The organism is Spirosoma pulveris (genome assembly GCF_054781875.1).
The window spans coordinates 1-57,671 of the sequence record NZ_BAAGTO010000006.1; the positions used below are offsets into that span (position 1 = coordinate 1).

Here is a 57,671-nt window from a genome sequence, read left to right on the forward strand (position 1 = left end):
CCAGTTTGTAGTTGCCGAAGATGAGGGTAAACTCGCCCTGACCCAGAAACTGCTTATTCTGCCAGCCCGTCACGTCGTTGTAGGCGCAGAGCCGGGGAAACCACTGGGCGATCTCGTAGATGTAGTTACCGTCTTTCGGAAAGTACTCGTAACCCGACCGGGCGTGCGTGGCTTTGGCATCAACGATATTGAAGTTCCAGTCGATGGAGAAGGTGACCGACTTGCCGGGGCCGACGGGCTGGGGCAGGTCGATGCGCATCATGGTCTGGTTGATGGTATGCTTGAGGGCTTTGCCGGCCTGGTCACGAACCGCCGTGATCTTGTGCCCGTAATCTTTACCTGTCAATGCCGAAGCCGGGTCGAGTTGGGCCGCCGTCATACCCCGCTGGGCGTTTATACTGTTGGTTTCGGTTGTGTTACCATCGGCATTGGGGCGAAATAAGTTCTGGTCCAGTTGAAGCCAGAGATACGGAAGGGCATCAGCCGAGTTATTGTGGTAGGTGATGGTTTCGGAGCCCGTTATTTTCTGTTTGGTATCGTCGAGGGTGGCTTTGATGTCGTAATCGGCGCGGTTCTGGAAATAGTCCTTACCGGGGGCGCCGGAAGCCGTACGGAAGGTGTTGGGCGTAGGCAGCTTGGGGCCTAACTGTTCAAAGCGCGTGTTAGCATGCTGTGTTGGTACCTGTGCTTGTGCCAACCCGAAGGGGATGGCCAAACCAGCCAACAGCAAAACTATCTTTTGCATAAGGAAGATTCTAGTTGTTGATAAGAGGGGTAAAAGTACGAAAAAAAGAGGTTATGCGCCGGGCATAATGATGAGCGGAGGGGCTCTGAATGCAAAATTTACCAGCGCAGTCGGATGATGAGCGATTAGTCCAGTAATTCCTTCAGGTACGCGTTGTTGAAGATCAGCGACAGTGCCATTCCCGCTACTATTCCGGATACGACGAGCGTCCAGCGCAGACGGCTGGTTTTGCCAAACTCAATACTAACAAAGGCAACACCCAACACAAGGGCAACAATGAACAACTGACCGATCTCCAGCCCAATATTGAAGGCGAGTAATGGTTTTATTATATCTGCCTCACGACCGAGCAGGCTGCGTAGGTAATTGGAGAACCCCATGCCATGAATAAGGCCAAATAGAAGGGCCAGTAAGTAGCGCCACGAGCGTTTCTGTGGTTTATCGTACGTCAGCCACGATTTAGGTTCCTGAAAAAAGAAGTTGGTAATGGCGGTAATGAGAATGGTGATCGGAATGAGCAGTTCGATCAACGCCGTTTTATAATGGATAATCTGCAGCGTTGCCAGCGCCAGCGTAATAGAGTGCCCAATGGTGAAGGCCGTCACCAGAATAAGCACCTGCCGCCATTGCTGAAGGGTATATACCGCACAAAGGGCAACAACGAACAAAATATGGTCGTACCCGCGCGGGTCTGTGATGTGCTCGAAGCCCAGGCCAAGATAAATTAGAAAGTCATCCATGCTTATTCTTTGAACCAGTCTGCATACATGACATAATTATTTGCCGTACGGCTGAACACGTCTGCCTGTTCGGGCGAAACGGCTTTCAGGAAACGGGCTGGGTTGCCCGCATAAATTGAACCGGGCGGTACCTGAGTATGCTGGGTAACAATGGCACCGGCCGCAATAATACTGCCTTTACCTACCAAGGCCCCATCCATAACGATGGCCCCCATACCAACGAGTACGTCGTCTTCGAGGGTACAGCCATGAACAATGGCATTATGCGCAATCGACACACGACTGCCAATGGTTGTCTTGAATTTCTGGTAAGTGCAGTGAATGACCGCGCCGTCCTGAATGTTGGTTCGGTCGCCAATGACGATGGAGTTGACGTCGCCCCGCACAACCGCGTTGAACCAAACTGTACAATCCTGCCCCATAACTACGTCCCCAACGATTGTTGCATTGTCAGCAAACCAGCAGTTGTCGCCAAAAGTGGGGTGATTACCCCGAACAGCTTTTATTAGTGCCATGTTACAAATATAATCCGAGTGGGATGGTTTGTATTTTTTTCTGCCATTTACGTACAAAAAAAGGGCTGATTCGTCGAATCAGCCCCCATGTAGTAACAACCGGGACGGTCGATACTACAGCGTTATTTCTTCTCCAGTTTATCGGCTGCTTTGTCCAGTGCGCTGCCAATATCATCGACAACCTTACCCGCTTCTTTCTTCACCTTATCAAAGTCGTCCGCGCTGGACCGTTGTACTTTGTAAAATGAATCGGAAAGCTGACGACGTTTATCTTCCAGATCTTTAACCCGATCTTCCCGTTTCCGGCGATCCCGCTTACTTTCGTTCTTCACTTCGGCTTTGGCTTCGTCGAGCTGTTTGTCGACTTTGTCCATCTGCTCCGAAATACGGTCACTCAGTTCGCGTTTGTCACGGTCACTCGATTGATCATTATTGTTGCTGTTTCGGTTGTTATCGCGGTCGTTGTTGCGGCTGTCGCTATTGTTGCTCATCGAGCGGTTGTCGCGGCTGTCGTCGTTCCGGCGATTATCCCGATCGTTATATGAACTGTTGTTGTTCGAACGGTCATCGGAACGGCTGTCCCGGTCGCGGTCATTCGAACGGTCATCGTTGTTGCGGTCACGATTGTCGTACCGCCGATCGTCGTTCATGTTCCGGTTATCCCGATCCCGGTCGTTGTCCCGATTGTCGCGGTCGTTATAGGAATTCCGGTTGTTATTATTATTGCGGTCATCGTTTCGGTCGCGACTATCCCGGTCGTTGTACGAATTCCGGTCATCATAACGGCGGTTGTCCCGATCCCGATCGTTGTAAGCGTCGCGGGAATCCCTGGAATTCCGGTCATCGTAACGATCGTTGTAGGAATTACGATTGCTGTCGTAGCGGTCGTCGTATCGGTCGTTGTAGGAATTGCGATTGCTGCCGTAGCGGTCGTTGTAGGAGTTCCGGTCGCTGCGGTCGCGATCGTCATTGCGGTCGTTGTATGAATCCCGGCGATCGGATGAACGGTCATCGTATGAATTCCGGTCGTTGTTTGACCGATCGTTGTACGAATCGCGTCGGCTATACGAACGATCGTTGTCGTCGCGGTCGTTGTAGGAATCCTGACGGTCGTACGAACGGCTGTTGTACCGGTTGTTGTAGGTATCTCCACCCGACATCCGGCCTGAGCGATTCGAGTCATCGCTACGGTAGCTCATCCGGTCGTTCGACGACTGATAAGGGTTGCGGTACGAACTATTATCGCGTGAGTTATCCCGGCTCATCCGGTCATCATCCCGATCTTTGTCTTTGTTCCGGCGGCTAAAAATACCCCCTTCATCATCGCTATAGGTCCGGTTGCGGGCGTCCCGGCTGTTCTGCGAACTGCTGCGGTCGCCCCGCACGATGTCTTCCCGGCTATTGTCTGAGTTTCCGTAAATCAGGCGTTCTGTCGATGCGCAGGATGATAGCCCAGCCATAGCTATCAGCAACGCACCCACTACCCATGTTTTCCTTTTCATAACGTTGTATCTTTTATTGATATACTAAATCAGCTTGTGTTGAGTATCTATGCTGTTTTGTTCTGTATAACCAATAAGCGACTACAAATGTTAGGAATTTAATGGGATAGCCGGGGCAGACAGGGTCGCTACCGAATGGTTATGGCCCCTGCTCCGTTATAGCTTCGGTACTCCGCATTGTACATGGCATCGGCCGATACGGGTCCCAATACGAATCGACCTTTCGACACGGCCCGCGCCAGATAGTAAAACGTTCGTTCGGTACCCGTGGCTGTGGTATAAAAGTTGATCCGGTCGTCGCGCAGGTCGAAATGGTCGGGTTGGTCTGATACACCGGATTTCGATTTACTGATCCAGGACATGTCGCTGGCTTCGCGGCCCGGCGATCCGGTCAGGCGGGGGTTTTCCACTTCCAGTCCTGCCGGAAGCAGATCCGTGACCACTACATTTTCGACGGTCAAACCATTCTGGCTGGCCAGGGTAATTTTAACAACCACCAGGTCATTCTGCCGGATATCACTCATCGGCTTACCGTCGCGGTTGAGGTACTGCCGACGAACCCGCAGGCCATTGTCTTCGGCAGTCAGTTTGCTACTGGCCGGGATACCTTCACTTTGTGCGTAGTAGTAAACGTTGCCGCTACCGTTGGCGCTCAGGATCAGCGGGGCATTGGTCGGTACCCGCCTGATCGTCAGCGGGGTATTTGTAAGGTTGCCAAGCGGTTTTCCTGCGGCTGTTAACGTGGCGGTTGCTGTACTGCCCGCCGTTTGCCGGGCCAGTTTCCCGAGCGATAGAAAAGCAAAGGCAGCTTCCTGCGTATTCAGGTAAGCGGACTGTTTGAGAGCCGCCGACAGTTGCCTCGCCAGCACTGGAATCTGAATATTATCCCGATCGGTGTCGACAAGAACATCAAGAACGAGGGCCAGGTTGCGCAGGGGCGAGGCATAACTACCGCCCGTTTGCCGCCCGGTCGTGTTGTCACTAAACTGTCTTGGCAGCAGTGAGGCATAGCTCCGGGTGTCGCCCACGCGGAAAAATGTCGATGCCAGCAAATAGCGGCTGTCGTTCGTTAGCAAACCGGCGTTCTGCTTGTAGTAGTTCATGGCCGAGCGGTTCGGTTTGCCGGCTACGGACAACGCGTACAAGGCGTAGAGCGTCGTGCGGCTCGCTACTTTCTTCGCGGTTCGTCCACCAGCTTCATCGAAAGTAACGGCATCTTCGGTGGCAGGGCTATTGGTGAGTGTTGTCAGGTAATCAATTGCCGAACTGACTATCGACGTCCGAACTTCGTAGCCTGCCGCCTGAGCTTCGGCCAGAAAATGCAGCGCATAAGCCGTAGCCCAGGCATCCACATTGGATTTTCCGGACACCGCAGCCATGCCCGGCCACATCGTAAAACCACCGTTTTGCGCTTGTAAACCCTCTACCTGCTGAATCGCCTGCCGGATATTCGTGGTCGGATTCAGGTCGCTTTCGCCCGTTCGGACAAAGTAGGTACTGGTCGATACCTGTTTGGCCAGATCGGCAAAGTACAACTGAGGAAACGCTTTTGAAACCGTTTGCTCCAGACACCCGTGCGGATAGCCCAGCAGGAAGGATAACTCCCGACCATACTGTGCCACCGGCGACCGGCTCAAGGTTACACTGGCCCGCGCGGTTCCGGGTAAGAAGCTACCGGCCAGTCGAAGCGCCTGTGTTTTGCCACCAGCAACCGCGCCAGACAGGGTCGTTTTTTGCAGGGATGCCGCCGGACGAACGGTGATTTCGGTTTTTTCGGTAAACGTTTCGTTCAGGCCGTTGACCATTACCGTAATCGCTCCCGCGCCAATAGCCTGCTGAGCGGTTACCCGGAAGATGGCCCGGCTTTCGCGGCCAGGTTGAATAACGAGATTTTGCGTACTGATACTGTCGGTGGTCAATGGGCCTGTCAAATTCAGGCGGGCTGTAACCCTAGCTACCTGTTTTGTCGTGTTGCTCAGGTTAACGGGTAGCTCAACCCGGTCGCCGGGAGTCAGAAAACGGGGTACGCCCGTACTGATCACGATGGGGTCGGCCACTTTCATGTTGCTGTTGGCCGATCCAAATGCATCGTTCTTGTAAGCAACGGCCATCACGCGTAAATCGCCCGAAAACTGTGGGATGTCTATCGGAAAGTCTACGTTGCCGTCCGAATCCGCTTTCCTGATGCCACTCCAGAGAGCCACCAGCCTGACCCGGCCGTTGCTTAGCGGGTTAACGCGTCGTTCCAGATCATAGCCGTCGCCCCCCACACTCGACTTCGATTGCAGCGAAAGTTCAGGGTACAGCAGGGCGTAAAGGTCGTGGCTGGTCACTTCCAGAGCGCGTTTCTGGTAAAAGAAGCCATGTGGGTCAGGCGTTTTGAAGTTCTTCAATTGCAGGATTCCTTCGTCCACAACGGCAATCGTTACCTGAGCATTGCCGGCTGTTTTAACGCGAATCGTTTGCTTCGTTTTGGAGCGCGACTGCGTAACGGCGGTAAGGGTTACGGGTAGCCGGGTGTAGGCATCCTGAACAACAATGGAGGCAAAGCCATGCGCTACGGTGAGCGGTAGATTCGTTGCATCGATGGCCCGGATCAGGGTTGCCGTCACGTAAACGTTGGGCAGATGCTCGACGCCCGCCGAAAAACTCCACTCGGCCGATTTGTTCGTGGTTGTGAGCCAGTGCTGCTCCAGAACATGGTTGCGCTCTACCGTAACGAGCAGCCTGCCGTCGAAAGGCGCTTTGAACAGAACCTTAACCTTGTTGCCGGTTTGCACGGTAGCCTGCCCTGTTTCGATCAGTACCTGCCCTTCCTGACTGACCTCGAACGAAGAAGCCGACGTACTTCCGAAACCATACGCATAGAAACCCGTCGCTGCGTATTTGTCCGCAGCCGCATCGGGTCGACGAACGCGGACTTCATACTCGCCCGATACTGTAGGTACATAGCGGAACGACGCTTTGCCACCCTTAAACAGCAATGTGTTTGTGTAAACGGATTTCTCCCGTCGCTTGGTGGTGTACTTTACGTTGTTGTCGGCTTTTTCGATAACCGTCTGGTAATCGAACCGGATTACGTCAACGACTGCCGAGGCCGATGAGCGCAGTTGCCCGACCGGGTCCAGCGCGACCAGGTCGACCGCGAGCGGGGCGTTCGTGGCCACGTAGCGGTCGGGTAAGCGCAGACCGTAGAAGGTGTCCTGCGTCAAAACATCCAGCCTGCGGAGCCGGTTGACCGGGCGGCCGTTCTCATCGAATACGGTCACGAACAACTTGGCTTCCAGCAGACCGATGTCCTGGTAGAGTTGAGAAATCGGGAATCGTTCCGTGGTCTGTCCGTTGGCGTTGGTGCGTCCCTGCCGGACTTCTTTGGGGAACAGGTCCATTTTGGCGGTTCCTCCCCCCGGTGAAGCACCATTGGCCATGTCGAAGCTATACTCACCGAAACCCTTGGGCGCGAAGACCTTTCGCTTTAGCTGGAGTTCCATTTCATAGGCCCGGTCGGAAGCGGGTGGCCCGAACAGGTTCGTGGCTGTAGCCGACAGGGTTATAGTCTGGCTCGCTTTGTAGCTCGTCCGGTCGGTGAGCACGTCGACTTTAATGCGGTCGGGAACGAACTCTTCGACGCTGATGGATTCCGATGCCAGCAGTACGTTATTGGCGTTCAGGATTTCGATCGTATAGGAGCCCGTTACGGCGGCCGGGTCGAGGGGAACATCGGTCGTGACTGATCCCTGCGCATCCGTCGTTTTGCGAAACGCCCGAAACTCGCGTCCGTTGGGCATCAGCACCCGAATCACAATGGGAATCTGACCAACGCTTTGCCAGGTTTGTGAGCGAATGATGGTGTTGAAATGAATCGTATCGCCGGGGCGGTATATGTCCCGGTCGCCGTACACAAAGGCATCGAAGCCGGACGGGTTATCGCGTTTGCCGTCTACTTCGAAACGGGATGTTTCGACCTGTGTATCGGGTAAAAACAGGAAGTTGAAGTCGTCCTGGTTCGATTGGCTGGCCGTTGTCGGGGTAGTAGTGCGGGCCGTCAGCAGGGCTATTTTAAACCCCGGCGCTTTCTCACTCACCTTCTCGAATTTCACAAAGCCGGTGCCATCGGTCTTGAGGGTGTATACTGACTGATTATTGCTGCTGATCAGCGTAACCTCTACACTTTGCAGGGGCTCGCCGGTACGGATGGAGTTGGCCCAAACCAGCACTTCATCGTTCGAATGCCGGGCAATCAGGCCAATATCCGACACGGAAACCAGTTGAGAAGCCTGTAGATAGGCTTCGTCCTTGGAGTTGACCGTTACCAGATAGACTCCCCGGAGTGGGTTTTCCCTGGAGTTGTTATTTTGGTCCGGCAGCGCCAGATTCAGGGCCGACACCCCCCGAACTTTGGGCAGGTCGGTTGTTTCAACGGTTTTGTTGACGAGTACATCACTCAAGTCGCCGGTTTCATCGGCACTGTAGTTGAACGAGCCGGACGGCCCCCACTCGCCATTGGCTTTTTCTGAATACTCTTCGTAACGGTTCGACCGCAGGTAATTCAGTATGTTGTTCTCGTAAACCTTTACGATTTTGACCTGTACTTTCGGGACGTTGACAATATTGAGGCCAACGTTGCGCGCGCCCTTTGAGGATAGGTAGAGGGCCTTTTTATTGGCAAACTGAATACTGGCGGGCATCTTTCCGAAAAACAGATCGCGCGTTACGGGCTCGTCCAGTTTAGTACCCAGCACCCCGCGAATCTGGTCGGTGAGGGTCAGTACGTAGGTGTCGGCCTCGTTGAAATCGCCCCGGATAATGAATCCATTCTCGGTTAGCTCGGCGGTTGTTTCTACCGATGGCTGAATGGTGTAATAAGCGCTTAAGTTGCCCGCTGCTCCACCCGACTGCGGCTGAAGTTCCTGGGTGGTGATGACCTTTATGACGCCCCGGTTGTTTTCAAATGTTGTCTGCACATCGGCTATGTCAATGGCAAAACGGGAGGGTAAGGTGCTGGTTTCGTTGATGGCGTCCTTCGTGACGAAAGCCGTTTTGGGGACCTTCACCCCCTTGTCTATTTTTATGGACAGCGGCTGCTCGTTCTTCAGGGTCGGGGCATTGACGAGTGCCAGGGCAACAGAACTGGTCGCATCGCCGGGCGCGCTCTGAACCGTGAGGGCTTTTCCGTCGGCGGCAACGGCCAGCCGGTCAATTACTTCGGCCGACGATACCGGATAGTTAAAGTTAAGGCGGGTTTTGGCAATCGGCTGCCCGGTGCCGCGATCGCGCGACCACCAGTTTTCGACGCTGGTCAATTGCAGATAGGGGGTGTGGAACGCAATGACTTCGTCGGATACTTTCAGGTCTTTCTTGTCGGCGTAACGAACCAGGTCGGCCATTAATTCGGCGCGGTAATCGGTTGCCTGATCGAAAGCCCGGGCGGGCGAAAAGACAAGCTCGTTGGGAGCCGTCCATTTGAATTTACCGCGAACGGCCGGAATGAAACGCACGTATTGGGTCGAATCCCACTCGTCGAGCTGGCCCGCCGGACCAATGTTTTTATTGAATGTAAACGTCAGGTTCTGCGTCTGCTGTACTTCATCGCTGAAATTGCGGCCTACCACAGAGACTTCGTTAAAGGACAGTCGCGAACATTGGGTAAACGCGAACACGAAAAGGAGGCCGGTCAGCAGGCTGGTCAGGTACGGGCGGGTGTACATAGATGTCGTTGTAAGAGGCCGAAGATAGACGAAAAATTTCACTCGGTTTTGGCAGCGGACGGTACCCCGGTAGTGACTTAGTAAACGGTTACCGGCTGACAGGTGTGAACTGAACATGGACGATTTTCCAGATTCCGGCCTGCTTCGCACTCACGACCGAGAACGCAATGGTGTTGTCGAATCCCTGTCCGTCCATACTGCCTTTGGCTTGCCAGGTACCTGTCATCACAGCGGCATCGTTGTTATACTGGCGGGTAACGGCGTCGGAGACGAGGCTGGTTTCGATAGTAAAAAGACCGCCTTCAATGTTCTGGATGAACAAGTCGGTATCGATCGATTGCCCGTCAAAACTGATTAGGTCCAGATCGTCGGAGATAATAGTGCTTAAAACTTTATCGTCTTCGTCGAGCAAAGCCTTGAAAAAGGCGTTACCGATAGCCGTTGGATCCTGAGCGGGCATCACCTTTCGCTGCCCAAAGGCGATGGTTGTCAGTAAGAAAAGAAAAAGGAAGAGAACGACGTTTTTCATAATGAGCAAGGTTGACTTTTCTGACCGGAAGCTGTGAATAAATTTCGAGAGGGCAAAGTCTTTAGCTTTTATTCCGGCCGGATCAGAATTCGTATATCGTTGCTGCCGCCTTTGTCGTCGGCGCAGGAAATTTTCAGCGCACCCGGTCGAGGTTTGAAAAACACGGCTTCGGTAGGTTTTGCCCGGCGGTAGAGCTTGTCATTCAAATACCAGAATACCGTTTGAACATCGGCCGAAGGCTGGCAGCTCAGCTCCATTTCGGCCACCTGTTTAGGGTTGATGAAGTACTCGCTGCCGTCGTTCAGACTTGTGATCCGTGGCCCGGTATGGTTGCCCCCGGTGCGCTCGAATACCCGTTCGCAAGCCGGGTTGTGCGGGGGCGGGGCCTGCATCGGGATATGGTGACTTTGGTAAAACGCCATCACTTCCGGCGCTATATTCGGGTAAGCGCGTCGAACCGCGCCGGTGTCCGGAAGGCAGTAGATACAGTAGGAAATTGTGCCCGCCGTATTGGTGAAGACGGCCTTTTGGTGCTGGCAATGTCTGTACCGCGAAACGCCCATGATGCAGTAATCGGTTACCGGATTGGTGCAGAACTCGCCCGGCACATCGCCCGTTTCGGGGCAGATCAGCCGGGTGCTTAGTTTTGAACCGGCCCCCGGTGCCCTGAACCAGCCGGCGGGCGAGTTGTAATCCTGCACGTTGAAAAGCTGGAACAGCAGGGGCGTGGCCGTATTGGCTCCGCTAAGTTCCGCTACGCCAACGCCCGAAAAATTGCCCACCCATACGCCAATCGTATACCGCTGGTTATAGCCGATACTCCACGCATCCCGCCGACCGTAAGACGTGCCTGTTTTCCAGGCAATGCGGGGTAGGTGGTAACTGTTGTCGAAGTTATTCGGCAGGTCCGGGCGCGTAATTTGCGTGAGCGTATGCGTAACCAGGTAAGCAGCCTCGGGAGAGAGGAGCGGCACCGGGGTGGTCAGGCGATCCGGTAGGGTAGCTGGTGTAAATGTCAATTCCCGAACCATCCCGCCATTGGCCAGCCCCGAATACAGCTTCGTCATTTCTTCCAGCGTAACGCCACACCCGCCCAGAATCATGGACAGTCCCAACGCCTTCGCCTGTTTTTTGATCGTCGAAAAGCCCGCTTTCCGGAGCGTCGCCACGAGGGCTGGCGTACCGACTTCGTTGAGTAACGCTACCGCCGGAATGTTAAGCGAATTAGCCAGAGCGAACTCGGCCGTAACGGGACCATTAAAGCGACGGTCGTAATTGTCGGGTTGGTAACCGCTGAAATTCGTTGGAACATCAGCCAGTTTCGTTTTCGGCGTAATGACGCCCGCATCGAACGCCAGTCCGTACAGAATAGGCTTTAACGCGCTCCCCGGCGACCGCACTGCCTGTACGCCATCGACCTGCCCCCCGTCGAACGTGTTCGTAAAATCGGCCGAGCCTACATAGGCGATCACTTCCCTTGATAAGTTATCCACAATTAGCACCGCTGCATTGTGGATATCGTACGCCCGGATGCGATTGGCGTACTGCTGCACCAGCCGTTCGGTGGTGGCCTGTATGGACGGGCTCAGCGACGAGTGAATGATTGGCGTATTCGGGTTTTCGAGTCGCAGCCGACGGGCCAGGTGTGGCGCCAGTTGGGGCGCTTCCCGTCGGTAGGCCGTAAGCGGTTCGTTGAGGGCATCGGTAATGACCGTTTCATCGAAAAGATGACTCGCCCGGAAGCGGCCCAGCCAGCGGTTGCGTTCCTGAACAACCAGCGCATTATGAACACCCAGCCGCAAACTCGACGGTCGATTCGGGATAATGGTCAGGGTGGTGAGTTCGGCCAGGCTGAGCAGGGTTGGTGCTTTGCCAAAGTAGAGCAGCGAGGCCGATTTTAACCCTTCGATATTGCCGCCATAGGGAACCAGGTTCAGATAAAGCTGGAGAATCTCTTCTTTAGACAGGTGCAGTTCCAGTTGCAGCGCCCGGAACAACTCGATGAATTTGCTGAGGTAGGTTCGTTCGCGGGGTTCGAGCAGACGAACCGTCTGCATCGTAATGGTCGATGCCCCCGACGTTCGCCGACCGGTCAGCAGATTTCGGCCAGCGGCCCGGAGCATGGAAACGGGGTTAAAGCCGGGATGATACCAGAAGTATTTATCTTCCTTGAACAGAATGGCGTCGCGCAGAGTAGGGGTTATTTCGTCCAGTTCCGCGTACATTCGCCACTTGTCGTCGCGGCTCAGAAAGGCGTGCAGAATGGAGCCGTCGCGGGCGGTAACCAGGGTTGAATAGGGAACGCTGGTGCGGAGGGGAAAGGAGAAATCGAGTCCTAAAAAAATCAATATCGCTGCGACAAGCGTTTTTACGAGACGGTATCGCCACAACCGTTTGGCAATGCCGCCAACGTTTCTGAATATTGACCCAGCCTTCATCCTGTTTTTTTTAGAGCTGTGCGGTACTAAACGAACCGTTTGCCGTCGTAAAAATGAATTAAATCCCTTAATCAACGAAATCGCAGGTAGCCAATGACCATTCAATTTTTCGGTGCCGCCCGGACCGTAACCGGCAGCAAACACCTGATCACCACCATCGGAGGAAAACAGATTCTGCTCGACTGCGGACTGTTTCAGGGTATCAATACGGACGAGCTAAACCAGCAGTTTGGGTTCGATCCGGCCCAGGTTGATTACATGGTACTGTCTCATGCCCATATCGACCATACCGGCTTAATTCCGCGGCTGGTGCGGCAGGGGTTCAGCGGGCCAATCTACACGACCGCTTCCACGATTGATCTGTGCGAAGTGATGCTGCTGGACAGCGCCCGTATTCAGGAGCGTGACCTTGAGCGAGTCAACAAACGGCGTATCCGGCGGAATGAACCCGAGCTGGAGGTACTCTATGATGAGAAGGATGTTGAGCAGGCACTGGGCCAGATGCAGGCCGTCGAGTACAACAAGCCGTTTGTTATCTGCGATGAAGTAACGGGTTTACTGACCGATGCGGGCCATCTGCTCGGTAGCGCGTCGGTGAGCTTGACGATTCGAGAGGATACCGTCGAAAAACACCTGTTCTTTAGCGGAGACATTGGTCGCCCCGACGACAAAATTCTGCGGTCGCCCCAACCTTTTCCACAGGCCGACTACATCATTTGTGAATCGACCTACGGCGACCGGCTGCACGAAGCAGAACCCGATATGAAGGCACATTTGCTGCAAATTGTCAAGGAAACCTGCGTCGACGGTCAGGGTAAACTTATTATTCCCGCCTTTGCCGTTGACCGTACCCAGGAGATCATCTACGCACTCGACCAGTTGTCGAGCGAAGGGCATCTACCTCGCCTGCCTGTTTACATCGACAGTCCCATGTCTGTGAAAGCGACCAACGTGATGCGCGACCATGAGGAGGATTTCAACCCGGAGATTCTGGCGTACATCAAAAAAGATGGCGATGCGTTCCAATTCCCTAACCTGCATTACATAACCGACGTTGAGGAGTCGAAAGCCATCAACGACAGTAAAGAACCCTGCATCATCATCGCGCCATCGGGCATGGCCGAAGCCGGACGGATCAAACACCATATTAAAAACAACATTACCAAGCCAAACACAACCATCCTGATGGTTGGCTACGCATCGCCAACGAGCCTGGGCGGGGCGCTGAAACGCGGGGATAAAGAAGTGACAATTTTTGGGGAGCGGTTCCCGGTTGTGGCCAGGGTGGCCATTATGGATTCGTTCTCGGCGCACGCCGATTATAAGGAAATGCTTCAGGTGTTAAGCTGCCAGGATGCTTCGCGGGTTAAGGCGATGTTTCTGGTCCATGGCGAATACGACAAGCAGCTGATCTGGAAAGAACATTTAACCGAAGCCGGGTTCAAACACATTGATATCCCCAATATGCGGCAGAAGGTAACGCTTTGACAATCATGTATAAACACAAAATCCCCCGGTCTTCTCAGCCGGGGGATTTTGTGTCGAAGAAGACGGATACCTTTGTCAGGTAAACCGTACCCGGGCAAAACGACGATTCAAGACAGCACGATACATTTTACCAAACTGGACATAACACCAGCGTTTAAGTTGCTTCAATTCTTTGGGGATGAGCATTTTTATGGCTTTCGCCAGCTCTTTCTCAAAAAGACCTTTATCAAAACTCACCTTCTGAAGGATCGTCTTGATATACTCAAGCATCGAGAGCATAGGTTTAATTTTTTTTTCGTTTAAAGAAGCTCAAGGGTATTAGGAGAGGATAGACGGTTCGTTATTAACTTTGACCTCTCAACTCGTAACGGCTTACCTCAGACTTTTGTTGTCCAAAAATAAGAATGTTCCTTGCAATATTCCGAAATTTTCTTGTATTATTTTATTGTGTCGTTACCATTGGTTTTGCACAATCTGTTGATAATGTTGCCTCTATCGAATTTGGTGAAACCAGTTTTCCGATTGAACGGACCTTTACTATTTCGCTGATCATTCCGAACAGCGAAACCCGTGCTACCATTGCCTTTCCAGACATTCCGGGCTTCATGAAGAAAGGTACCTCCACAAGCGTGACGCCCCTCGAAATAAATGGAAAATCAGTTGTTAATCAGATAATTACGCAGAATTATAAAGCGCGGGCCCCCGGTCGTTTTCGGCTAATGCCATTTTCATTTATTGTCAATGGAGAAACCGTTCACTCCGATGGCGCCGTGCTGACCGTATTGCCAACGCCGGGGCTGACCACGCCCGGTAGCGCCACCCTGAATACGGTCGACATAGCCCCCGCCGGAGCTGCATTCCTGTCTGTCCAGTCCTCAAAACCGTCAATTTATACGGGAGATGGCGTTTCCCTGACTTTATCATTTTTCGTAGCTGACAATTACCCGTACGAACTCAATTTTCAGGCCCTCGACAAGCAGCTTCAGGGCATCACCCGGAAGATCCGTCCGGTCAATTCGTGGGAAGAAAACCTGCCGATCAATGACCTGAAACCCATATCGGTTGTTATCAACAAAAAGAAGTTTCGGGAGTATCGACTCTTCCAGTCCGTCTTCTTCCCCTTGTCGAGTCAAACCATACGGCTGCCTGCCGTGTCACTCCAGCTCAGCCGCCGGCCGGTAGTTGGCCCCCCGGCCTCGCAGCCGGAACTGGTTGTCTTTACCAGCCAGCCGCTCACGGTGACCGTCCGGCCATTACCAGTTCATCCGCTGCGGGGACGTGTAGCTGTGGGTATATTTCAACTGGAAGAAGGGCTGGAAAAGAAAAATGTCGGGGTGGGAAAAAGCGTGCGGTACACGTTTTCCATTACCGGACGCGGGAATATTGCGACCCTTCCGGGCCCGTCGATTCCGGAAGACCGCACCGAATTAGACATATTCCCGCCCGAAGAACGGCACACGGTGAATCACACCGGCGACGAAATTAGGGGCCGTAAAACCTTCACCTATTTCGTTGTTCCTCATCAAAATGGGACCGTTTCGTTGGCAAATCACTTTCAATGGATTTACTTCGACCCGCAAAGAGCCCGCTATGATACCCTCAGGCCCCAGTTGGCACTTAGGGTTGGCGGGACTGAAGAGGCTGTGGTCAATGGCATCAGTCAACCAAATAGCGAAGCGATCGCCAATGGCGAGGCTGTTCCGGGTGCTCCGGTTGGCAATTCGCTGTATACCGGCATCGAATTGATGGACAGCAGCCAGCAACCCATTAGTGTGTCTGCCCTGATTCGATCTGTAGCTAACGTATTAATTATGTTAATGTTAGTGGGGATGGTGTTTGTGTTAATAAAACGATAGCAAAAAATAAAAGGGGATGAGCTTTGGGGATTGTTTCCTCAACAGGTCAGCATTCCGGGCTTAATTAAAAGCGGGGAGGCACTCCCCAGTCACCAGCATGAGTAGCACATACGGAGTTCAGTTTAAGGTTTCTACATTCGGTGAGTCGCACGGGCCAGCCATTGGCGTTGTGATTGATGGTTGTCCGGCGGGATTACCGTTCGATACCGATTTTATTCAGCATGAGTTAGATCGGCGTAAACCCGGTCAGTCGCGCATTACGACCCAACGGCGCGAGGCCGATGAGTTTGAGGTGCTGTCGGGTGTGTTTGACGGGCACACGCAGGGAACACCCATTGCGCTGGTTATCCGCAACACCGATCAGCGCAGCAAGGACTATGGCCACATTTCCGAACAGTTTCGTCCGTCGCACGCGGATTACACCTACCAGGCTAAATACGGCACCCGCGATTATCGGGGTGGCGGACGGTCGTCGGCGCGGGAAACGGCGGCTCGGGTAGCTGCCGGAGCTGTTGCCAAACTGCTGCTTGCTCAACAAGGGGTTCAGATTCAGGCGTATGTTTCGCAGGTGGGGACGCTTAAGCTTGAGAAAAGTTATACTGAGCTAAATCTGGCGATGGCCGAAGAGAACGCCGTACGCTGCCCCGACCCCGAAACGGCCGAGCAGATGTTTCAGTATATCGACGACATCCGGAAGCAGGGCGATTCCATTGGCGGTATTGTCGATTGTGTCATTACGGGCGCACCAGCCGGCTGGGGCGAGCCCGTTTTCGACAAACTCCATGCGGAGCTGGGTAAAGCCATGCTCAGTATCAATGCCGTAAAGGGCTTTGAATACGGCAGCGGATTTGCCGGTGTTGCGTTGCGGGGTTCCCAACACAATGATGAATTTTACACCGACGAGTCGGGGCGGGTACGGACCAAGACCAACCAGTCGGGCGGGATTCAGGGCGGCATCAGCAACGGCGAAGATATCTATTTCCGAACGGCGTTTAAGCCGGTAGCGACCATCATGCAAGATCAGGACAGTGTGGATGTGAATGGTCAGCCGGTAACGGTGTCGGGCAAGGGGCGGCACGATCCCTGTGTGGTTCCCCGCGCTGTGCCCATCGTAGAGTCTATGGCTGCGCTGGTACTGGCCGATATGTATCTGCGCGGTAAAGTGGCTCAGGTATAGGGCTTCTTTGCTTATAATCAGTGTCGGTGGTAAACAGCAACACGCAACATGGAAACAACGGCAATGCCTTCCCACAGAAAACGCCCATCGGCTCCGCAGACGGTTGCTGAGTTTGAGAAATGGCTTTCACGCAAAAAACCGATGCAAACTACGAGTTTGTCCGGGGGCGAATTATCCGAAAGTCATCTATGAAACAGGAGGTGTTGTTTATCGTTGATTTTTTGATTCGGCAATTTGTCAGAACACGAGCATTTGAACAGGGCGATAACCTGCTCACCGAGTTTGATTTCTATGTGGATGCTTACCGAAAGCGGGTGCCTGATCTGGCGTATTTCAGCGTAACGCAAATTGCCGATACACGACTCGGTAAGCGGGTGATGCCCGCTGGTGTGATCGATAGCATCAGCGGGCTATTTCTTCCTGAAAACTGCCTGCATGATGGCAAATCCCAGAAAGCCGAAGCCAATGGCCTGCCCCGAAATGCCAATTGTCAGTAAAGTACCGGTGGAGGTCCACTGATGGCTTTTTCCGTAAGCGCCCAGTAATGTCAGAGCCAGGCCCGATAGCCAGAATGCGGCTGCCAGCAGGATGTATTTATTTTTTATAGTAACCACGGGTAAGTTGGTTAAGTCAGACTGCCCCGCAAAAATACGTTGAATACGCGTTTATCTTCCCGCTTTCTACTCGGTATAATCCTGGTAACGTATCTTCTGCCATCCTGTGCAGTTGCCCAACCGGGTACAACCCGCTTTGTCTTTCGCCGGGGCCTGATGGGCACTCAGTTCAACGTCATCTTCTACGCCCCCGACAGCCTGACCGCGCAACGGGCCTACGGGGCTGTTTCGGTGCGGATGGACTCACTGAACCAGGTAATGAGCGATTATATGGACGGCTCCGAAATCAACCGCCTGTCTGCAACGGCGGGGACTGGACAATGGGTGCCTGTCTCGGCAGACCTGTTCAACGTGCTGAAGAAGGCGCAGACCATTGCCCGACTTTCTAATGGCCGCTTCGACCCAACCGTTGGGCCGTTGTCGCTGCTGTGGCGCCGGGCCGTTCGGCGGAAGGAGTTTCCAACGGATAAAGAACGGCGCCGGGCCAGACGGGCCGTGGGTTATAAGCTTATGGAGCTGGACAGTACAACGCGCACCGTCCGGTTGCGTCGTAAAGGAATGCGGCTGGATGTGGGCGGAATAGGGCAGGGGTTTGCCGTCGACGAAGCGCTAACAGTTTTTCATCGGTTCGGGATTCAGTCGTCGCTGGTTGATATTGGCGGGGACATTTTGGCCGATGAGGCACCGCCCGGTAAACCGGGGTGGCGCGTTGACATCGGCTCGGGCAAAGCCGGAGATACCGACACCACCACGATTCTGCTTAAAAAAGCCGCCATTACTACATCCGGTGATACTTACCGTTTCCTGGAACACAATGGCCGACGCTATTCGCACATTATGGACCCCCGTTCGGGTTTGGGGCTCCGGCATTTTGTTCGCGCTACGGTCTGGGCACCCGACGGCTATCGGGCCGATGCGTTAACCAAAGTGTTCAGCGTAGCGGGTCTCCGAAAAAGCCGCCGACTCATCAGGCGTTTCTCCGGCGTGAAACTGCTGATCCTGGAAAACAGGAATGGAAAGATGCGCAAATGGCAATCCGCTGCGTTTTGATGTAAGGCGAATTAGTTTTTTGTGAGCTATCAAACGGTAAAACGTAACGCATTTTTTGTCATCCCGACGAAAGGAGGGATCTTCGGATAAAACGAAGAAATCTAATCTACCGAAGATCCCTCCTTTCGTCGGGATGACAAAAAACAATCAATTGACTATTTGTTTTTCAATCCTTTAGCTTAGGGTTTGCCCATTATTTACGTTAAGGCTAAATAGTTTTCTAGCAGCGTTAAATACAGTAAAACTCTGTGTGCTCCCTGCCTCTGTGTTTAATTCTCTTTATAAAGATGACGCAACCGAGGCTTTGTCCCGGAAAGATCCGCCTTTAGGTAGCCTGATCTGTTTCGGTTTCAATCCGTACAGGATACGAGTAAGTACAAACGGGCGAATCAGGAAATGAAACAGCCCAAACAGCAGCACAAAGCAGATGCCGATGAGCGCCAGCAGCTTCACCCAGATTGGCTTGTCCCACTGCACAATGTAATAGCCGCTGGCCACAATGATTGTTTGATGCAGAATATAGAATGGATAAACGGCAGTGGTTAGATAGGCCAGTGCCGGATTTGAGATGTTCAGATACCGTCGGGCAAAACCGATAGTGGTTAAAATAATAGCCCAGATGTGCAGCCCATCCATACAGCCATATAAATAAAGACGGCTGTCCTGCTGCGTAGGTAAGGCTACCGGCCAGTAGAACTTCCAGAATAAAACAATCAGGCAGGTTACAGCAACGGCTAAGAAATAACGACGGTACGTTTCGCAGGTAGACCAGAAAGCAGGTAAATCGGCGAGGAAGTAGCCGAAAAAATAGAAAGTGATCGACGAGTTGAACAGATACCAGTCGTCGAGGAGACTTCCCTGACTAGGCCAGCGGATGTAAAACGCAAAATAGTAGCCTATAAAGGGAATGGCCAGTAGCAGGTTTACCAGTGGATACTTGAACGCCGGATTTAGCTTTTGCTTCCATCGGTCTATACCCTTGCGTTTGAACAAAGCAAAAACGGGTAGCAGCAGTATCGTAAAGACAAATAGATAGACAACAAACCATAAGTGGCTCCAGGTAAGTGTGCCCTCGGGGTAAGGCGTCAGCTTCCAGACAGATGGATAAAAATGCCAGTAGCTCTCGTTAATCTGTTTTTGCTGAAGCCGCTCGAAATAAACCTGAAGGGGAATAACGAAGAACATGGCGAACAGTAGCGGTATGAACAAACGAACAATGCGCTCACCAAAGAAGGAAAGCACAGACCGCTTCCGCAGCGAAAAACTGACGCCTACACCAGCAATAAAAAATAGTAAGGGCAATCGCCATTGGTGAAGCCAGATAATGAGCCGGTCGAGAAGAATAGAATGGTCCTCATTTTTTATCTCCCAGCCGAATCGAACAAACGGCATGGAGTAATGGAAAAGAATCAGGATCGTGAAAGCGATCACCCTGATCCAGTCAATGTAATATTCTCGTTGATGCGGTAAAGTAGCCATACAAGCAGGTCGGGTAGGTTGACGTATATACCCAGGATGCAATTGCTGCTCTTTACGTTGCACGAGGTAGTGATCAGTATGTCAGAAACTTACCTGAAACATAAAGAGGCCAGCTGGCAATTGCGCAGCTGGCCTCCAAATCGTACAATGTATATTTTTCGACGACTATACCGTCACGGTTTTGCCCGGTACAGCGATCTGGTACAAGCCGTTGGCATCGGGCAGGCTCTTGGGCATAGCGTCCCAGGCGAGTGTGGTCGGGAAGAGGTCGATTTGTGAGTTCAGGGCTTCGTCCCATTTCACAACTTTGCCGGAGTAGGTAGCCATACGGCCCATGATAGACGTCATCGTACTTTTGGCAACGCGCTCGGCATCGGCAAATTTGTACTGGCCTTTGGCAATCGCATCGAACAATTCGTCGTGTTCGATCTGGTATGGGTTACCATCGTCTTTGGCGTTGTGAGTATACATCGCCTGACCGCTATAGCTCATCAGGGCGCTGCTTTTCTTCTCCATACCCTCAACCTTTCCTTTGGTACCGAGGAACATTTCGTCCACCCGGCTATAGGTGCCTTCGTAGTGGCGGCACTGGCTGTTGATGGTGGTGCCGTCAGCATAAACGAAATCGACAATGTGGTGGTCGAAGATCTCGCCGTAGTCTTTGCCCGTGCGTACCTGACGGCCGCCGGTACCCTGGCAGGAAACCGGGTAACTGTTTTTCACCCAGTTGGCTACGTCGATGTTATGAACGTGCTGCTCCGTGATATGGTCGCCACAAAGCCAGTTAAAGTAATACCAGTTGCGCATCTGGTAGTCCATTTCCGTCTGGCCGGGTTTGCGGGGCTTCTGCCACACGCCACCACTCACCCAATAGACCGATCCGCCCACAATTTCGCCTAACGCGCCATCATGAATACGCTTGATCATGTCGCGGTAGCTGGGCTGGTACCGCCGTTGCAGACCAACGACAACATTCAGTTTTTTCCGCTTGGCTTCTTCAGCAGCGGCCAGTACCCGCCGAACACCCGGCGCATCGGTGGCTACGGGTTTCTCCATGAACACCTGCTTGTTCTGCCGAACGGCCTCTTCGAAGTGGCTGGGCCGGAAACCAGGAGGAGTCGCCAGAATGACGACATCCGCCAGGGCCATCGCCTGCTTGTAGGCATCGAAGCCGACAAACTTATGATCTTCCGGAACGTCTACCTTGGGTGTACCATCGGCCGCTTTCAGTCCTCGTTCGGTCAATGCTTTGTAGGCGTCGTCTAACCGGTCCCGGTACGCATCCGCCAGGGCAACGATTTTTACATTTTGTTTGGTGTTGAGGGCCTGTTGGGCGGCCCCTGTGCCACGACCTCCGCATCCGATGAGTGCCACCTTAATTGTGTCATTCACCGAGAAGTGATAGCCCGGGCCTTTGCTCATGGCCTGTGCCTGAAATGGTAAGCTGCCCAATAAAGCGCTGCCCGTTAGTAGACCGGAAGTTTTTAAGAAATTCCGGCGATCCTGGTTAGATTCCGTTGTCATATAGCAGAAGGATTATTCAGGGAAAGTGGTCTGATTATAAAGTAACTAGGGGGTGTATTTTACTAACTGCATGTCCGTCAATAAACAAAGTCATGTATATAGAGTAAACAGACAATTAATAATTAGGGGAAAAATTTGTACAAAAAGAAGACTTATGCGTAAGTTTATCCCAAGGTAAAAGCCTAAAAAAGATACGTAATTGATAAAAGCAAACCTATGAAACATTTTACTACTTATTTATTTGTATTAATGGGACTATTTTGCGTGATGAGTTTCAGCGCAATAGCTCAAACAAAGGTGGCCGGGAAGGTGATTGCCGACGATAGAAAAGAAGAGTTGGCGGGCATAAGTATCGCCGTAAAAGGGAAGGTCATTGGTACCATTACTGATCAGCAGGGAAACTTCTCCTTCACAACCAATACCCCAACCCCGTTTACCATCGCCATTTCCGGTGTTGGTTTTGAAACGGAGGAATATGTGATCAATGGCAATCGTACCGATTTAAAGGTAAGTCTGAAGGAGCAGGTCACTATTGGCCAGGAGGTGGTTGTTTCGGCCTCACGGGTTGAGGAAAGTGTATTAAAATCGCCGGTATCCGTCGAGAAGATGGACATTCGGTCTATTCAGGCTACTCCTTCCGTTAATTTTTATGATGGTCTGGCCAACGTAAAAGGGGTTGATGTAGCTACGCAGGGGATGTTGTTCAAGTCGATCAACCTGCGGGGCTTCGGCGCAACGGGTAACCCGCGCACGGTTCAGCTGATCGATGGTATGGATAACTCGGCACCGGGCCTGAACTTCCCGGTCGACAATATTGTGGGTGTTCCGGAGCAGGATGTTGAAAGCGTAGAGATTTTGCCCGGTGCAGCTTCTGCTCTTTACGGCCCCAATGCCATTCAGGGCTTAATTCTGATCAACAGCAAAAGCCCTTTTCTGTATCAGGGGTTGAGTGCCAACGTGAAAACGGGTATTATGGATGCGTCGAACCGGACCACATCCACAACGGGTTTTTACGATGCATCAATTCGGTACGCCAAAGCATTCAACAACAAGTTCGCTTTCAAGATGAACCTGTCTTACATAAAGGCGAAGGATTGGGAAGCAACGAATTATACAAACCTGAACGGTGCGGGTAGTTCTGATCCCAACCGGGGGGCGGGTACAGCCGTTAACTACGATGGGGTAAACGTGTATGGCGATGAAAACCAGCAAAACATGCGGACTGTGGGCCAGGCGTTGATTGGGGCGGGCCTTTTACCTGCGTCGGCCTTAAACATCCTGCCTAACGTTAACGTCAGCCGTACGGGTTACCCCGAAGTGAATCTGGTTGATTATAATACCAAGAGCTTCAAGTTCAACGGGGCGTTGCACTACCGGATTACGGATAAGATCGAAGCTATTGGTCAGTTGAATTATGGTACCGGCACTACCGTTTATACGGCTACGGGACGGTATTCGCTGCGGGATTTCAGCATAGCGCAGGCCAAACTCGAACTGCGGGGCGATAATTTTATGGTGCGTGCTTACACAACGCAGGAGCGGTCGGGTAAATCATTCACGGCAGGTTTGGCCAGTATTGGCTTTAACGAAGCCTGGAAACCAAGCGCTACCTGGTTTGGGCAGTACGTTGGAGCGTATGCCGCTGCCCGGGGAGCCGGTCAGGGTGATGATGCGGCCCAACTGGCGGCACGTGGCGTAGCCGATCAGGGTCGCCCGATACCCGGCACCGAAGCGTACACGTCTTTGTACAATAAATTAAACTCAACCCCCATCAGTCAGGGGGGCGGGGCCTTCTCGGATAAGTCGAACCTGTACCACGTTGAAGGGTTGTACAACTTCAAGAATCAGATCAAATTTGCGGATGTACTGGTTGGGGCCAATTACCGGCAGTACCAACTGGCTTCGGAAGGAACGCTCTTTGCCGACCAGGCTGCCGGACGTAACGGTACCATTGGCATTTCTGAATTCGGCGGGTTTGTACAGGCCAGCAAATCGCTGTTCAACGAACACCTGAAACTGACAGCGTCGACCCGCTACGATAAAAACCAGAATTTCGAGGGTCAGTTTACCCCCCGAGTATCAGCCGTGACAACGTTCGGTGAACACAACATCCGGTTGTCGTACCAGACTGGTTTCCGTATTCCAACTACGCAGAATCAGTACATCGACCTGAAAACACCCCTAGCCCGGCTGATTGGTGGTTTGCCGGAGTTTTCGGATCGCTACAACCTGGCCAACTCCTATTCGCGTACGGACGTGACGGCCCTTGGTGCTGCCATCACGGCCAGTGCATCTAACACGGCGGTGCAGCAGGCAGCCGTGCAACTGATTACGCAGCAGGTAACGGCTCAGGTGACAGCCGCCGTTACCGCACAGGTAAATGCCGCCGTAGCGGCTGGTCAGATTCCGGCCAGTGCAGCCGCAGCCGCCATTCAGAGCGGTGTTGCCGCGACCTTGCCAACCGTATTGCCCGGCCAGATAGCCGCCAATATCAACAACGCCGTAACGGCCGTAGCCATTACCAGCAACATTGGTAGCCTGAGACCCTATCAGCGTCAGGCGTTTAAGCCGGAGCGCGTGGCCAGCTATGAAATTGGTTACCGGAGTGTAATCGGGAAGCGTCTGTTTGTCGATGCCTATTATTACTACAGTGTCTACAAAAACTTCATTGGCAGTGTTATTCTCCTGCAGCCAACGGCTCCTGTTGCTGCTGGTCTGCCGCTGGCGTCCGGTGTACTGGGCGGAGGAACCCGGAATGTGTATTCGATGCCCGCCAATAGCAGCGAAAAAATCAATACATCAGGTTGGGCCCTGGGTTTGAATTACCAGTTGCCAAAAGGGTACGGCCTATCGGGTAACCTGGCTAACAACAAGCTCAATAACTTCACGCCAACGGCGGAGTTGCAGACATCTGGCTTTAACACGCCGGAATACCGCTGGAATTTAGGCTTCAGCAAACGGCCGATGACTAATTCGAATATTGGTTTTGCCGTTGCGTTCAAGCATCAGGATTCGTTCACTTGGGAGGGTTTTGCCGTACCTACCGAACTTGTCCCAAATTTGTACGAGAAAACAATTGTACCGGCTATCAGCAACTTAGATGCGCAGGTTAATTACAAGGTGTCGAGCCTTAAGTCGATTGTGAAGGTGGGTGCAACCAACCTGTTTGGCAAGCCTTACTTCCAGGCTTATGGTAGTGCGTACGTTGGTTCGACCTATTACATTAGCCTGACGTTCGATCAACTAATGAATTAAGTCGGTCTTACCGTACATTATCTGATTCCCCGTGAGTCGTATCGAAGTCAATATCCGGTACACTTACGGGGAATCTTTTGTTTTGGTAGATAATCCATCTCTCGAACTTTTAAAGAGGTTCTAGCCTTTCTTAAACGAATATCAGTTCTTAGGCCTGTAGCCCGTACGCTATTGAGTAACGCACCCTCTACCGATCAACCTTCCGATGCTGCATCGGCTGCTTTACCCCGTCGGCTTACCCTTCTGCAAGGGACGGCCCTGAATATGATCGACATGGTGGGCATTGGCCCCTTTGTTGTGCTGCCGCTGGTTATTAAAACCCTTGGTGGTCCGCTGTTCTTATGGGCCTGGGTATTAGGTGCGTTCGTTTCCCTGATCGACGCGTTTGTCTGGGCGGAACTGGGGGCTTCTTTTCCGCAGGCGGGTGGCAGCTATAACTTTCTGAAGATTTCGTACGGCGAACGGAAATGGGGGCGGTTGCTTTCCTTTCTGTACGTCTGGCAAACGCTTATCCAGGCTCCGCTGGTGATGGCTTCCGGAGCTATTGGCTTTGCGCAGTACGCATCGTACCTGATGCCCCTCGACGAATGGCAGCGAAAAGCCGTTTCCGGTGGGGTTGTGCTGGTGATCATTGTGCTTTTATACCGGAAAATCGACTCGATTGGTAAAATTGGTCTGGTGATGTGGGGCGCTGTTCTGGTAACTCTTGGCTGGATCATCATTGGCGGATTGAGCAACCCACGAATTCCCCTGGCCGAAACGTTTGAGTCCATTGGCTCCGTAAGCGGTGGTTTGCTGGCCGCTGGTCTGGGGCAGGCATCCGTCAAAACCATTTACTGTTACCTGGGGTATTATAACGTCTGCCATTTGGGTGGGGAAATCCAGCGGCCTACCCGTAATATTCCCGCCAGTATGTTTATCTCCATTTTTGGGATTGCGGCTTTGTATTTGCTGATGAATCTGAGCGTCGTAAGCGTAGTGCCCTGGAAAATCGCCCAGAACAGCGAGTTTATCGTCAGCACCTTCGTCGAGACGTTGTACGGCCCTCAGGCGGCCAGGCTGGCAACGATACTTGTTTTGCTGGTGGCATTTTCCTCCTTATTTGCCGTCTTGCTTGGGTACTCGCGAGTGCCTTATGCGGCTGCTGCCGACGGTCAGTTTTTTCGGATTTTCGCCCGGCTGCACCCCACCCGGCAGTTCCCATATATCTCGCTCCTTTTCCTGGGAGGTCTGGGGTTTGTTTTTAGCCTGTTGTTTCGGTTAGGCGATGTTATCACGGCTATTCTGGCCATGCGGATTGTGGTACAGTTTGTTGGTCAGGCCATCGGGCTGATGCTGCTTCATCGCAGGCGGGCGGCTTCGGAGTTTCCTTTTCGGATGCCGCTCTATCCGTTGCCGGTTATTCTGGTCATTGGTATATGGCTGTTCATCTTCTTCTCGACCGGAACGAAGTTCATGCTCTCCGGACTGACCGTCATTGGCCTGGGCGTTATCGCCTTTCTGGTATCGGCCGGAATCCGCAAACAGTGGCCGTTTGAGAAGTAGAAGTTGATTAATCGTTAGTAAGTCAATAAATGGCAGGTATCGTTCTGTATGAAAACTACCAACTCAGTAACGAATAACCCCACTACACTACCATTAACCAGCCAACCCAATCAGCGGACTCTTAAATCAATCCAGGCTGCATCATCCTCCCCGTTCAGGTTATTGGCTGTTGGCGTTGAAGAACCTGGTGTCGAATCGGGATCCGGAACGTTAACAGACCATATTTGTGCCGCGTTCGTTAGGTATCCGGCCTGAGTAGTTGTTCCGGTAAACGTCAGTTGGGCCGATGCGTCCTTTGGCAGTGAGGCAATTGTTCCCTGAATAATTGTATACCCGCTGGTCGCGCTTACAATGCTTATTCCAGCAGGTATGACGCCCAAGGTTAATCCTCTCAGGGTGTCGCGTACAACGATGTTCGTAGCCGCCAGACCTCCCGCATTGCTGACGGTAATGGTAAATAGTACGTTCTGGCCTAGTATGGGCGTGCGTTGATCGACGCTTATGAGGAGCGACAAATCCGCTTTTGCCGGATCGGGTGGGGGCTGAGCGGATAATACCGGTGGTAATGGCGTTTGACCCGGATTTGGTGATGTGTATACGGTGCTGGCTTCTGCTGTCCGCACATCCACTGTGGCGGCATCGTCCTGACCATCGCCTGTACCCGAACCGGGCTGGCTATCCGGGTCGGGCTCGTTACTCGCTGTAATTTGGGCCGCATTGACAAAGGTGCCCTCCCGTCCCGTTTTTAGTCGGTACACGAATGATGCCGACGTGCCGCTCACCAGTGATAAATTACTAACGCCCACGGCAGTACCTGAGCTGACAACACCAGCATCTCCACTAACAAAACTCATATTGGCTGGTAGTGCGTTTTGCCAGCTGATGCCCGTTGCGTCGCTGGGGCCTGCATTTTGAAGCGTCACGGAGTAGCTTACCGGTTGATCGACAACTAGTTTCCGGGCGCTGCTTTGCAGGGATAGGCTAAGGTCGGTGGAGCGAGTCGTATTTATTATATAATCTTCTGTCTCACCATAGGTATAGTTTCCGCAGGGATCAACCGGTAGTATATTGAACACCTGAGTAACCCGAAGAGTGAGGGTGCCTGCCGTCAGGCTGGCTGGTAAGGAGAGCGTACCCGAGAAAGAACTGAGTACGGTAGCGGGTGTTTGATATAAGAGTTCGCCTTTGCTGGTTTCAAAGGCGCCATTCCGGTTTAAATCGGCCCAGATCGTTATGCCCTGCGGTTGTCCGTTTCCTAGGGTTGTACCAGCTACAGAATACGATTGACCGGCCACAAGTGTTGTCGATGCCGCGTTGAATAATCCATAGCCATTGGTCGAGCAGCCTGAGTTCTGACTCAGAAGGGTATTGTTTATTGAAAAGCTTCCCAGGCCATCACCATATAGGCAGGAGTAAGCATACGTTGGCCGACAGGAAGGTGATCGTATACTAATGGTTTGGCTAACGCCTGAAGTTGTGGCGTTAGATGGCCGAATGCGATAGTAATAGATAGTCGAAGCAACGGTTTTTGAATCTGTAAACGTATTCGTATTAGGGCCTACGCCCCCAATGGGTAAAAAGTCCGATACCGGCGACTGGGAGCGTTCAATGAAATACCCCATTTCATTACTGGCATTATCCTGCCAGGTCAGCAAAATGGAACTGCCCGTAGTCGATGCGACCAGATTGGAAGGTGCCGGAACAGCCGTTGGCGGACAGTCCAGGGTGTAGGCCGTATGTGTCTGACGCAATGCCAGACCTGCCTGTATCCGGTCGTACTGGCCCTGAGTGAAATCATGGGTACACGGAAAATAGTACGACATGATATTGCTGATGGATGGCGTGTAGGCCAGCCCATTAGCGTCGCGTGCGGTACTGGTCGGGTCGTATTGCGGGCAACCGTTAATATACAGCAGGTTAGCGCCGACTTTATTATAGGGGTCGGCCGGTGTATCGCAAATGTAGTCGCCTTCGGTTGTACAGTTGGCTCCGGCTCCTCGTGTAACCAGTTCGAGCGTTGTTCCTGACCCTAACGTACCGGTTCCGGGCACTTGACCGAAGGTGTGAACCAGGTTGAAATTATGGCCTAACTCATGAGGAATCAGTCGGTTCCCCATGTCATCTTCATTCCAGGATTCATTCAGAATAAATGAGCGGGTTGTAACCACACTATTACTCGGATAATAGGCATAGCCACCGGCTCCCGAGGCAAAGGAGTTGACATAATACTGATTCATCGCATTTGTCACGTCATGCCCCTGCGTCAGTGCGTTTTCATCATTAAAGCTGTTGTACTGGGTATCATTGTTGATATAGTCCGGTGACGTTCCGCAAAAATAAAATTGGATACCGAACCCATTCTTAAGGTAATAGCTATTCGTAACGGCAATGACATTATTTAGGCTGGCCAGCGACATCCCGCCTGTACCATCGCTTTTACGAAGGATGTGCGGGCGAATGGGTACGTACGTAATGGCCGTAAATACAGCAGTTGATGCGCGTTTTGCGGCCAGCGCCTGTGCGGCCTGGCTATTTAATTCATTACGCTGTGCTTCTGTCAGATCGGTTGTGGCACAAAGCGGCAGAGGATGTGTTGGATGGTCCGGGCGCTGCGCAAGGGTTTTTACCGGTATTAGAACTACTAAACTGATCAGTAGTATAAGGTACTTCATAACAATATATATGGTGTGATTATTTCAATAGAAAGCATACCTCATACGCATGTATGTTGTTAGCTCCACTTCTTGTGCTATAAATATATGCAAAGCAGCCTGATAAAAATGTTACCAGGCTGCTGATTATCAATGAATAAATTGGACTATAAGTATCCCTTAGGTTATTTGTTTACACATCTTTACGCCAGTGCATCGAATAAGATTTCGGCGGGGTGCTGGGCAATACGATTCGTACCATCCTTAATCTGGTGACGGCAGGATGTGCCGGGGGCTGCTATAATTACGCTATCGGGCTGCTGGCGAACCGTAGGGAAGAGGACAAGTTCACCAACTTTCATCGATACGTCGTAGTGCTCGGCTTCGTACCCGAAGGAACCGGCCATGCCGCAACAGCCCGAAGGGATCAACTGCACGGTATAGTTTTTGGGCAATGACAAGGCCTTTTTACCCGGCACCAGCGACGATACCGCTTTCTGCTGGCAATGGCCGTGTAGTTTGATGAGCCGGGTTTCGGTCGTGAACTGCTCCGATTTAATGCGTCCCGCATCCATTTCACGGGCGAGAAATTCTTCGAAGGTTAGCGCGTGTTCGGCAATGCGTTTTGCATCGGCCATAAGCGATTCATCTACCAGATCGGGATATTCGTCTCGGAAAGTCAGGATAGCGGAAGGCTCCAGGCCGACCAATGGCGTTTCGGCCGTAACAATATCCTTAAGCAGACGAACATTTTTCTCAGCCAGCGTCTTTGCGTAATTCAGCATCCCTTTCGACAGAGCCGCCCGGCCGCTTTCGCCATGCTCAGGGATAACCACTTCATAGCCAAGCTTCTCAAATAACTGAATCGCCTTCTGGCCAACCTCTACATCATTGAAGTTTGTAAACTCATCACAAAAAAGGAGGAGTGCGGAGTGAGGAGCGAGCGGCCGGCGTTCCGGGAGTGCGGAGTTGCTGCCAGATAGCTCCTCGCTCCGCAAAGCAACCCATTTCTTCAACGTCGACTTTCCCATTTTTGGCATGGTACGTTCCGGGTGGAAGCCCACCATGCGGTTGGCGATGCGCCGGAGTGCCGGGGTGCCCAGTACGCCATTCCATGCCCAGGGGACCAGGGCTGCGATGCTGGACAAACGGGCAAAATTAGCAATCAATCTGGAACGTATAGGGATACCGTTCGAGTCGTAGTAATGTTGCAGAAACTCAGCTTTCAGCTTGGCTACGTCGACGTTGGAAGGACATTCGTTTTTACACCCCTTGCAGGATAGGCAGAGGTCATAGGTCGCTTTGATTTCTTCGTGATCGAACCGGTTCTCTTTGGTTGAACGCGTCAGCATCTCGCGCAGAATGTTGGCTCGTGCCCGGGTTGTGTCTTTCTCGTCGCGGGTGGCCATGTAGCTTGGGCACATGGTACCGCCCGAAGCCTCCGTTTTGCGGCAATCGCCCGAGCCGTTGCATTGCTCGGCGTGCTGCAATACGTTCTGGTCTTTGTACCGGAAGTACGTTTTGAAATTGGGTGTCTGCTGACCGGCTTCGTACCGCAGAAACGTATCCATGGGGGGAGTCTCCACGATCTTACCAGGATTGAAAATGCCGTCAGGGTCCCAGGTATGCTTGATTTGCCGCATTAGTTCGTAATTGTGCGGCCCAACCATTTGTGGGATAAACTCGCCCCGGAGCCGCCCATCGCCGTGTTCACCCGAGAGCGAACCGTCGTATTTTTTGACGAGTGTGGCAATCTCTTCGGCAATCATCCGGTATTGCCGGTGTCCCTCTTCGGTTTTCAAATTTATGATTGGCCGCAAATGCAACTCTCCCGAACCCGCGTGCGCGTAGTGAACCGAGTGCATGCTGTGTTTCGTCAGAATCTCGTTGAAATCACGAATGTAGTCGGGCAGGTCGTGTACGTCTACAGCCGTATCCTCAATGACGGCTACCGCTTTTTCGTCGCCGGGGAGGTTGCCTAACAGACCTAGTCCGGCTTTGCGGAGTGTCCAGATTTTTTTGGAGTCGTCGCCAAACAGCAATGGGTAATGATACCCCATACCGGCGGCCTGCATGTCGGCTACCATCTCGGCAGCGAGCTGCTCTATTTCGGCGCGTGTATCGCGTGAGAGGTCCACAACCAGAATAATCGGGAAGTGGTCGGTGGGGGTTTTCTGAACAAAAAAGCTGTTTTTACGCTGTTCCGGGTTCGTATCGGCCCGTTCCAGAATGATGTCGTCAATCAGTTCGACAGCATAAGGTTTGTATTTGAGCGCCACCAGGGTAGCCCGCAGCGACTCATCGATGGAGTGGCAATGCACACACACCAGCCCATTTTCTTTGGGCGGCAGCGGCACAATGTTCAGTTTGATCTCGGTCAGGAAGCAAAGTGTCCCTTCCGAACCGGCAATGAACTTGGCCATATTGAATGGCTCACCTTCGGGGGCAAACGGCTGCATGTCGAGCAGCGCATCGAGTGCGTAACCCGTGTTGCGTCGTTCGATGGTTTTCTTCGGAAAATTCCGGCGGATTTCTTCCTGGTTGGCGGGGTCCGACAGAATGGCATTCGTTTTCAGCAGAATCTTGTCGGCCAGGCTTGCTGAGCCGTTTTTACGACTTGCTTCGCCAACCTGTTTGGTAAAATCCCAGCCGTTTATGGGGCCAAATTCCGCTTCAGACCCATCGGCCAGCAATGCTTTTACCGACAGCGTATGTTCTCGGGTGGCCCGATACACTACGGAATTCGATCCGCAGGAGTTGTTGCCGACCATCCCACCAATCATAGCCCGGTTAGCTGTGGAAGTCTCGGGGCCAAAATAGAGCCCGTAGGGTTTCAGAAACTGGTTTAGCTCGTCCCGGATAACACCCGGCTGAACGCGCACCCACCGCTCTTCAGGATTGACTTCCAGTATTTTGGTGAAATGTTTCGATACATCGACGACAATGCCGCTGCCAACCACCTGACCAGCCAGCGATGTGCCGCCCGTCCGGGGAATCAGGGATGTTTTATGCTCTTTGGCGAAGGCAATCAAGGTCTTAAGATCCTCGATTGTTTTAGGAATAGCCACAGCCATTGGCATTTCCCGGTAGGCTGAAGCGTCCGTTGCGTACAGCGTTCGGTAAGTTGTATCGGTAAAAAGGTCACCTTCCAGGCGGACTTTCAATTCATTAAACGGAAGAGAAACAGGTATAGACATGATTGTCAAGCAGGCAAGAATCGGACAGTAAAGATAGCGAAAGTAGCCGATACACGTTCAGCTAATACCCATGTGTTGTAGACCTGGGCACCCCCGTCAAAAGGTTGTATTGTTCTGGTTAAGTGTCGTTTATGCTATTATAAACACTTTTTCATTTAACAACCAATATAAGCTTATTCGTTTCCGGTCATTTGTGAGAAGACGCATAAAAAATAAACTAAATAGGGCTATACGCTCAGAAAATGCAGTAAAAAATAAAAAAATAAACGCCTTGCCGGCCCTTGAGTAGAACTACCTGATAAACAAAAGTCGTATTTAAGTATAACAGCGTTTTACTAATTGTTCATTTCCTCAATTGACTCACCAAATACAATTTTTAATCAATAATAAGCGACTTTATACAGTATAAAAATTTTTGAAATTACACCGTACACCTTACTCACTAAAAAACTTAAGTGGCTATATAGACTTAGTTATAAATACAGAACGGACCTACTTGATGCTTCACAAATGAAAGAATTGTCATTTAAATTGTTAAAATTATATTCTATAAAATAATAATTTATTGAACTTAAGACTATTGCCTGTAAAGATTGATCAATAATTATTAGAATAAGACAATTTCTTGGGTACTTTTTTAAGAAATTTTATGATACAATTTTGACATGAATTACCCTGATTTTAACCTAAAGCCATTTGTATTTTTATTTCAACATGATGTAATTCGCCAACTGGTTTGATTTTAGTACTATAATTTCTCATCAGATTAATACAGTTGGAGATGAATTTTGACCGCTTCAATTCAGCTTCAAATGGGTACAACCATGAGGAAAAAAATAGACCCGAAATGCGACCAGGGATCTATAAAAATTCATTTTTACTGTAAACCTATGATGAATAAATCCTACAAAATTAACCGATCCGGTGACAACGTAGGTCAGGTTGGCGTTCGCCAGCCTCAGTCAGTTAAACAGAATGCTTTTTCGGGCATACTGTCGTTACTGGTGATGGTCTTGTTGTTGAGTCAGTCAACAGCATGGGCACAGGAGCGTACCGTGACGGGGAAAGTAACCGACCCCACCGGTGCCGTTTTGCCGGGTGTGAGTATTCAGGTGAAAGGAACGCAGCGTGGTACGAATACGAACGCCGAAGGCGTATACACGATCACTAATGTGCCGGACAATGCCACGCTTGTGTTGAGTTTCATTGGCTATACAACGCAGGAGGTAGCCGTGGGTAACCGATCAACCGTTGATGTTAAGCTGGCCGACGACACCAAAGCTCTTCAGGAAGTTGTGGTTGTTGGGTATGGTACGCAACGGGCGAAAGACGTTACCGGCTCGGTGGCAACACTGGGTCCAAAAGATTTCAACAAAGGGGTGATTGCTTCGCCGGAACAACTCCTGCAGGGACGCGTGGCCGGTGTGCAGATTACACCCGCCAGTGGTGAGCCAGGCGCAGCCAATAACATTCAGATTCGGGGCGCCGTTTCGCTGCGCGGTGGTAACACGCCGTTGTACGTCATTGACGGGGTGCCGCTCGATGGGGGCGATTTCAGTAATGGTACACCGGATTTCGGTACGGGTACAACCACTGCCCGAAACCCGCTGTCGTTCCTTAACCCAAGTGATATCGAGAACATTTCGGTGTTGAAAGATGCGTCGGCTGCGGCTATCTATGGCGCGCGCGGTGCCAATGGTGTAGTACTGATTACGACCCGGAAAGGTCGTGCCGGTGCACCGCAGTTCAACTTCTCGGCGTCGGGAGCTGTTTCGTCGTCGTTAAAACGGTATGATCTGCTATCAGCTTCCGATTTTCTGGCCGGTGTGAAAGCCGCCGGTGGCGATCCAACCCTCTCGACGGTGAATGCCGGCGCCAATACCAACTGGCAGAATGAGATTCTGCGTACCAGCGTTTCGCAAATTTATAACGCCAGCTTTGGCGGTGGGACAAACGATACGCGGTACCTGTTTTCGCTGGGCTACCAGGATCAACAGGGCCTGGTGAAAGGCACGGGACAGCAACGGGTTACGGGACGTATCAATGCCTCCCAGGATCTGTTCAATAAAAAAGTAACGCTGGCGGTCAATGCAACTACCTCGTCTGTAACCGACCAGTACGCTATGACGGGTAACCAGGCCGGTGCTCTGGGTAACCTGTTTGGGGCTATGATTGGAGCTAACCCAACCTATCCTGTATTTGCAAACACGAGCGATACCGCATCGTACTATCAGTTGCCAGGGGGTTCGTACCGGAATCCACGGGCCATGCTCGATTATTACCACGACAAGGGCGTAACCAACCGGACACTGGCGAACATCAGTGCTACCTGGAACATCCTGACGGGCCTGTCGCTTAAGGCAAACTTTGGTATCGACAACTCGACGTCTACCCGCTCAACGTCCATCGACTCACGTCTGAACGGTCAGTTCACCGTACCCCTGGGTTCGGTAACCAACCAGGTCTACGCCGATGCGACAACGGGACTGGGTGGTGCCGCCTATATCAATTCGCTGAACCGACTGTCTAAACTGGTTGAGTACACGGCCAACTACAACCGGGATCTTGGTCCCGGTAAACTGGAGGCTGTAGCCGGTTTTGCATACCAGACATTTGGGACCCGCACCAGTTATGTAGCAGCCAGCCGTTTCCCATTCGATGAATCGGCGATTTCGTACACGGATAACATCGGGGCGGCCAATACGCTAACCGGAACGGCCATTGGGGGCGGTTCGTCGCGCGGGCAAAATGATTTACAATCCTATTTTGCCCGGGCCAACTATAACTTCAAGGAGAAATACCTGTTGACGGCAACCGTTCGGGTAGATGGTTCATCGCGCTTCGGGGTGAACAATAAGTATGGTACATTCCCATCGGTGGCGGGTGCGTGGCGGATATCGCAGGAAAGCTTTATTCCGAAGAATATCTTCGATGACCTTAAAATTCGGGCCAACTACGGTATCGTGGGTAACCAGGACTTCACGGGGGGCGCATCCAAAATTATTTATACCTACAACAGCTCCGGCTCACAGATTCAGCAGAACAACCCAAACCCGGACTTGAAATGGGAGCAAAACACCACAACCGGTGCGGGGATTGACTTTAGCATTCTAAAAGGCCAACTGTCCGGTTCGATCGACTACTACCACCGGTCTGGTACAAACACCCTGCTTCAGGTGTTCTACGCCCAGCCTGCTCCGGTAAACTACAAATGGATCAACCTGCCCGGTCAGATTGTAAGCCAAGGAATTGAGCTGAACCTGATTTATCAGGTCTTCCAGAAGCCTCAATTTGGCTGGGAAGCTGTATTCAACCTGACTACGCTTGATATCAAGGCGCAGAACATTGGTACAGATCAGGCCGTGGGTGCTATCAGCGGTCAGGGTCTTTCGGGGGCTTATGCCGAACGGATCACCAGCGGTTATCCACCGTTTGCGTTCTTCGTTCCCAAGTTTACGGGCTACGACGCCAATGGTTACTCGACTTATGCGGATGATAGCCGGTCGAGCTATCAGGGCAGCCCATTTGCCAAGTTACGTTTAGGACTGACCAACAACTTTACGTTTGGTGCCTGGACGGCGAGTCTGTTCGTAAACGGTCAGTTTGGCGGTAAAATCTACAATAACACGGCTAATGCTCTGTTCGCGAAAGGTGCCCTCAAAAATGCCCGCAACGTAACCTACGATGTAGCGAACAGTACGGAGAACGGGCTGAATCCGGCATCGGTATCAACCCGCTTCCTGGAGAAAAGTGATTACGTACGGATTACAAACCTGACCATCTCGCGCCGGTTCAACCTGCCGGAGGGCGGATTTGCCAAGTCGCTGTCGCTGTCGCTCACCGGCCAGAACCTGTTCATTTTTACGGGCTATACCGGCCTGAATCCGGATGTAAATACAGTAACGTATAACGGGAATGGAAACGGAATTCCATCGCTGGGTATCGACTACACGCCGTATCCAACGCCCCGCACGGTGACCTTAGGCTTAAATGTTGGGTTCTAATCAACCATCAGGCGTCTTGCCCGTGTTTACACCGTTTCGAGCGTAAACACGGGCCGAAGACAACAGACTACTTACAATTTTCAACGACATGAATTCATTTAATTATAAGACTATTGGCCTATTGACCGCTACGCTGCTGGTGGGTAGTGTGGGCATCAATGGTTGTACCAACCTGGACGATAAAGTGTTCGGGTCGCTCTCATCAACAGATGCTACGCAGGGATCGATCCGGCTCGACCCGGTGGCTACTCTGCAGGGTGCTTACCAGGCCCTTAACCCCATTGCGACTAACCAGGGCCATGCGTACGCCCTGCAGGAACACCCATCCGACGAAATGATGGGTCCGACCCGCGGTACTGACTGGGACGATTTCGGCGTATGGCGTAAGCTGCACCAGCATACCTGGGACTCCCAGCACGTTGAAATTCTGAATGCATGGAATGACCTGAATACGGGTGCTTTCCGGGCCTCGCAGGCCATTTTTGCGGCTGGTTCCAATACGCAGTTGGTCGCTCAGGCACAATTCTTACGCGGTTTCTTTACCTCGCAGATTGTTGACCTGTGGGGTCGGGTACCCGTTCGTCAGGTGACGGATGCGGCCGATGCCAATCCGGCGGTGTTGAGCCGGCAGGCGGCCACCAACTTTGTCATCAGCGATTTACGGGCTGCTTTCAATGTGCTGCCATCTGTTACACCAACAACGGCAAACGTAGCCAGTAAGGAAGCGGCAGCGGCCATGCTGGCGAAAGTGTATCTGAACCGGGCGGTGTATAACCAAACACCAACGACGCCGGCAGGCCCATTTACGTTTGTTAAGACCGATATGGATTCAGCCGTATACTTCGCCAATCAGGTGATTGCTTCCGGCAAATTTGCGCTGACGGCACGAGGCAGCTATTACGACAGCTTTCACTGGGATAACGACCAGCGGTCAAAAGAGTTGATCTTTACTATTCAGAACACCTCAACGGCGCAGCCGGGCAGTGTGCAGAACCGTTATTTCATGACGGAGCACTACAACCAGTACATTGGTGCCTGGAACGGCTTCACGACACTGGCTGATTTCTACAACAGCTTCGAGGCAACGGATGAACGTCGCGGTGCGCAGCCTTCCGATTTAACACCCAAAACGGGTATTACGGCCGGTTTTCAGGTTGGTCAGCAATATGGTCCTACCGGTCCCGCCGGTCCTGTCGCGCTGAAAGACCGCAGTGGTAATCCGCTGGTGTTCACGCCACAGGTTAACCTTGGGCTGGCGAACGAAGTGCAGGGTATCCGGGTGGTTAAATACCTGCCTAACCCGCTAACGTACAACAACCCAACCAACGACTACGTCTTTTTGCGCTATGCGGACGTGCTGCTTATGAAAGCGGAAGCCATTCTACGCGGAGGAACCGATCCACAAAGCCAAACAGCGGCTGCGATCGTCAATAACCTCCGGACAACGCGCGGGGCTTCGACGGCAGCAACAGTTGACCTGCCTGCGGTATTGGCTGAGCGTGGTCGTGAGTTGTACTGGGAAGGCTGGCGCCGGAGTGACGAGATTCGCTTTGGTACATTCCTAAATCCCGTCGATCAGCGCCCAACGACCTCGCCTGCTACGGCTGTACTGTTCCCATTCCCACAGCAGGCTATCGACAGTAACCCGAATCTGCAACCACAAAATCCAGGCTATTAATCTGGTTAGTTGTTAAATGTATTGTCAAACAGCAGCCTTATTGTGGGCTGCTGTTTGCTTTCCTAATGGGATGTTTTACCCCACCCCAATCCCTCCCCTTGAAAAAAGGGGAGGGGCTGAGAGTAAGTGGCTTTTCCGTCGTTTTCAGTGGCTGGTCGAGAACAAACGGCCAATGTTAATGAGAGAAGGTGGCCGTTTAGCTCCCCTCCCTTTTTTCAAGGGGAGGGGCCGGGGGTGGGGTAGATGCTCCTCGTTCAATACCCATGATCAACAAACTCATTCTGCTCATCATCACCCTTTTTGCCCTGATCGCCTGCCACCAACAACCGGACCCGCTGTTCGTGAAGCTGACAGCCGAAGAGACAGGGGTCGATTTTGTGAACCGGAGTCTGGATAAGAAGAACTTCAATATTTTCAACTACCGCAACTTCTACAACGGCGGGGGCGTGGCCATTGGCGATGTGAATAACGATGGCCTGCCCGATCTGTTCCTGACCTCCAATTTTGAGGAAAACAAACTCTATCTGAACAAAGGGGGCATGAAGTTCACCGACATGACGAAGCAGGCGGGTATCATTGGCAAGAAGTTCTGGTCGACGGGTGTCACCTTTGCCGATGTGAACGGCGACGGTTTACTCGATATTTATGTCTGCAATTCGGGTAGTCGCGATGAACGGGGCAATCAGCTGTACATCAATGAGGGCGTCAAAAATGGGGTTCCCGTCTTTGTCGAAAAAGCGAAGGAATATGGTCTGTGGGATGGTGGTTTTTCGACGCACGCGGCTTTTTTTGACTATGACCGTGACGGCGATCTGGACATGTATCTGCTCAACAACAGTTTTACGCCAATGGATCGGCTGGGGTACGCCAATACGCGCGAAACGCGGGATCGGCTGGGGGGGCATAAGTTGTTTAGGAATAGGAGCGAGGAGTTAGGAGCGAGAAGTGAGGGGCCATCCGGTGGTAGTAAGAAGAAAAGGAGTCAGCTTGCCGGGGAAGGGGCTTCTGGGCCGGTGTTTGTGGATGTGTCGGAGGAGGCTGGGATTTACGGGAGTTTGATTGGCTTTGGGCTGGGTATCACCATTGGTGATGTCAACAATGATAACTGGCTGGACATTTATATCTCCAACGATTTCTACGAACGCGATTACCTCTACATCAACCAAAAAGACGGCACGTTTAAGGAAGATATCGAGAATGAGATGGGCCATATTAGTCTGGCCTCTATGGGCGCCGATATTGCCGATGTGAATAACGACGGAAATCTCGATATTTTCGTGACAGACATGCTGCCCGATGACGATTACCGGCTCAAAACCACTACCGCTTTCGAGAGTTATGAGCTGGGTAAGCTGAAGGAATCCCGTGACTTTTTTTACCAGGATTCCCGCAATATGCTGCACCTGAACAACGGCGACGGGACATTCTCGGAAATCGGACGGATGGCGGGTACATCGGCTACCGATTGGAGCTGGGGGGCCTTACTGTTCGATATGGATATGGACGGACGGAAGGATATTTTCGTGGCCAATGGTATCTTGAAAGACCTGACCGATCAGGATTATATGGCATTTCTGGCCAGTAACCCCGATCTACAGCCCATGATCGAAGGCACCAAGAAATTTGACTACAAAGAATACGTCGATAAAATGGGGTCGCGTCCGTTGCCCAATTATGCCTTCCGGAATGAGGGCGACGGGATGAAGTATGAAAACAAAGCTGCCGAGTGGGGACTCGGCGAACCATCGTTTTCCAACGGATCGGCTTATGGTGATCTGGATAATGACGGCGACCTGGACCTGGTTGTCAACAACAACGATTCGCCTGTGTCGATCTTTGCCAATACATCGGTCGAGAAGAACCACAAGAACTTTCTCCGGGTAAAACTCGACGGGTACGGATATAACCGGAACGCCATTGGGGCCAAGGTGTACGTGTACCAGAAAAGCCCCGATGGTAAGCCACAAACGCAGTTTTTGCAACAGATGCCCAACCGGGGCTTCGAATCGTCGGTCGATCTGACGATGGTGTTTGGGCTGGATAAAAGTCCTGCCATTGACTCACTGGTGGTTATCTGGCCGGATGATAAAAAACAACTCATCCGGCAGCCTAAAGGCAATACGACCCTGTTGCTGGCTTACAAAAATGCCGACCAAAGGGCGCTGTTCAACGTACCGGCCACGACACAGAAACGGCTGTTTCAGGATGTAACAGAATCGTCGAAGCTGAACTACGTACACAAGGAGAACGAGTTTGTCGATTATGACCGCGATGGACTTCTAAAGCAGATGTTGTCGCGCGAAGGGCCTGCCATGGCTGTTGGCGATGTCAATGGCGACGGGCTCGATGATGTATTCCTGGGTGGAGCCGTAGATATGCCCCGGTCTTTATACGTTCAGCAAGCGGATGGAACGTTCAATCTGCAAAAACAGCCCTTTTTACTGGATGCCATTTACACAGAAGATGTGGCCGCTACCTTCTTCGATGCCGATGGTGATAAAGATCTGGATTTATACGTAGCCACGGGCGGAAATGAATTTGCTGACTCGACGTATACGGCTGACCGTTTATATCGGAATGACGGAAAAGGGAACCTTACCTGGGATAGAACCCTGCCGCGCACATTAGCCAGTAACTCCTGCGTGGTCGCTGCCGATTTTGACCTCGACGGTGATCAGGACCTGTTTGTGGGCGCACGCATGAATCCCGGTCGATACGGTCAAAACCCGGATCAACTGCTGTTGGTGAACGATGGCAAAGGCAATTTCCGTAAGGCGACCAAAGAACTCATGCCTTTTTCGGGCAGTATTGGCATGGTCACGGATGCCGTTTGGGCGGATATTGATAATGATCGCTATCCTGATCTGGTATTGGTGGGCGATTGGATGCCCATTACCGTCCTCAGGAATAAACGGGGAAAAGGGTTCGAACAACTTACGAACGAAACCCTGACCAACTCGGGCGGCTGGTGGAATACCATACAGGCGGCCGATCTGGACAATGATGGCGATATAGATTTCGTAGCGGGTAACCTGGGCCTAAACAGTCGCATGGTTGCATCCGTAAAAGAACCCGCTCATCTGTACAGCAATGACTTCGATCAGAATGGGTCTTACGATCAAATTATTACCTGTTTCCGACCAACCACCGACGGCCGCGACGGAACCCTGGAAACCCGCGAATGTGTGATGGTGCAAAAACCGGACTTACAGAAACGGATACCATCCATCAAAACCAAATACCTTAAGCATGTCGACTACGCCAAAGCGGGTTTCGAAGATATTTTCTCCGCCCAGCAACGGCAGGGAATGACCGTCAGAACAGTACAAACGGCCGAAACATCGATACTGATCAACGACGGTAAAGGAAACTTCAGCCGAAAGGCGTTACCCGTGCAGGCACAAACCTCGCCGATCCACGCCATTCTCACCAATGACTACAATGGCGATGGTAAACAGGACATTCTGCTGGCCGGTAACTTCTTCGATGTCTTGACCGAAGTAGGGCGTTATGACGCCAATTACGGCTTGCTGTTAACCGGTGATGGGAAGGGAAACTTTGCCGCGACAAAACCGTCTGAGACGGGCTTTTTCGTCCGCGGGCAGGTGCGCCGGATGGAGACTGGCCGTAGTACGAGCGGGAAGCAACTAATCGTACTGGCGAAGAATAATGACAAAGCGCAGGTTTTTATACCCATAAAAAGAAATTAAAACTGATTCATTTAGGTGATATTCTGTTCCACTGTACGCCCGTTAGGAGCAGGTGTAACTATTGTTTTTGCATAGTAAAATAGTACGTTTACACGTTGAGTATCAGTCTAAAACTGACCGCTACGGCGTTTTACTGAAAAATGAATTTTGGTATACATTTGCTCCTATTTAGATTCATAATGGATAAGTACATATATAGTGAGTCTGCGTTAGGAAAACCCTGAAAAAAAAATTGGTGAAAATACTTAAAATAACAGAGGGTGCATATTCGTAGAAAAACACAAAATAAAATTTATTAAAATATATGTTCGCTATTGTTAGTCAATAATATAAAGGATATTCAATATAAGCATAATCCTGTTTATTTTATAATTTTTAACATTATTTATGACTCAATATTAACGTCGCCTGAGCCAATATTGATTACTCAGATTTGTATTTCCGTATTAACATGATGTAATTCGCAGATTGATTAAGGATTAGTTCTATAATTTCTAGTCAAGTTGATAGAAATGGGATGACAAATGCATTTAATGTTCCCGAGTTTATACTACTAACTAAACAGTGTTTATAGAATAGGCTTCTCCTGAATCAGGAATCACAATCCATTCATTTTTTCAAAAAACCTATGATGAACAACTCCTACAAAATGAACCGCTTCGGTGGCAACGTAGGTCAGGTTGGTGAACACCAACCCCAGTCAGTCAAACGGAAGGCGTTGGTTAGCTTTCTGTCGATGCTGGTAATGGTACTGCTGTTGAGCAACTCGGCAGCATGGGCACAGGGCCGTACCATAACGGGTAAAGTGACTGATCCGGCAGGCGCATCGCTGCCAGGTGTAAGCGTACAGCTCAAAGGCACGCAGCGCGGTACCAACACCGATGCTGACGGAAAGTATTCGCTGGCTAACGTGCCAGACAACGCAACGATTGTGTTGAGCTTCATTGGGTATACTTCGCAGGAAGTAGTTGTTGGCAACCGCTCGACGGTTGATGTGAAATTATCGGACGATACCAAAGCACTCGACGAAGTTGTTGTGGTTGGGTATGGTACGGCTAAACGGAAAGACCTGACTGGTTCTGTGGTGCAGGTATCAGCAAAAGATTTTAACGCAGGTGTTAACCCTAACCCACTGCAAGCCATTCAGGGTAAAGTAGCGGGTCTGGTTATTACGGCTCCTTCGGGCGACCCCAACCAGCAGCCAACCGTTCGTTTGCGTGGGTATACCTCGCTGGCGGGTGGTTCGGACCCACTATATGTAGTTGATGGTATGATTGGTGTACCTATCAACACCATCTCTCCTTCCGACATCGAGTCAATGGACGTACTGAAAGACGCTTCAGCAGCCGCTATTTATGGCTCACGGGCGGCTAACGGCGTTATCCTCATCACCACCAAGCGTGGTAAGTCGGGTCGGACAACGGTTGCCTTCAATAACTACGTGGGTGTATCGACCATTTCCCGCCGGTATGAAATGCTGGACGCGCAAGGGTATCGGGATGCCGTTTCTCAAATCAAAGGCGCTGCGTCCCTGAATGATAAACAGCGTTTTCCGGATGGAAACTACAATACCGACTGGACAAAAGAAGTTACGCAGCTTGGTACCGTCAACAACCACGATCTGTCGATTGCAGGTGGTTCGCCAACGTTCAGCTACCGGGGGTCGCTCAACTACATCAACCAGAACGGTATCATCAAGAAAACGGGTCTGGATCGTTTAACGGGTCGTATCAACCTCGACCAGAAGGCATTCGACAACCGCCTGAACGTTCAGTACAACCTGTCGTACTCAGAAACCAATAAGAAGTATGACAGTGGTATCATCGGTCGTGCCGTTACGTTCCTGCCAACCTTGCCTGTACGCAACGCCAATGGTTCCTATTATGAAGTAGGTGGTAGCTTTGACCTCTTCAACCCGGTGGCTATGCTGGAAAATGTCATCAACAACGGCGTACAGCGTTACCTACAGGGTGGTATGAACCTCCGTTACGAGATTCTGGACGGCTTGACGGTGGGCGTTAACGGTCAGATACAGCGGGATAATACCGTCAATAACTTCTACACCAACCCCGCCATTAAAGCGTATGCCGCCAATAATGGCCGGGCTAGCCGGAACTTCTACGAGTCGAATACGAAATTGCTGGAATTAACGGCTAACTACACCAAAGGGTTTGGCAATCAGAACAGCAACTACTCATTGTTGGGAGGCTATTCGTATCAGAACTTCGACAACGATGGTTTTGGTGCCGCTAACTCGGGTTTCGTGACCAGTGATATCAACTATAGCAACCTGGGCCTAGGTTCGGGTACGCTGGTGAACCCCGGTAACAACTATGCTACGTCTTACCGCAACAACTCGAAGCTGATCTCCTTCTTCGGACGGGCTGCGTTGAATCTGAACGATAAATACAACGTAACCGCTACGATTCGCCGGGATGGTAGTTCTAAATTCGGTTCCAATAACAAGTGGGGGGTATTCCCATCGGTGGGCGCAGGCTGGACCATCACCAACGAGTCGTTCTTCCCAAAGGGCAACACACTTAACTTCCTGAAACTGCGTGCCGGTTGGGGACAAACGGGTAACTCGGAAGGTATCGCGGCCTACAACTCCATTCAGTTGTATGGCCAGAAAGGTACCTACTACGACGGTACGCTGGGCGACTTCCTGCCAGGCTATGGTATCACCCAGAATGCTAACCCGAACCTGAAGTGGGAAGTACTGACCACCTCGAACATCGGTCTGGACTTCCAGTTGCTGGGTGGCCGGTTCTCGGGTACGGTTGAATACTACAACAAGCTGACCAAAGACATGCTGTACCCCTACTCGGTACCGGCAGATGGTGTTACCTATTTTACCAACACCATCCTGGCCAACGTAGGCTCGATGCGTAACAGCGGATTTGAATTGTCTTTCGGCGGTGATGTTATCCAGAAGGGTAATTTCTCCTGGAATTCACGGGTTGTAGGTGCCTATAACAAAAACACAATCGTTTCGCTGTCGAATGATCAGTTCAGCAATGGACAGGTTCGTTTCAATGCGTTCAACGGTCGTGGTCTGTCCGACGTGTTTGCATCTTACCTGACACCCGGTCAGTCGCTGGGCGAGTTCAACAACGTGCCTACCTTCACGGGTGCTTACTCGGCTGATGGCCAGCCCCTGCTGAAAGCTGCCTCGGGCGATACACCGGTAACGGACGTGTCGAAAGCCGATGCCGCTGCGGCTGTTGCTGCCGGAAACCCACTCAAGCAGGGTAACCCGCAGCCGTTCCTGAACGCTTCGTTTATCAACACCTTCCGTTACAAAGGATTCGACGTGTACTTCCAGTTGCGCGGTACGTTCGGGAATACGATCCTGAACGCCATCCGGTCCAACCTGCTCATTCCGGGTTCGATTCTGGAAACCAACATGCTGAAAGGCGTAACGGACTATCCTAAAAACTACGGCGTAAACGTATTGTCGACCAACTGGCTGGAAAGCGGTTCATTTGTTCGTTTCGATAACTGGCAGATCGGCTATAACATTCCTCTGCCAGCCAGCAAGTACATCACGAACGCCCGGATTTATGCCGGTGGTAACAACCTGTTCATCATCACCAAATACAAAGGCATCGATCCTGAACTACAGGTTAAAGCTGACTTGCAGAATAACGGTCAGCTTCAGCAGGCGCCTAACTCAGTTGGTATGGATGGGGGTGGTTATGGTAACGTTGTTTACCCAAAAACACGCACGTTCCAGTTAGGCGTTAACCTGACTTTCTAAATCAATCCGTTAATAGACTGGCTGTTAGGCAAAAGAAATGGCCAGTCTATTAAATCTGTTTGCGTAGACTCATCGTTAGTACCTATTCGTATACTGACGCTGTAACTAGTTAACTATCAAAAACTTATATGAAACAAATAAATATAAAATTGCTTCTGGGCTGCTCGGCGCTGATGCTCGCAGGCCAGTCCTGTACGGATTTGACCGAGACAACCTACGACGTTATTCCAACCAGCAGCACCTTCGGTAGCACACCTGCGCAGGCGGCTGCGCTGATCGGTCCGCTGTACAATGGACTGGGTGATTATTACGGAAACATGTCCAACCTGAACACAACCACGGACGAGCAGATCGTGCCAACCCGCGGTGGTGACTGGAAAGATGGTGATAACTGGAAACGCCTGTACCAGCACACCTGGGATCCCATTACCGACAACGGTCAGTTCAACGGCCCCTGGAATTGGTGTTACAACAACATCACCAGTATCAACCAGCAGTTAGGTACCGTTACGGATGCCAACACCAAAGCTGAGTTGCGGGCTCTGCGGGCATTTTTCCATTATCAGGCCATGGACCTGTTTGGTAACGTCATTATTTCTGACGCCGTTGGCGCTGCTACACCGAAGCAAAGCGCACGGGCCGATGTATTCGCCTGGGTCGAAAAAGAACTGCTGGCGGTCTACCCAACCCTGAGCGATGTATCGGGTGGTTCGTATTATGGCCGGATGAACAAGTACGTAGTCGATATGATTCTGGCTAAAATGTACCTGAATGCACAGGTGTACACGGGTACCCCCCGTTGGGCCGATGCCATCACGCGCTGCACGAACATTATTTCGTCGGGTAAATTCCAGATTTCCGGAGACTATCTCAGTAACTTCTCTACCCAGAATCAGAACTCTCAGGAAACGATTCTGGCCACTCCTTTTGATAAATCAAAACGGGGCGGGATGAACGTGCAGATGAAAACGCTTCACTACCTGAACCAGTTGACCTACAACATCGGTACCGCTCCCTGGAACGGCTGGGCAACGGTAACGGAGTTCTACAACTCGTTCGATGATAAGGATGTTCGGAAGAAGCAGTGGATCGTTGGTCAGCAATTTGATGCTGCCGGTAAACCTCTGAAAGATGACGCCCTGGACATGGTATTCCGTCCCGAAATCGAGTCGTTCACGTTCGATGCCGGTGCCAATGGTCGTTTGGCCGGTGCTCGCAGCCAGAAATACGAAATCCAGAAGAACAACTCATTTACCGATCAGGACAACGATTTCGTCGTATACCGCTTAGCTGATGTGTACATGATGCGTGGTGAAGCGAACTTCCGTTTAGGCAATGTGGGCGCTGCGTTACCCGATTTCAATATTGTTCGTAAGCGGGCCGGTATGCCGGATTATACCAGCGCTACCCTGACACTGGACGAAATTCTGGCTGAGCGTGGTCGTGAACTGGCGTGGGAGCAACACCGCCGTCAGGATCTGATCCGTTTCGGACAGTTCACCAAGGCATGGCGCTTCAAACCTGCTTCGCAGGCGTTCCGTCAACTGTTCCCGATTCCAAAGGACCAGCTGTCGCTGAACCCGAACCTGAAGCAGAATCCTGGTTACTAATTGTCCTTATGAGGAATGAAAACGAGCAGGCTCATCTGGGTCTGCTCGTTTTCATTTCTGACTGATTAAAAGCCTATTAATCATATCTATGCCGTGTAAGAACTTCTCCAATTAGTTATCTTTGTAGTCGCGATTTCCTGAACGATAACTTGTCTTAACGATAACTTCCTTATACTTCACTTACCTGTGCTAATGCGCATCAGTTTACTAGTACTGGCAACAGGCCTGCTTGTCGGTTGCCGCTCTGAACAGCAACAACCGGCAGACCCCCTGTTCCGAAAATTACCCGCCGAAGAAACTCACGTTAATTTCAGCAATACCATTACCGACGACAAAGACTTTAACGTCTTTAACTATCGAAATTTTTATAATGGCGGAGGGGTCGCAATCGGCGATGTGAACAACGACGGATTGTCGGACGTGCTCCTGATCGCCAATATGGGCGATAATAAACTGTACCTGAACCGGACAACGACCAACAAAGCGGGTGCAGAACAAACCGGAATCCAGTTCGAAGACGTTACCGCCAAAGCCGGTGTGGCTGGAAAACGGGCCTGGAGCACCGGGGCCACCTTTGCCGATGTAAACGGCGACGGTCGGTTGGATATTTACATCTGTAATGCCGGTAACCGCGATGGCGACGACCGGGCCAATGAACTCTTCATCAACAATGGTAACGACGCCAGCGGTATCCCCACCTTTACCGAGCGGGCCGCCGAATATGGTCTCGACGACCGGGGCTATTCGACCCATGCCGCCTTCTTCGACTACGACCGCGATGGCGATCTGGACATGTACCTGCTCAATAACAGCTTCATGCCCGTTGGGAAACTGCAATACGCCAATTTACGCTCGCAACGCGATTCGCTGGGGGGACATAAGTTATTTGAAAATAGGAGTGAGGAGCGAGGAGCGAGAGGTGAGGAGCCATCCGGCGGTGGTAAGAAGAAAAGGAGTCAGCAGTCCGAAAAGGGAGCCAAGACATTGTTTGTGGATGTGTCGGAGGAGGCTGGGATTTACGGGAGTTTGATTGGTTTTGGGCTGGGCATTACCATTGGCGATGTCAACAATGATAACTGGCTGGATATTTACATTTCCAACGATTTCTACGAACGCGATTACCTCTATATCAATAACCACGACGGCACATTCCGCGAGTCGATCAAAGAGTCGATGCCGCATACAAGTCTGTCGTCGATGGGTGCCGATGTGGCCGATGTGAATAACGACGGTCGACTCGATATTTTCATTACCGATATGCTGCCCGGCAACGATCGGCGGCTGAAGCGTACATCCAGCTACGAAAGCCACGACCTGGAGCAGATTAAAGTGGGCCGGGATTTTCATTACCAGTTCATGCAGAACATGCTGCACCTGAATCAGGGTAATCAGCCGGGAAATGGCGGCCTGCCCGTTTTCAGCGACATTGCCCGCTTTGCCGGGGTTCAGGCCACCGACTGGAGCTGGGGTGCTCTGCTGTTCGACATGGACAACGACGGTCAGAAAGACATATTCGTGGCCAACGGTATTGCCAAAGACGTTACCGATCAGGACTTCGTTAACTTCCTCGCCGACCGTGAGAATATGGAGCAGATTGCCCGGCAGCGGGCATTTAACTTCAAAGAGTTTCTGGACAAAGCGCCGTCGGAAGGGGTGCCGAACTACGCCTTCCGCAACGAAGGAAATTTACAGTTTACCAACAAAGCGTTCGACTGGGGGCTGTCGGAGCCCGATTTCTCCAACGGAGCCGCGTACGGCGATCTGGATAATGATGGCGATCTGGATTTGATTGTCAACAACATGAATGCGCCGGTGGCCATTTACCAGAACCAATCCGTCGAGAAGAACAATACCAACTTTCTGAAAATAAAGCTCGAAGGCACTGGTATGAACCGCAATGCCATTGGGGCTCGTGTGTTTTTATACCAGCCCGGCCAGACGCAGTTGCTTCAGCAAATGCCGAACCGGGGCTTTGAATCATCGGTCGACCTGAACCTGCTCTTTGGATTAGGCACCAGCCCTAAAATTGATTCGCTGGTTGTCATCTGGCCGGACGATAAAATGCAGACGTTGCAAAAGCCGAAAGCCAACCACCTGCTCACACTTCGGCAGCAGGATGCCGTACAGCGCTGGAAACCCACTATCGATAGTCAGTCGCCCTCTTTTCAGGACAATACAGCCGCTTCGGGGCTAACCTACCTGCATCAGGAAAGTGCTTTTGTCGACTACAACCGGGATGCCTTACTCAAGCAGCAGCTATCGACCCAGGGTCCGGCGCTGGCAACTGGCGACGTGAACGGCGACGGGCTGGATGATGTGTTTTTTGGCAGTGCCAGCGGGCACTCAGCCCACCTGTTCGTGCAGCAACCTGCCGGTCGATTTGTCGACAAAACACCGGCTGCCGTGCGGCAGGATACAGCCTACGAAGCCGTCGACGCCGTCCTGTTCGATGCCGATGGCGACAAAGACCTCGATCTGTACGTCGTGTCGGGAAGCAACGAATTTGGCGAAGAAACCGACGAACTGCTGGATCGTTTTTACCTCAACGATGGCAAAGGCAACTTCGTCCGCTCAGAAACGGCATTGCCCAACCTGAAAGCCAATGGCTCCTGCGTAGCGGCCGCCGATTTCGACCGCGACGGGGACATCGATCTGTTCGTCGGCTCCCGAATGATTCCGGGCCAGTACGGTCGCGATCCGGCCAGTTACCTGCTGTCCAATGATGGTACCGGCAATTTCAAAAACTACACCAAACGATCGCTGGCCGACGTGGAGCAACTGGGCATGGTAACCGATGCTACCTGGGCCGACCTTAACGGAGATTCATATCCCGAGCTGGTGGTGGTAAGCGATTGGGGCCCCGTGCGTGTATTTGAAAATAAGCGCGGCAAACTGAACCAGAACCCAGAATTTGCCATTAAAAACGCCCAGGGCGACGTTCTGAAAACGAATGGCTGGTGGAACTGCATCACCGCCGGTGACGCCGATGGCGATGGCGATCTGGATCTGGTGATTGGCAACCTGGGCACAAATTCCCGCATCAAAGCCAGTCAGACAATCCCCGCCGAACTGTACACCGGCGACTTCGATCACAACGGCACCGTCGAGCAGATCATTAACTGTGCCGACGAAACGGGCGAACTGTATCCGATGGTACTGAAGCAGGAACTGCAAAAAGCCATGCCGACGATCAAGAAGAAATACGTCAAATATATCGATTACGCGGGCAAGAAAATCACCGATGTGCTGGACGAAGATCAATTGAAGCAGGCGGTTGTGAAACAGTCGTTTATGGGAACAACGGTTATCTTGCTGAACGACGGCAAAGGGAACCTGATGCTGCAGCCTTTACCGGCCGAAGCTCAGTTCTCGCCCGTGTGTGGGGCTCTTTTCACGGATTACGACCACGACGGGCGTACCGATTTGCTGCTGACCGGTAATTTTCTGGATGTACTCCCCGAAATCGGACGCTACGACGCGAGTTACGGCGTTACCCTTCATAACAGGGGAAAAGCGGCCAACGGCACGATCCGGTACGAATTCGTCAACCCATCGGTATCCGGCTTCTTCGTCCGCGGACAGGTTCGGCACATGGCTCAATTAAAGCAGGGCCAGCTCATTCTGGCTAAAAATAACGACAAGGCACAAGTGTTTTTTTTTAAGTAGTTAGGAGTGGGAAGCCATCCGGTTTACTTCGCTCATCGCGCTAGTTGCTCTTCTAATTATTGATAAATGAATATAAAAGGGGTTAGCAGCAAGGAGCCATCTGGCGGCATAACATGCCGGTTAGCCCTCCTCGCTCCTCGCTCCTCACTCCTAATACTATGAACCGCATTTTTCTTTTTGCCTGCGCACTGGCGTTGGCGGGCTGTAACTCCTTCAAATCGGAAAAACCCCTCTTCGAATCGCTTGATTCAACCAAGACGGGCGTTGGCTTTGTGAACAAACTGGTGCCCACCGAAAAACTGAATATTCTGGATTACCTGTATTTCTACAATGGCGGGGGCGTTTCGGCGGGCGATATCAACAACGATGGCCTCACCGATCTGTACTTCGTATCCAATCAGGGGAAGAACAAGCTGTACCTGAATAAAGGAAATTTCAAGTTTGAAGACATAACCGCCAAAGCGGGTGTCGAAGGGTTTGCTGACTGGCAAACGGGCTCCACAATGGCCGATGTAAACGGCGATGGTCTGCTCGATATTTACGTTTGCGCCGTGGGTAACTTCCGGGGGCAGGAAGGCTCCAACGAGTTGTATATTAATAACGGCGACAATACTTTTACCGAAAAAGCCGCCGATTACGGGCTTGATTTCACGGGTTTTTCAACCCAGGCTGCTTTTTTCGATTACGACCACGACGGCGATCTGGATTGTTACCTGCTTAATCACGCCATTCACACCTCCCGCAGCTACGACCGTGTGTCGGCCCGGAATTTACGCAACAACGAATCGGGCGATTACCTGTACGAAAACCAGACGGTTACCAAAGCCGGGAAAGCGCCCGTCGGAAAAATTTCCCGGTTTCAGAACGTAAGTGAGCGGGCGGGTATTTTCGGGGCGGCCATGGGCTACGGACTCGGCATCTCGGTCGCCGATCTGAACAACGATGGCTGGGAAGATATTTACGTCTCCAACGATTTTCACGAAGACGATTACTATTACGTCAATAACCACGACGGGACCTTTACCGAGAGTGTAAAAAAGGCCTTTCAGCACACCAGCCGCTTCTCGATGGGGAACGACATTGGGGATGTGAACAACGACGGTTTTGCCGATGTCGTTACGCTCGACATGTATCCCGAAGATGAAACGGTCGAGAAATCGTCGCTGGGCGAAGACCCGCTGGATATTTACACCTACAAACTGGCGTACGGTTACATGAACCAGTACAGCCGGAACTGCCTTCAGCTGAGTCTTTCGGGGAAGAAATTCATGGACATCGGGGCCATGTCGGGGGTAGCCGCCACCGACTGGAGCTGGTCGCCGTTGCTGGCCGACTACGACAACGATGGCATTAAAGACCTGTTCATTACGAACGGCATTGTTCGTCGGCCAAATAACCTTGAATATGTGAAATTTGCGGCAGATGACTCCCTGCGCTATGCCATGGAAACATCGAAATCGCTCGATGAGCGGGCCACCAAACTTATGCCCGAGGGCAAAGTACACAACTATCTGTACCGGGGAACCCCCTCGCTGCGGTTCGAGGATAAATCATCGGCCTGGGGTTTTGAGCTGCCCAATTACTCGAACGGTTCCGCCTATGCCGACCTCGATAACGACGGCGATCTGGACCTCATTACCAACAACATCAACGATCCGGCCAGTTTGTACCGCAATGAGGCCACAACTTTGTTTCCGGACAATACCCACTTATCCATTAAGCTAAAAGGCGATTCGCCCAACAACTTTGGAGTGGGGGCGAAGGTAATTCTGAGGTACGGCAAAGACAGTTTGATGATGCAGCAACTGATGCCAACGCGGGGCTTCGAGTCGTCGGTGGCGCCGGAGTTGTTGTTTGGCTTGGGCAAGCGGGCCAGCATTGATTCGCTGATCGTTATCTGGCCGAATCAGCAGATGGAAGTGCGTACCAACGTCAAAACCAATCAGTCGATAACTCTGAAACAGGCAGATGCCCGGCTCAATGGCGCCGGATTCGTTTATACCAATCCGCCTATTCAGCCCCTGTTTGCGGATGTATCGACCACCGACTCGATCCCGTATCAACACAAGGAGAATAAAGAGTATTTCGATTTTGTGCGGGAGTCGCTGATGCCCTTCAAAGTGTCGACCGAGGGGCCGCACCTGGCCGTTGGTGACGTAAACGGCGACGGGCTCGACGATCTGTATGCCGGTGGCGCCAAGTGGCAGGCCGGGAGCTTACTCGTGCAGCAAGCGAACGGAACGTTTACCCCATCGGTACAACCGGCTTTTAAGAAAGACTCGACTTATGAAGATGTTGATGCTGTTTTCTTCGATGCCGACGGCGACAAAGACCTGGATTTGTACGTCGTGTCGGGAGGTAACGAGTTCTACAACAAGATGCCGGAGCAGTTCGACCGGCTCTACCTGAACGATGGCAAAGGGAGCTTTACCCGTTCGCCCAATGCACTGCCCGCCATGTACGACAACAAAAGCTGCGTTCGGCCTTTCGACGTGGACAACGACGGCGACCTGGACTTGTTTGTGGGTGGACGCGTGGTGGGTTTTGGTTACGGCAAATCACCTAATTCGTATCTGCTGATCAACAACGGCAAAGGCACATTTACCGACCAGATCAACAAATTGGCACCGGGACTCCGAAATGTCGGCATGGTTACCGACGCCGTCTGGGCCGATTATGACGGCGACAAAGACCAGGACCTCATCGTAGCGGGCGACTGGATGCCGATCCGCATTTTCGCTAACGAGAAAGGGAAATTCTCGGAGATGAAATCCATTGCCCAAACTCCGCTCAATGGGTTCTACCAGCGCGTCATTGCGGCCGATTTTGACCGGGACGGCGATATTGATCTCGTAGCCGGAAACATCGGCACCAACACCAAGTTCCGCAAAACGCCCGATTCGCAGTTGCGGATGCTGGTGAAGGACGTGGACAATAACCAGAGCGTGGAGCAGATCATCGCCTACAATCGCGGGGATGACTGGTATCCGCTCGCCTTCAAAGACGAACTGGGCAAACAAATGCCAAGCATCATCAACAAACGATTTACTGACTATGTCTCCTTCGCCGGGAAGCCGCTGGAAGATGTGTTGAAAGACGATGAGCTGAAAGGGGCCGAAGAGTTTACGGTCAATCAGTTCGCATCCATCTATCTGGAGAACAAAGGCGGTAAGGACGGAGGGGCACAGTTTGTCGTGCATGAACTGCCCATGATGGCACAAGTGTCGAAGTTGTTTGCGCTACAGGCCATCGACATCGATCGGGATGGTGATCTGGACATACTGGGCGGTGGAAACTTCTACGGCGTCAGTACCTACCAGGGGCGATACGACGCCGGTTACGGGCTGGTGCTGCGGAATGATGGCAAAGGAAACTTTGCTGCGCTGTCGCCCGTTGATTCCGGTTTCCTGCTCAACGGTGAAATCCGGGATATTCGTCCGGTGCGTTCGGGGCAGAGCGTTCGAATCCTTGTTACGCGGAATGATGCTGGAATGCAGGTATTCAAACCGCTGTAGTAGACTCTCTAGTAAGCAGTAACTAATAACGTTATAACCAGTAAAAGTCGGTAGAGACGCCTGTGATGATGCGTCTCTACCGACTTATTTTTTGTCAAATAAGCAAGGATAACAGTCTATTGATTAAAATATAATTAACGTAATATTAGTTTGTATTTATTGATAAAATTGGAATATAATATTACTTAACTCATTAATTGCAGTTGGTTGTTGCGTAGTTTTATAGAATAGTTATAGTAGTTCTATTGGCTTTCTATGTAACGCAGCAACTTATGAAACACGTTTTAGCAGATGAATTAAGGCGCTACTTCGGCCTGATAGCGGCCTTTTGGTTACTCGCCACGCTCTCGGGTTGGGCGCAGAGTCCGGGCCGCACGATTACCGGGAAAATTCTATCGAAAACCGATGGGAAAGGCCTTCCCGGTGCCAATGTTCTGGTAAAAGGATCGTCGGTTGGGGCGGTAACGGATGCGGAGGGTAGCTTTTCAATCAACGCACAACCCAATGCCACCCTGGCTGTTTCCTACATTGGTTTTGTGGCTCAGGAAATAGCAATCGGTAACCAGACCGAAGTGGTGATTTCGCTGGCTGAAGATGCGTCGCAACTGAGCGAAGTGGTCGTGACGGCACTCGGCATTTCGCGGGATAAAAAAGCGCTCGGGTATAGTCTTCAGGAGTTGAAGGGAAACGAACTCACGCAGGCGCGTCCAACGAATCTGGTCAATGCGCTATCCGGAAAAATTGCGGGTATTCAGGTTACCGCTACGAATGGGCTGCCCGGCGCATCGTCGCGAATTCTGATTCGCGGGGCCAACTCCATTGGCGGCAACAACCAGCCGCTGTTTGTGGTCGACGGGATTCCGATTGATAATGGCAGCTACAACGTAACACCGGGCAGCACGGGCGGAAACGTCAATAACGTAACAACGGATTATGGAAACGGCGCATCGTCCATCAACCCCGATGATATTGACAATATTTCGGTGTTGAAAGGGGCCAATGCCGCTGCGCTCTACGGTTCGCGGGCGGCCAACGGGGTTATTCTGATTACCACCAAACGAGGATCGGCCAGTAAAAACGTGGGCGTAACGGTCAACACCAACACGACCTTCGAGAACCCGCTGCGGCTGCCCGATTTCCAGAACGAATACGGGCAGGGCCTGAAAGGCCAGTTTTCGTACGTCGATGGCATGGGCGGGGGCGTTAATGACGGCGTCGATGAAAGCTGGGGGCCAAAACTGGACGGTCGGCTGATTCCGCAATACAACTCACCCATTGGGGCCGATGGCAAACGTACGGCCACACCCTGGATTGCCCGGCCCGATAATGTCAAGAACTTTTACGATACAGGCGTTACCACAACGAACAGCATTGCGCTGACCGGCGGCAACGAGAAAGGCGATTTTCGACTGGGTTATACCAATCTCTACCAGAAAGGGATGCTGCCCAATACGAACTATAAACGGCAGAATCTATCATTCAATGCCGGCTGGAATTTTACACCGAAATTCACCGTCCGTACCAGCATCAACTACGTGAAAGACGGCTCCGATAACCGGCAGAACCTGAACCTCTACTGGATCTGGTTCGGTCGTCAGGTCGATCTGGAAGACCTTAAGGCCAATCCGGTCCAGCCCGACACCGACCCGAGCCAGTGGCCCGTACAGCGGAACTGGAACCTGAACTACTGGAACAATCCGGCCTATGCGCTGAAGTACCTGAAATACGCCAACGATAAAGATCGCCTGATTGGCAACATCACCGCTACCTACAAACTGACCGACTGGCTGACGCTGACGGGCCGTACCGGAACCGATTTCTCGAATGACCGGCGCACCACCAAACAGGCCAAAAACGTTGGCGTACCTAACGGCAGCTATGCCGAAGACATCGTTTATGTCAGTGAAACCAACAGCGACTTCCTGCTGACCGCCGACAAACGGTTCAACGAGTTTCACATCGTCGCTTCGGTGGGCGGCAACACGCGCCGGAACTACACCCAGCGCGATTACATGTACGCGTCGGAGTTGACGATTCCCAACCTGTACAACATCGGCAATGCAAAATCGCGCCCGACGGTCTACAACCGAATTACGGACAAGCGGGTGAACAGCTTGTATGGGTCGGCGTCGCTGTCGTTCCGGGACTACCTGTTTGTCGACCTCACGGCCCGCAATGACTGGTCGAGCACCCTGCCCGCCGGTAACCGGAGCTATTTTTACCCGTCTGTATCGGCCAGCGCCATTGTAACGGATATGCTGGGACTCTCTTCCAACGTGTTGACCTACGCCAAGCTGCGGGGCGGCTTTGCGCAGGTGGGTAACGACACCGATCCGTATAACCTGACGCAGGTATATTCGAGCGAAACGGCCTGGGGGAATACCACGACCTTCTCGGAAAATAACCTGATCTATAACAAGAACCTGAAGCCGGAACTGACAACGGCCATTGAGTTTGGCGTTGAGACCCGGCTGTTCCGAAACGCGCTGAACTTCGAGTTTACGTATTATGACAAAAACACAAAAAACCAGATTTTACAGGCTAACGTAGCACAAAGTTCGGGCTATTATAACTCGGTTATCAACGCCGGTCAGATTCGGAACAGCGGCTTCGAGATCGAGTTGTCCGGGGCACCGGTCAAGAATGCGGGCGGCTTCCGCTGGGACGTGGGGATAAACTTCGCCCGGAACCGCTCGGAAGTGGTTGATTTGGGTGGCCTGTCGACCTACCAGATCAATACCGGATCGCTACTGCGCAACGTGATTCTGGAAGCCCGGCCGGGCGATCCTTACGGTAATTTCTACGGTACGTATTACCGGCGCGACCCGAGCGGCAACCTGATCTTCAACAGCCAGGGGTACCCCATCATGGCATCGGACCGGAAAGTGGTTGGAAACATCATGCCGAAATGGACGGGTGGTTTTCAGAACACATTCTCCTACAAATGGGTGTCGCTCAGTTCGCTGATCGATGTACGCTACGGCGGTAATGTGTTCTCGCAGGGCATCAACATTGGCCGGTATACGGGTGTGCTGGCCGAAACGCTGCCCGGTCGCGAGGGCAATATCGTTGGGAAAGGCGTTGTTGAAACGGCGAACGCTGATGGCAGCTTCTCGTATGCGCCCAACACAACGGCGGTGGCATCGGCGGATGATTACTACCACAATTTTTACAACCGCAACGTCAACGAGAATTACATTTTCGATGCGAGTTATGTAAAACTGCGCGAGGTACGATTAGGGTTTGCCCTTCCGCAGCGGTGGCTGGGCAAGACGCCCTTCCGCAGTGCAACGTTTGCTTTGGTAGGACGGAATCTGGCGCTGCTCTATAAAAATATTCCGCACATCGACCCCGAAACCAGCTACTATGGCGATGGTAACGTACAGGGCTTCGAAAACGGCAATACGCCATCGGCTCGCAGCATGGGCTTCAACCTCAACTTCGGACTTTAATATGAAAAAGATATTTCTTCTCTCTTTTACGCTTTCGCTGCTGACGTTGAGCGGCTGCGAAAACAAGTTCAACGAAACCAACGTCAACCCAAATGACCCGACCAGCGTACCGGCCGAACGGCTGATGCCCCACGGGATCTATTCGGCGGTGAGCAACATCATCGGTCCATCGAGTACGGTTTCGCTGGGGCTGGACGCGGGTAACGGCTGGGCGCAGCACACGGCCCGGATTCAGTACACCGAAATCGACCAGTTTAGCTATA

Annotated in this window: 28 protein-coding genes (1 of these 28 running past the window's edge); 16 read left to right on the forward strand and 12 right to left on the reverse strand. The window is 51.9% G+C overall.

Annotated elements, in window-relative coordinates:
- The 7 genes from ACYVJM_RS19840 to pbpC all read right to left on the reverse strand — a co-directional run.
- Nucleotides 1–745: gluzincin family metallopeptidase (locus tag ACYVJM_RS19840; protein ID WP_461149972.1), on the reverse strand; the 745-nt coding region annotated here is incomplete at its 3' end.
- A gap of 125 nt (nt 746–870) precedes the next feature.
- Nucleotides 871–1,485, reverse strand: a complete 615-nt coding sequence (locus tag ACYVJM_RS19845) for a HupE/UreJ family protein (RefSeq protein ID WP_461149973.1) — start codon at nt 1,483–1,485, stop codon at nt 871–873.
- Nucleotides 1,486–1,487: 2 nt separating this feature from the next.
- The gene (locus ACYVJM_RS19850) at nt 1,488–2,000 is read right to left on the reverse strand and encodes a gamma carbonic anhydrase family protein (protein WP_461149974.1); all 513 of its coding nucleotides are present in this window, start codon (nt 1,998–2,000) and stop codon (nt 1,488–1,490) included.
- Between the two features lie 122 nt (nt 2,001–2,122).
- Entirely contained in the window at nt 2,123–3,502 is a 1,380-nt protein-coding gene (locus ACYVJM_RS19855; RefSeq protein WP_461149975.1) for a sll1863 family stress response protein, read from the reverse strand.
- Nucleotides 3,503–3,630: 128 nt separating this feature from the next.
- Nucleotides 3,631–9,210, reverse strand: coding sequence for an alpha-2-macroglobulin family protein (locus tag ACYVJM_RS19860; protein ID WP_461149976.1), 5,580 nt, complete (start codon nt 9,208–9,210; stop codon nt 3,631–3,633).
- Nucleotides 9,211–9,298: 88 nt separating this feature from the next.
- Nucleotides 9,299–9,739 (reverse strand): nuclear transport factor 2 family protein, encoded by a 441-nt coding sequence (locus ACYVJM_RS19865; protein WP_461149977.1) that lies wholly within the window; start codon nt 9,737–9,739, stop codon nt 9,299–9,301.
- A 68-nt stretch (nt 9,740–9,807) separates the two neighbouring features.
- Entirely contained in the window at nt 9,808–12,177 is a 2,370-nt protein-coding gene (gene pbpC, locus ACYVJM_RS19870) for a penicillin-binding protein 1C (RefSeq protein ID WP_461149978.1), read from the reverse strand.
- Nucleotides 12,178–12,270: 93 nt separating this feature from the next.
- On the opposite strand from pbpC, the gene ACYVJM_RS19875 reads away from it, so the two are divergent.
- A complete protein-coding gene (locus ACYVJM_RS19875) occupies nt 12,271–13,665 on the forward strand; it encodes an MBL fold metallo-hydrolase RNA specificity domain-containing protein (protein WP_461149979.1) in 1,395 nt (464 codons plus the stop codon).
- A gap of 75 nt (nt 13,666–13,740) precedes the next feature.
- Here the strand turns inward: ACYVJM_RS19875 and ACYVJM_RS19880 are convergent, their stop codons facing one another.
- A complete protein-coding gene (locus tag ACYVJM_RS19880) occupies nt 13,741–13,944 on the reverse strand; it encodes a hypothetical protein (protein ID WP_012929550.1) in 204 nt (67 codons plus the stop codon).
- 125 nt (nt 13,945–14,069) lie between these two features.
- Here ACYVJM_RS19880 and ACYVJM_RS19885 point away from each other — a divergent pair, with 125 nt between their 5' ends.
- From ACYVJM_RS19885 to ACYVJM_RS19900, 4 genes are all read left to right on the forward strand, one after another.
- Nucleotides 14,070–15,521, forward strand: a complete 1,452-nt coding sequence (locus ACYVJM_RS19885; RefSeq protein ID WP_461149980.1) for a BatD family protein — start codon at nt 14,070–14,072, stop codon at nt 15,519–15,521.
- 97 nt (nt 15,522–15,618) lie between these two features.
- A complete protein-coding gene (aroC, locus tag ACYVJM_RS19890; RefSeq protein WP_461149981.1) occupies nt 15,619–16,698 on the forward strand; it encodes a chorismate synthase in 1,080 nt (359 codons plus the stop codon).
- A gap of 119 nt (nt 16,699–16,817) precedes the next feature.
- Nucleotides 16,818–17,195, forward strand: coding sequence for a hypothetical protein (locus tag ACYVJM_RS19895; RefSeq protein ID WP_461149982.1), 378 nt, complete (start codon nt 16,818–16,820; stop codon nt 17,193–17,195).
- A gap of 156 nt (nt 17,196–17,351) precedes the next feature.
- Nucleotides 17,352–18,362 (forward strand): FAD:protein FMN transferase, encoded by a 1,011-nt coding sequence (locus ACYVJM_RS19900; RefSeq protein ID WP_461149983.1) that lies wholly within the window; start codon nt 17,352–17,354, stop codon nt 18,360–18,362.
- A 279-nt stretch (nt 18,363–18,641) separates the two neighbouring features.
- Here the strand turns inward: ACYVJM_RS19900 and ACYVJM_RS19905 are convergent, their stop codons facing one another.
- Both ACYVJM_RS19905 and ACYVJM_RS19910 read right to left on the reverse strand, forming a co-directional pair.
- Entirely contained in the window at nt 18,642–19,841 is a 1,200-nt protein-coding gene (locus tag ACYVJM_RS19905; protein ID WP_461149984.1) for an acyltransferase family protein, read from the reverse strand.
- 165 nt (nt 19,842–20,006) lie between these two features.
- Nucleotides 20,007–21,365: a Gfo/Idh/MocA family protein gene (locus ACYVJM_RS19910; protein ID WP_461149985.1), complete on the reverse strand. Its 1,359-nt coding sequence runs from the start codon at nt 21,363–21,365 to the stop codon at nt 20,007–20,009.
- 267 nt (nt 21,366–21,632) lie between these two features.
- Here ACYVJM_RS19910 and ACYVJM_RS19915 point away from each other — a divergent pair, with 267 nt between their 5' ends.
- Complete coding sequence (locus ACYVJM_RS19915; protein ID WP_461149986.1) at nt 21,633–24,620, forward strand: carboxypeptidase-like regulatory domain-containing protein; 2,988 nt, start codon at nt 21,633–21,635, stop codon at nt 24,618–24,620.
- A 171-nt stretch (nt 24,621–24,791) separates the two neighbouring features.
- Complete coding sequence (locus ACYVJM_RS19920; protein WP_461149987.1) at nt 24,792–26,165, forward strand: APC family permease; 1,374 nt, start codon at nt 24,792–24,794, stop codon at nt 26,163–26,165.
- Between the two features lie 110 nt (nt 26,166–26,275).
- Here the strand turns inward: ACYVJM_RS19920 and ACYVJM_RS19925 are convergent, their stop codons facing one another.
- Nucleotides 26,276–28,837, reverse strand: coding sequence for a GEVED domain-containing protein (locus ACYVJM_RS19925; RefSeq protein ID WP_461149988.1), 2,562 nt, complete (start codon nt 28,835–28,837; stop codon nt 26,276–26,278).
- A 182-nt stretch (nt 28,838–29,019) separates the two neighbouring features.
- Complete coding sequence (locus tag ACYVJM_RS19930) at nt 29,020–32,013, reverse strand: FAD-binding and (Fe-S)-binding domain-containing protein (protein ID WP_461149989.1); 2,994 nt, start codon at nt 32,011–32,013, stop codon at nt 29,020–29,022.
- A gap of 890 nt (nt 32,014–32,903) precedes the next feature.
- Between ACYVJM_RS19930 and ACYVJM_RS19935 the strand changes: the two genes are divergently transcribed.
- The 9 genes from ACYVJM_RS19935 to ACYVJM_RS19975 all read left to right on the forward strand — a co-directional run.
- Nucleotides 32,904–36,017 (forward strand): SusC/RagA family TonB-linked outer membrane protein, encoded by a 3,114-nt coding sequence (locus tag ACYVJM_RS19935; protein WP_461149990.1) that lies wholly within the window; start codon nt 32,904–32,906, stop codon nt 36,015–36,017.
- Nucleotides 36,018–36,105: 88 nt separating this feature from the next.
- Nucleotides 36,106–37,695, forward strand: a complete 1,590-nt coding sequence (locus tag ACYVJM_RS19940; protein ID WP_461149991.1) for a RagB/SusD family nutrient uptake outer membrane protein — start codon at nt 36,106–36,108, stop codon at nt 37,693–37,695.
- A gap of 263 nt (nt 37,696–37,958) precedes the next feature.
- Nucleotides 37,959–41,405, forward strand: a complete 3,447-nt coding sequence (locus ACYVJM_RS19945; protein ID WP_461149992.1) for a VCBS repeat-containing protein — start codon at nt 37,959–37,961, stop codon at nt 41,403–41,405.
- A gap of 628 nt (nt 41,406–42,033) precedes the next feature.
- A complete protein-coding gene (locus ACYVJM_RS19950) occupies nt 42,034–45,165 on the forward strand; it encodes a SusC/RagA family TonB-linked outer membrane protein (RefSeq protein WP_461149993.1) in 3,132 nt (1,043 codons plus the stop codon).
- 128 nt (nt 45,166–45,293) lie between these two features.
- The gene (locus ACYVJM_RS19955) at nt 45,294–46,775 is read left to right on the forward strand and encodes a RagB/SusD family nutrient uptake outer membrane protein (protein WP_461149994.1); all 1,482 of its coding nucleotides are present in this window, start codon (nt 45,294–45,296) and stop codon (nt 46,773–46,775) included.
- Between the two features lie 192 nt (nt 46,776–46,967).
- Nucleotides 46,968–50,441, forward strand: coding sequence for a VCBS repeat-containing protein (locus tag ACYVJM_RS19960; RefSeq protein WP_461149995.1), 3,474 nt, complete (start codon nt 46,968–46,970; stop codon nt 50,439–50,441).
- A gap of 158 nt (nt 50,442–50,599) precedes the next feature.
- The gene (locus ACYVJM_RS19965; RefSeq protein WP_461149996.1) at nt 50,600–53,956 is read left to right on the forward strand and encodes a VCBS repeat-containing protein; all 3,357 of its coding nucleotides are present in this window, start codon (nt 50,600–50,602) and stop codon (nt 53,954–53,956) included.
- Nucleotides 53,957–54,228: 272 nt separating this feature from the next.
- A complete protein-coding gene (locus ACYVJM_RS19970; protein ID WP_461149997.1) occupies nt 54,229–57,408 on the forward strand; it encodes a SusC/RagA family TonB-linked outer membrane protein in 3,180 nt (1,059 codons plus the stop codon).
- Nucleotide 57,409: 1 nt separating this feature from the next.
- A protein-coding gene (locus ACYVJM_RS19975) for a SusD/RagB family nutrient-binding outer membrane lipoprotein (RefSeq protein WP_461149998.1) crosses the window boundary here: on the forward strand, nt 57,410–57,671 show its beginning. The gene runs 1,190 nt beyond the window's last position; only the first 262 of its 1,452 coding nucleotides appear in the window; it begins with the start codon at nt 57,410–57,412; its stop codon lies beyond the right edge, outside the window.

Coding starts and splice junctions, on each gene's coding strand:
- ACYVJM_RS19845 (WP_461149973.1), bottom strand. CDS start 1,485: ATGGATGACTTTCTAATTTATCTTGGCCTGGGCTTCGAGCACATCACA.
- ACYVJM_RS19850 (WP_461149974.1), bottom strand. CDS start 2,000: ATGGCACTAATAAAAGCTGTTCGGGGTAATCACCCCACTTTTGGCGAC.
- ACYVJM_RS19855 (WP_461149975.1), bottom strand. CDS start 3,502: ATGAAAAGGAAAACATGGGTAGTGGGTGCGTTGCTGATAGCTATGGCT.
- ACYVJM_RS19860 (WP_461149976.1), bottom strand. CDS start 9,210: ATGTACACCCGCCCGTACCTGACCAGCCTGCTGACCGGCCTCCTTTTC.
- ACYVJM_RS19865 (WP_461149977.1), bottom strand. CDS start 9,739: ATGAAAAACGTCGTTCTCTTCCTTTTTCTTTTCTTACTGACAACCATC.
- pbpC (WP_461149978.1), bottom strand. CDS start 12,177: ATGAAGGCTGGGTCAATATTCAGAAACGTTGGCGGCATTGCCAAACGG.
- ACYVJM_RS19875 (WP_461149979.1), top strand. CDS start 12,271: ATGACCATTCAATTTTTCGGTGCCGCCCGGACCGTAACCGGCAGCAAA.
- ACYVJM_RS19880 (WP_012929550.1), bottom strand. CDS start 13,944: ATGCTCTCGATGCTTGAGTATATCAAGACGATCCTTCAGAAGGTGAGT.
- ACYVJM_RS19885 (WP_461149980.1), top strand. CDS start 14,070: ATGTTCCTTGCAATATTCCGAAATTTTCTTGTATTATTTTATTGTGTC.
- aroC (WP_461149981.1), top strand. CDS start 15,619: ATGAGTAGCACATACGGAGTTCAGTTTAAGGTTTCTACATTCGGTGAG.
- ACYVJM_RS19895 (WP_461149982.1), top strand. CDS start 16,818: ATGGCTTTCACGCAAAAAACCGATGCAAACTACGAGTTTGTCCGGGGG.
- ACYVJM_RS19905 (WP_461149984.1), bottom strand. CDS start 19,841: ATGGCTACTTTACCGCATCAACGAGAATATTACATTGACTGGATCAGG.
- ACYVJM_RS19910 (WP_461149985.1), bottom strand. CDS start 21,365: ATGACAACGGAATCTAACCAGGATCGCCGGAATTTCTTAAAAACTTCC.
- ACYVJM_RS19915 (WP_461149986.1), top strand. CDS start 21,633: ATGAGTTTCAGCGCAATAGCTCAAACAAAGGTGGCCGGGAAGGTGATT.
- ACYVJM_RS19925 (WP_461149988.1), bottom strand. CDS start 28,837: ATGAAGTACCTTATACTACTGATCAGTTTAGTAGTTCTAATACCGGTA.
- ACYVJM_RS19930 (WP_461149989.1), bottom strand. CDS start 32,013: ATGTCTATACCTGTTTCTCTTCCGTTTAATGAATTGAAAGTCCGCCTG.
- ACYVJM_RS19935 (WP_461149990.1), top strand. CDS start 32,904: ATGATGAATAAATCCTACAAAATTAACCGATCCGGTGACAACGTAGGT.
- ACYVJM_RS19940 (WP_461149991.1), top strand. CDS start 36,106: ATGAATTCATTTAATTATAAGACTATTGGCCTATTGACCGCTACGCTG.
- ACYVJM_RS19945 (WP_461149992.1), top strand. CDS start 37,959: ATGATCAACAAACTCATTCTGCTCATCATCACCCTTTTTGCCCTGATC.
- ACYVJM_RS19950 (WP_461149993.1), top strand. CDS start 42,034: ATGATGAACAACTCCTACAAAATGAACCGCTTCGGTGGCAACGTAGGT.
- ACYVJM_RS19955 (WP_461149994.1), top strand. CDS start 45,294: ATGAAACAAATAAATATAAAATTGCTTCTGGGCTGCTCGGCGCTGATG.
- ACYVJM_RS19960 (WP_461149995.1), top strand. CDS start 46,968: ATGCGCATCAGTTTACTAGTACTGGCAACAGGCCTGCTTGTCGGTTGC.
- ACYVJM_RS19965 (WP_461149996.1), top strand. CDS start 50,600: ATGAACCGCATTTTTCTTTTTGCCTGCGCACTGGCGTTGGCGGGCTGT.
- ACYVJM_RS19970 (WP_461149997.1), top strand. CDS start 54,229: ATGAAACACGTTTTAGCAGATGAATTAAGGCGCTACTTCGGCCTGATA.